At 61.5% G+C, this 57671-nt stretch carries 45 protein-coding genes and 23 pseudogenes (1 of these 68 running past the window's edge); 38 read left to right on the top strand and 30 right to left on the bottom strand.

Annotated features, from left to right (window positions below):
* Positions 1-1363, bottom strand: partial view of a Ti-type conjugative transfer relaxase TraA gene (traA, locus tag GA830_RS18810; RefSeq protein ID WP_195165167.1) — the 5' end (the start) only. 1940 nt of this gene lie to the left of the window's left edge; 1363 of the gene's 3303 nt are visible here — the first part of the coding sequence; its start codon is at positions 1361-1363; its stop codon lies beyond the left edge, outside the window.
* 251 nt (positions 1364-1614) lie between these two features.
* Between traA and traC the strand changes: the two genes are divergently transcribed.
* From traC to GA830_RS18785, 5 genes are read left to right on the top strand one after another with little or no spacing between them, the layout of a single operon-like run.
* On the top strand, positions 1615-1911 hold the full coding sequence (gene traC / locus GA830_RS18805; protein ID WP_195165166.1) for a conjugal transfer protein TraC: 297 nt from the start codon (positions 1615-1617) through the stop codon (positions 1909-1911).
* 4 nt (positions 1912-1915) lie between these two features.
* Entirely contained in the window at positions 1916-2131 is a 216-nt protein-coding gene (gene traD, locus GA830_RS18800) for a type IV conjugative transfer system coupling protein TraD (protein ID WP_195165165.1), read from the top strand.
* Positions 2118-4043 carry a Ti-type conjugative transfer system protein TraG gene (traG, locus tag GA830_RS18795; RefSeq protein WP_195165164.1) on the top strand — a complete coding sequence of 642 codons (1926 nt, stop codon included), beginning with the start codon at positions 2118-2120 and terminating at the stop codon, positions 4041-4043. The genes traD and traG overlap by 14 nt, the downstream gene beginning before the upstream one ends.
* Positions 4040-4270: a hypothetical protein gene (locus GA830_RS18790; protein WP_195165163.1), complete on the top strand. Its 231-nt coding sequence runs from the start codon at positions 4040-4042 to the stop codon at positions 4268-4270. Before traG ends, GA830_RS18790 begins: the two co-directional genes overlap by 4 nt.
* 42 nt (positions 4271-4312) lie before the next feature.
* Entirely contained in the window at positions 4313-4564 is a 252-nt protein-coding gene (locus GA830_RS18785; protein WP_195165162.1) for a WGR domain-containing protein, read from the top strand.
* A gap of 17 nt (positions 4565-4581) precedes the next feature.
* Here GA830_RS18785 and GA830_RS18780 read toward each other — a convergent pair whose 3' ends face one another.
* The 8 genes and pseudogenes from GA830_RS18780 to GA830_RS18745 all read right to left on the bottom strand — a co-directional run bounded on the left by GA830_RS18780 (position 4582) and on the right by GA830_RS18745 (position 11786).
* Complete coding sequence (locus tag GA830_RS18780) at positions 4582-4995, bottom strand: hypothetical protein (protein ID WP_195165161.1); 414 nt, start codon at positions 4993-4995, stop codon at positions 4582-4584.
* Positions 4992-5261, bottom strand: a complete 270-nt coding sequence (locus GA830_RS18775) for a type II toxin-antitoxin system prevent-host-death family antitoxin (RefSeq protein ID WP_195165160.1) — start codon at positions 5259-5261, stop codon at positions 4992-4994. Before GA830_RS18775 ends, GA830_RS18780 begins: the two co-directional genes overlap by 4 nt.
* A 116-nt stretch (positions 5262-5377) precedes the next feature.
* Positions 5378-5656 (bottom strand): annotated as a pseudogene (locus GA830_RS18770) (DUF736 domain-containing protein); the annotation flags it as partial.
* A gap of 137 nt (positions 5657-5793) precedes the next feature.
* The gene (locus GA830_RS18765) at positions 5794-6090 is read right to left on the bottom strand and encodes a DUF736 domain-containing protein (protein ID WP_195165159.1); all 297 of its coding nucleotides are present in this window, start codon (positions 6088-6090) and stop codon (positions 5794-5796) included.
* Positions 6091-6571: 481 nt separating this feature from the next.
* Entirely contained in the window at positions 6572-7054 is a 483-nt protein-coding gene (locus tag GA830_RS18760) for a hypothetical protein (protein WP_195165158.1), read from the bottom strand.
* The gene (locus GA830_RS18755) at positions 7023-8852 is read right to left on the bottom strand and encodes an integrase (protein WP_258045732.1); all 1830 of its coding nucleotides are present in this window, start codon (positions 8850-8852) and stop codon (positions 7023-7025) included. The genes GA830_RS18760 and GA830_RS18755 overlap by 32 nt, the downstream gene beginning before the upstream one ends.
* A 62-nt stretch (positions 8853-8914) precedes the next feature.
* Positions 8915-10747 carry a site-specific integrase gene (locus GA830_RS18750; protein WP_195165156.1) on the bottom strand — a complete coding sequence of 611 codons (1833 nt, stop codon included), beginning with the start codon at positions 10745-10747 and terminating at the stop codon, positions 8915-8917.
* On the bottom strand, positions 10734-11786 hold the full coding sequence (locus GA830_RS18745) for a tyrosine-type recombinase/integrase (protein WP_308460485.1): 1053 nt from the start codon (positions 11784-11786) through the stop codon (positions 10734-10736). Before GA830_RS18745 ends, GA830_RS18750 begins: the two co-directional genes overlap by 14 nt.
* Positions 11787-12543: 757 nt before the next feature.
* On the opposite strand from GA830_RS18745, the pseudogene GA830_RS18740 reads away from it, so the two are divergent.
* Positions 12544-14743, top strand: a pseudogene (locus tag GA830_RS18740) (Tn3 family transposase); the annotation flags it as partial.
* Positions 14744-14779: 36 nt separating this feature from the next.
* Here GA830_RS18740 and GA830_RS18730 read toward each other — a convergent pair.
* A pseudogene (locus tag GA830_RS18730) lies at positions 14780-15663 on the bottom strand (IS110 family transposase); the annotation flags it as partial.
* A 133-nt stretch (positions 15664-15796) separates the two neighbouring features.
* Here GA830_RS18730 and GA830_RS18725 point away from each other — a divergent pair.
* A pseudogene (locus GA830_RS18725) lies at positions 15797-16147 on the top strand (integrase core domain-containing protein); the annotation flags it as partial.
* 460 nt (positions 16148-16607) lie between these two features.
* On the opposite strand, the gene GA830_RS18720 reads toward GA830_RS18725, so the two are convergent.
* The gene (locus tag GA830_RS18720) at positions 16608-18371 is read right to left on the bottom strand and encodes a putative bifunctional diguanylate cyclase/phosphodiesterase (protein ID WP_195165152.1); all 1764 of its coding nucleotides are present in this window, start codon (positions 18369-18371) and stop codon (positions 16608-16610) included.
* A 350-nt stretch (positions 18372-18721) separates the two neighbouring features.
* Between GA830_RS18720 and GA830_RS18715 the strand changes: the two genes are divergently transcribed.
* Both GA830_RS18715 and GA830_RS18710 read left to right on the top strand, forming a co-directional pair.
* Positions 18722-19408: a ferritin-like domain-containing protein gene (locus tag GA830_RS18715; protein ID WP_258045714.1), complete on the top strand. Its 687-nt coding sequence runs from the start codon at positions 18722-18724 to the stop codon at positions 19406-19408.
* A gap of 11 nt (positions 19409-19419) precedes the next feature.
* Positions 19420-20160 carry a ferritin-like domain-containing protein gene (locus GA830_RS18710; protein WP_195165151.1) on the top strand — a complete coding sequence of 247 codons (741 nt, stop codon included), beginning with the start codon at positions 19420-19422 and terminating at the stop codon, positions 20158-20160.
* Between the two features lie 521 nt (positions 20161-20681).
* Here the strand turns inward: GA830_RS18710 and tnpC are convergent.
* Positions 20682-21466: pseudogene (tnpC, locus tag GA830_RS18705) on the bottom strand (IS66 family transposase); the annotation flags it as partial.
* 32 nt (positions 21467-21498) lie between these two features.
* Between tnpC and GA830_RS18700 the strand changes: the two are divergent.
* The 5 genes and pseudogenes from GA830_RS18700 to GA830_RS18680 all read left to right on the top strand — a co-directional run bounded on the left by GA830_RS18700 (position 21499) and on the right by GA830_RS18680 (position 25427).
* Entirely contained in the window at positions 21499-21924 is a 426-nt protein-coding gene (locus tag GA830_RS18700; protein WP_195165150.1) for a hypothetical protein, read from the top strand.
* Positions 21925-22645: 721 nt separating this feature from the next.
* Positions 22646-23326, top strand: a pseudogene (locus GA830_RS18695) (IS6 family transposase); the annotation flags it as partial.
* A gap of 289 nt (positions 23327-23615) precedes the next feature.
* Positions 23616-24029: a hypothetical protein gene (locus GA830_RS18690; protein WP_258045731.1), complete on the top strand. Its 414-nt coding sequence runs from the start codon at positions 23616-23618 to the stop codon at positions 24027-24029.
* Positions 24030-24410: 381 nt separating this feature from the next.
* Positions 24411-24950, top strand: coding sequence for a chemotaxis protein CheB (locus GA830_RS19895; RefSeq protein ID WP_258045730.1), 540 nt, complete (start codon positions 24411-24413; stop codon positions 24948-24950).
* 111 nt (positions 24951-25061) lie between these two features.
* Positions 25062-25427, top strand: coding sequence for a hypothetical protein (locus tag GA830_RS18680; protein WP_195165208.1), 366 nt, complete (start codon positions 25062-25064; stop codon positions 25425-25427).
* A 286-nt stretch (positions 25428-25713) separates the two neighbouring features.
* Here GA830_RS18680 and GA830_RS20185 read toward each other — a convergent pair whose 3' ends face one another.
* The 6 genes and pseudogenes from GA830_RS20185 to GA830_RS18650 form a co-directional block, all read right to left on the bottom strand.
* Positions 25714-25845 carry a hypothetical protein gene (locus tag GA830_RS20185; protein ID WP_258045729.1) on the bottom strand — a complete coding sequence of 44 codons (132 nt, stop codon included), beginning with the start codon at positions 25843-25845 and terminating at the stop codon, positions 25714-25716.
* Between the two features lie 281 nt (positions 25846-26126).
* Complete coding sequence (locus tag GA830_RS18670; RefSeq protein ID WP_195165148.1) at positions 26127-26486, bottom strand: HWE histidine kinase domain-containing protein; 360 nt, start codon at positions 26484-26486, stop codon at positions 26127-26129.
* A gap of 424 nt (positions 26487-26910) precedes the next feature.
* Positions 26911-27087: pseudogene (locus GA830_RS20505) on the bottom strand (PAS domain-containing protein); the annotation flags it as partial.
* Positions 27088-27590: 503 nt separating this feature from the next.
* Entirely contained in the window at positions 27591-27761 is a 171-nt protein-coding gene (locus GA830_RS18660; protein ID WP_195165147.1) for a hypothetical protein, read from the bottom strand.
* Between the two features lie 99 nt (positions 27762-27860).
* Complete coding sequence (locus tag GA830_RS18655) at positions 27861-28457, bottom strand: CheR family methyltransferase (RefSeq protein ID WP_195165146.1); 597 nt, start codon at positions 28455-28457, stop codon at positions 27861-27863.
* Between the two features lie 125 nt (positions 28458-28582).
* Positions 28583-29371 carry a chemotaxis protein CheB gene (locus GA830_RS18650; protein WP_258045738.1) on the bottom strand — a complete coding sequence of 263 codons (789 nt, stop codon included), beginning with the start codon at positions 29369-29371 and terminating at the stop codon, positions 28583-28585.
* Positions 29372-30079: 708 nt separating this feature from the next.
* On the opposite strand from GA830_RS18650, the gene GA830_RS18645 reads away from it, so the two are divergent.
* The 3 genes and pseudogenes from GA830_RS18645 to GA830_RS20575 all read left to right on the top strand — a co-directional run.
* Entirely contained in the window at positions 30080-30700 is a 621-nt protein-coding gene (locus tag GA830_RS18645) for a flavodoxin family protein (RefSeq protein WP_195165145.1), read from the top strand.
* A gap of 344 nt (positions 30701-31044) precedes the next feature.
* A pseudogene (locus tag GA830_RS18640) lies at positions 31045-31733 on the top strand (PRC-barrel domain-containing protein); the annotation flags it as partial.
* Positions 31722-31966: pseudogene (locus GA830_RS20575) on the top strand (transposase); the annotation flags it as partial. The pseudogenes GA830_RS18640 and GA830_RS20575, both read left to right, overlap by 12 nt.
* Before the next feature lie 173 nt (positions 31967-32139).
* Here the strand turns inward: GA830_RS20575 and scpB are convergent.
* The 8 genes and pseudogenes from scpB to GA830_RS20155 form a co-directional block, all read right to left on the bottom strand.
* A pseudogene (scpB, locus tag GA830_RS18630) lies at positions 32140-32828 on the bottom strand (SMC-Scp complex subunit ScpB).
* 3 nt (positions 32829-32831) lie between these two features.
* A pseudogene (locus GA830_RS18625) lies at positions 32832-33814 on the bottom strand (DUF1403 family protein).
* Positions 33815-34110: 296 nt separating this feature from the next.
* Complete coding sequence (locus GA830_RS18620) at positions 34111-34560, bottom strand: hypothetical protein (protein WP_195165144.1); 450 nt, start codon at positions 34558-34560, stop codon at positions 34111-34113.
* A gap of 158 nt (positions 34561-34718) precedes the next feature.
* The gene (locus tag GA830_RS20175) at positions 34719-35315 is read right to left on the bottom strand and encodes a TniQ family protein (protein WP_258045728.1); all 597 of its coding nucleotides are present in this window, start codon (positions 35313-35315) and stop codon (positions 34719-34721) included.
* Positions 35221-35592, bottom strand: coding sequence for a TniB family NTP-binding protein (locus tag GA830_RS20170; RefSeq protein WP_258045727.1), 372 nt, complete (start codon positions 35590-35592; stop codon positions 35221-35223). Before GA830_RS20170 ends, GA830_RS20175 begins: the two co-directional genes overlap by 95 nt.
* Positions 35573-36040: a TniB family NTP-binding protein gene (locus tag GA830_RS20165; RefSeq protein WP_258045726.1), complete on the bottom strand. Its 468-nt coding sequence runs from the start codon at positions 36038-36040 to the stop codon at positions 35573-35575. Before GA830_RS20165 ends, GA830_RS20170 begins: the two co-directional genes overlap by 20 nt.
* Entirely contained in the window at positions 35980-36294 is a 315-nt protein-coding gene (locus tag GA830_RS20160) for a hypothetical protein (RefSeq protein ID WP_258045725.1), read from the bottom strand. The genes GA830_RS20165 and GA830_RS20160 overlap by 61 nt, the downstream gene beginning before the upstream one ends.
* A complete protein-coding gene (locus tag GA830_RS20155) occupies positions 36236-37234 on the bottom strand; it encodes a Mu transposase C-terminal domain-containing protein (protein ID WP_258045724.1) in 999 nt (332 codons plus the stop codon). Before GA830_RS20155 ends, GA830_RS20160 begins: the two co-directional genes overlap by 59 nt.
* Before the next feature lie 148 nt (positions 37235-37382).
* On the opposite strand from GA830_RS20155, the gene GA830_RS20150 reads away from it, so the two are divergent.
* The 6 genes and pseudogenes from GA830_RS20150 (at position 37383) to GA830_RS20135 (ending at position 40892) form a co-directional block, all read left to right on the top strand.
* Positions 37383-37751: a hypothetical protein gene (locus tag GA830_RS20150; RefSeq protein ID WP_258045723.1), complete on the top strand. Its 369-nt coding sequence runs from the start codon at positions 37383-37385 to the stop codon at positions 37749-37751.
* Positions 37752-37801: 50 nt separating this feature from the next.
* Positions 37802-38014 (top strand): annotated as a pseudogene (locus GA830_RS18605) (PIN domain-containing protein); the annotation flags it as partial.
* Positions 38011-39188: pseudogene (locus GA830_RS18600) on the top strand (site-specific integrase). The pseudogenes GA830_RS18605 and GA830_RS18600, both read left to right, overlap by 4 nt.
* 42 nt (positions 39189-39230) lie before the next feature.
* Positions 39231-39569, top strand: coding sequence for an SWIM zinc finger family protein (locus GA830_RS20145; RefSeq protein WP_195165142.1), 339 nt, complete (start codon positions 39231-39233; stop codon positions 39567-39569).
* Between the two features lie 565 nt (positions 39570-40134).
* On the top strand, positions 40135-40398 hold the full coding sequence (locus GA830_RS20140; RefSeq protein ID WP_195165141.1) for a hypothetical protein: 264 nt from the start codon (positions 40135-40137) through the stop codon (positions 40396-40398).
* 68 nt (positions 40399-40466) lie between these two features.
* Positions 40467-40892 (top strand): hypothetical protein, encoded by a 426-nt coding sequence (locus tag GA830_RS20135; RefSeq protein ID WP_195165140.1) that lies wholly within the window; start codon positions 40467-40469, stop codon positions 40890-40892.
* 27 nt (positions 40893-40919) lie between these two features.
* On the opposite strand, the gene GA830_RS20130 is transcribed toward GA830_RS20135, so the two are convergent.
* Entirely contained in the window at positions 40920-41108 is a 189-nt protein-coding gene (locus GA830_RS20130) for a hypothetical protein (protein WP_195165139.1), read from the bottom strand.
* A gap of 393 nt (positions 41109-41501) precedes the next feature.
* Between GA830_RS20130 and GA830_RS20570 the strand changes: the two genes are divergently transcribed.
* From GA830_RS20570 to GA830_RS20480, 4 genes and pseudogenes are all read left to right on the top strand, one after another.
* Positions 41502-42218 (top strand): SNF2-related protein, encoded by a 717-nt coding sequence (locus tag GA830_RS20570; RefSeq protein ID WP_308460484.1) that lies wholly within the window; start codon positions 41502-41504, stop codon positions 42216-42218.
* Positions 42219-42987: 769 nt separating this feature from the next.
* A pseudogene (locus tag GA830_RS18560) lies at positions 42988-43275 on the top strand (type II toxin-antitoxin system Phd/YefM family antitoxin).
* Positions 43272-43738, top strand: a pseudogene (locus GA830_RS18555) (PIN domain-containing protein). Before GA830_RS18560 ends, GA830_RS18555 begins: the two co-directional pseudogenes overlap by 4 nt.
* A gap of 652 nt (positions 43739-44390) precedes the next feature.
* Positions 44391-45089, top strand: coding sequence for a DUF4143 domain-containing protein (locus GA830_RS20480; protein WP_374939340.1), 699 nt, complete (start codon positions 44391-44393; stop codon positions 45087-45089).
* A 76-nt stretch (positions 45090-45165) separates the two neighbouring features.
* Here the strand turns inward: GA830_RS20480 and repC are convergent.
* From repC to repA, 3 genes and pseudogenes are all read right to left on the bottom strand, one after another.
* Positions 45166-46515: pseudogene (repC, locus tag GA830_RS20475) on the bottom strand (plasmid replication protein RepC).
* 170 nt (positions 46516-46685) lie between these two features.
* Positions 46686-47684 (bottom strand): plasmid partitioning protein RepB, encoded by a 999-nt coding sequence (gene repB / locus GA830_RS18545; protein ID WP_195165137.1) that lies wholly within the window; start codon positions 47682-47684, stop codon positions 46686-46688.
* 76 nt (positions 47685-47760) lie between these two features.
* A pseudogene (repA, locus tag GA830_RS18540) lies at positions 47761-48952 on the bottom strand (plasmid partitioning protein RepA).
* Between the two features lie 389 nt (positions 48953-49341).
* Here repA and GA830_RS18535 point away from each other — a divergent pair.
* The 11 genes and pseudogenes from GA830_RS18535 to GA830_RS20120 form a co-directional block, all read left to right on the top strand.
* Positions 49342-49491, top strand: coding sequence for a hypothetical protein (locus GA830_RS18535; RefSeq protein WP_195165136.1), 150 nt, complete (start codon positions 49342-49344; stop codon positions 49489-49491).
* An 18-nt stretch (positions 49492-49509) separates the two neighbouring features.
* Complete coding sequence (gene trbB, locus GA830_RS18530; protein ID WP_195165135.1) at positions 49510-50478, top strand: P-type conjugative transfer ATPase TrbB; 969 nt, start codon at positions 49510-49512, stop codon at positions 50476-50478.
* Positions 50468-50836, top strand: a complete 369-nt coding sequence (locus GA830_RS18525) for a TrbC/VirB2 family protein (protein WP_195165134.1) — start codon at positions 50468-50470, stop codon at positions 50834-50836. The genes trbB and GA830_RS18525 overlap by 11 nt, the downstream gene beginning before the upstream one ends.
* Positions 50829-51140, top strand: coding sequence for a conjugal transfer protein TrbD (locus tag GA830_RS18520; protein ID WP_258045721.1), 312 nt, complete (start codon positions 50829-50831; stop codon positions 51138-51140). The genes GA830_RS18525 and GA830_RS18520 overlap by 8 nt, the downstream gene beginning before the upstream one ends.
* A gap of 10 nt (positions 51141-51150) precedes the next feature.
* A pseudogene (locus tag GA830_RS18515) lies at positions 51151-53608 on the top strand (conjugal transfer protein TrbE).
* A gap of 31 nt (positions 53609-53639) precedes the next feature.
* Positions 53640-54382, top strand: a pseudogene (gene trbJ, locus GA830_RS18510) (P-type conjugative transfer protein TrbJ).
* A complete protein-coding gene (trbK, locus tag GA830_RS18505; protein ID WP_258045720.1) occupies positions 54379-54588 on the top strand; it encodes an entry exclusion protein TrbK in 210 nt (69 codons plus the stop codon). The pseudogene trbJ and the gene trbK overlap by 4 nt, the downstream one beginning before the upstream one ends.
* Positions 54582-55794 (top strand): annotated as a pseudogene (gene trbL / locus GA830_RS18500) (P-type conjugative transfer protein TrbL). The gene trbK and the pseudogene trbL overlap by 7 nt, the downstream one beginning before the upstream one ends.
* Positions 55791-56480 (top strand): annotated as a pseudogene (gene trbF / locus GA830_RS18495) (conjugal transfer protein TrbF). Before trbL ends, trbF begins: the two co-directional pseudogenes overlap by 4 nt.
* A 53-nt stretch (positions 56481-56533) precedes the next feature.
* Positions 56534-57326, top strand: a pseudogene (gene trbG, locus GA830_RS18490) (P-type conjugative transfer protein TrbG).
* A gap of 3 nt (positions 57327-57329) precedes the next feature.
* Positions 57330-57671: pseudogene (locus GA830_RS20120) on the top strand (hypothetical protein); the annotation flags it as partial.

Genomic DNA, 57671 nt, shown 5'->3' with positions numbered 1-57671 from the left:
ATGACGCCAGCGTGCGGCTGGCTATGCCCGCTTCCTTTTCCAGTCCCTCGGCCGCCTTGCCCGCGAGCGCGCCGCCGACCACGCGATAGCCAGCCATTTCCCACGCCTCGCGCGCGGCCTTCATCATTGTGGTCTTGCCGGCGCCAGCGCGGCCGACGACAGCCGCGATCCGCGCTTCGTCCACTACATGCTCGATGGCGACGCGCTGCTCCCGCGACAGCTGCGCATGGCGCTCGAAGGTCGCCTGCAGCACCGTCTCCCGGACGCCATGGCTCGTGCGCTGTGAAAGCCAGATCGTCTGCTTGGCCATCTCCGCCTCGACGCGGATCAGCTCGCGCGTCGTATAGCGGGCGCGCACCCGTTCCCCGGTTCCGAAATCGACGCTTTCGCGTTCGATGCGCAGCAGGTCCGGGCTCTGCAGGATGCGCGCCATCAGCTGCTGGAAGGTTCCGGCATCGTCGACATAACGGTGCAGGACCTTGGCGATGTCTCGCTCGTCGAAGACGCTCTTCTCCGAGGAGATCTTGTCCAGCACGATCTCGGGCCGTCGCAGGATCCTGCGGGCGTTTTCTTCGCGCTGCGCCTCGAACAGCTCGATCCGGTCGAGCGCCGGCGTCCATCCCTGCCGCTCGCCCTTGCGTTGGATCGCCTTGGCGCCGACGCCGATATGGACCGTTGCGACAAGATCGATGCCGCGCTCCGCATAGGAGCGGCCGTCGACGCGGATCTCGAAACCACCGAACGCCAGATGCTGGTTCTGCAAATCGAGCCAGCCATTGCGTTGTTCGAGAAACTCCTTCTTCTCGCCGGCCCAGAGGCGATACTGGATCTTGCCGGTTTTCGTGCGGACTGCCTGGCCGTCTTCGCCAAGCACGGCAATCTTCTTTGCGCCGAAGCCCTTCTCGATAAGCGGCCGCAGCGTCGTCATCAGATGGACATGCGGATTGCCCGGTTCGTCGTGGTAGACCCAGTCGGCAACCTGCCCGCGCGCCAGGACCTGCTCGAACACGAACTGACGCATCAATGCGACATTCTGCTCCTTCGTGAGCTCGACCGGCAGCGCGATGATGAACTCCTTGGCGAACTGCGCATCCTCACGCTTTTCGAATGCTTCGATCCGGTTCCAGAACGCTTCGGCCGCACCGGACACCGAGCGGTCGGCGATCAGCGCCGTCGCCCATTTCGGGGAATCCGGCGGCAGCAGGAATTCCTCATGCGCGAGGTTGCGCTTGTTCGAATAATCGACGGTGCGGGCCTCCATCTCGTAGGTCATCTTCGCGCAATGGCGATACGCGGCCGACAACACGGCGCTGCGGCCATTGCCGCGTCCGATGAGCTGGGGCGTGAAATGCGTGATGGCCACGGCGACAAGGGCTCCCGACGGGAAACGAACATCGTGTTCGTCGGGACTGGACCCGCCCCCGCGGGGTCGGAAGCAGAACGTCGCCTCAGCGACGTATTACTGCGCCCTTGGAACCATTCCTTCGGAACGGCGGGATCATCTCAGGCGGCGTCGGCTCCGCCGACTAGCTTTTTTACTAGTCGCCCATGGCGCGCATCCGGGAAATTCTGGCCAAAGCCCAGCAACACCGGACGCGAAAAGGCCCAAGCAGAATGAAAAAGCCATCGTCAAAGATCAAGGCGGAAATCGCCAAGCTAACGGAACAGCTACAACAAGCCGAGACGCGAGAGGCCGAGCGGATCGGCCGCATCGCGCTGAAGGCCGGCCTCGGAGAAATCGAGATCGAGGAGACGGCGCTGAGAGCAGCGTTCGAGGAAATGGCCGGGCGGTTTCGCGATGGCGACGACAAGACATCCGGAAGGAAAGGGAATGTCGGCCGGAAAGGCGAGGCCGCCGGGACCACGCCGATCGGGGCTGGCGCGGCTGCGAGCGGCAATAGCGAGGCTTGAACGGATGCGCCGGTCTTCATCCTCCGAGGCCCGAAAGAAGGACACGCGCGAGAAGATTGAACTCGGCGGCCTGATCGTGAAAGCGGGTCTTCGCTACGAAAAACGCGCGTTGCTGCTCGGCCTGCTGATCGAAGCCGGTTCTCGCATTCGGAATGACGAAAGCGAACGCTCGCGGCTGACGGCGATCGGGGCGGAAGCCTTCGGCCATGACGGCGAATAGGATCCTGCTCGCCGGTGCCGCCGTCACGCTGATGCTCGCCGCTTGCATCGGGATCTCAGGTATCGAAACGTGGCTTGTTACGTTCGGAACTTCGGATACGGCGCGCCTCATGCTCAGGCGGATCGGTATCGTCCTGCCCTATGCGATCGCCGCAGGTACCGGGATCGTGTTCCTGTTCGCGGCAAAGGGTGCATTGGCAATTCGTAGCGCAGGCGCAGGCGTGCTGATCGGCGCCATGGCGGTGACCCTGATCGCGGGCACCCGGGAGGCCAGGCGGCTTGCCGCATTCTATGACGCTCTACCTGTCGGCGATACTATTCTTGAATATGCCGATCCGGCGATCGGAATGGGGGCGATTCTAGCCTGCATCGTTGGGGCTTTCGCCGGGCGCGTCGCGATACGTGGCAATGCCGCCTTCGCCGCATCGACGCCGCGCCGCGTTCGCGGCAAGCGGGCCATCCATGGCGAAGCCAACTGGATGACCATGAACGACGCGAAGCGTCTCTTTCCCAAAACCGGTGGCATCCTTGTCGGTGAAGCCTATCGCGTCGACAAGGGTGCTGTCGCCGATCGCGGGTTCCGCGCCGACAACCGGGAGACATGGGGTAGGGGCGGCAAGTCACCTCTGCTCTGTTTCGACGCATCGTTCGGCTCGACCCATGGTCTCGTCTTCGCCGGCTCCGGTGGCTTCAAGACGACATCGGTAACCGTGCCGACGGCGCTTAAATGGGGCGGTGGTCTCGTTGCCCTCGACCCCTCCAACGAGGTTGCGCCCATGGTGATCGAGCACCGGCGCAAGGCCGGCCGCGACGTCTTCGTGCTCGATCCGAAAAATCCTGCCACCGGCTTCAACGTGCTGGACTGGATCGGCCGCTTCGGTGGCACCAGGGAAGAGGATGTCGTGGCGGTCGCAAGTTGGGTGGTGACCGACACCGGGCGCTCGACCTCGGTTCGCGACGACTTCTTTCGCGCAACCGCCCTGCAGCTCATCACCGCATTGATCGCCGATGTCTGTCTTTCCGGGCATACGGAAAAAGAGAACCAGCACTTGCGGCAGATGCGGGCGAACCTCTCCGAGCCCGAGCCCAAACTGCGCGAGCGGTTGCAGAAGATCTACGACAATTCCGAATCCGAATTCGTGAAGGAAAATGTCGCGCCGTTTATCGCCATGACGCCGGAAACATTTTCCGGCGTCTATGCCAATGCCGTCAAAGAAACCCATTGGCTGAGCTATCCGAACTACGCCGCGCTCGTATCCGGCTCGAGCTTCGCCACCGACGATATCGCGGATGGAAAGACCGACATCTTCGTCAATCTCGACCTCAAGACGCTGGAGACGCATCCGGGTCTGGCTCGCACGATCATCGGCGCGCTGCTCAACGCCATCTATAACCGGAACGGAGAGGTGACGGGGCGCACGCTGTTCCTGCTCGATGAGGTGGCGCGACTCGGCTATCTGCGCATTCTCGAAACCGCCCGGGACGCCGGCCGCAAGTATGGCATCAGCCTCGTGCTGCTGTTCCAGTCGATCGGCCAGATGCGCGAAACCTATGGCGGGCGCGACGCCAGCTCGAAATGGTTCGAGAGCGCATCGTGGATTTCCTTCGCCGCGATCAACGATCCGGAGACCGCGGAATACATCTCGCGGCGCTGCGGCAACACCACGGTCGAGGTCGATCAGCTCAGCCGGTCCTCACAGATGTCGGGATCGTCGCGAACACGATCCAGGCAATTGGCATCTCGCCCGCTGATCCTGCCCGATGAAGTCCTGCGCATGCGCGGCGACGAGCAGATCGTCTTCACCGCCGGCAATGCGCCGTTGCGCTGCGGCCGCGCGATCTGGTTCCGACGCGACGACATGAAATCGGTCACCGGCGAGAACAGATTCCACCGGAAGGAGGAGGAGGCATGACGCCGAGAATGCTTGCGCTGTCCCTCGGCATGCTCTGTCCGGTCGGAGTGGCCCGCTTCGGCGAGATGCTGGTGCGCAAAAGCGCCTGGCGCGGCGGCCGTGCCATGCCTCGCGTATCATACGATCGTCACTTCGGCCTTTGGCGGACCGGGAAACATGACGGCACCCACCCCGGCAAGTCATCGATCACCACGGAAATGAATCAGAGCGCTTGGATCGATTCATGAAATGCGTTGGACGGCGCTTCCGCAGGAAGCGAGACTCCAGCCATGAACCAGAAGGCAGATGACGTTCCATCCGTACACCTCCGCCGTATCGACCCTGACCGGAACATGGCGCGGTTCTACGTTCTTTCGATCCAGCCAACCCTGTTCGGTGGGGCATCTCTGATCCGCAACTGGGGCCGGATCGGATCCAATGGCCAGGCGATGATGGAAACGTTTGATGAAAGCGACAATGCTGGCCGGGCCCTTGCCCGGCTCGAGCGCGTCAAGCGAAAGCGCGGCTATCAAGCGCTGTAGCGGCGATCCAGGATAGGCTAGCGGTTGCGGCTGATACCACGCAGCGATTGCCGACGTGCGATGAACTCCCGCACAAGCGGCAAGAAGAATGCCTTGCTGAAACGCCCCATGGGCGGCTCAGGCTCCAGGTAGAACGACTGGCCAATAATGTCGGTATTGTACTCGTCGAGTATCAGCCAAAGGCGCAGATCCGCATCGAGCCCGGTCCGGCGCTTTTCCGTTGCGGGTATCTCCGCCGCAAAGCGCCCGGATTCTGGTTGTTTCGTGGTAAGGGGAAACAGAAGCAGGAAATCGCCATCTGCCCGCTTCAGCCTGACCCCAACCGCAACAGGTCTGTTCTTGCGGCCTTCGGTTTCGCCTTGTCCAGCTTCTCGCACCCACAGATAGGGATAGCGGACAACGCTCGCGGTCTGGATATCGTCGAAACTCACGAACGACCGCTTTCGGTATCATCGGCATAGGCTTCGATGGCCTCCGACATTTCATCCAGCAACGCTTCAGGCATGGTTTCGAGAGTGCCCACCATCCTGGTGTCGGCCTGTCGACGCATGCGCTCGTAATCCTCGATGTTGAGGATCACCAGTCGCGGCTTGCTGCGCTGGGTGATCGTGACCGGACGGCGCAGCGCTTCCGCGATAATGTCGCCCGACTTGCGAGAGAAGTCGCTGGTCGAGAATGTGCTGTTCGTGCCGGACATCGGTGACTCCACCTTGTTGTGATAGTCGCTATATACAGCATTGACGTATTTGCTGCAATCCCGAGACTTTTCGAGGAGAAGGCCCCGCCTTACGGCGGAGCCCTCTGGCGAGGACCTCAATCCCGGTTCGGCCGGGACCAGATTAGCTGCAGGCCTTCCTCGCCTTCCACCTCGATCAGGGTGGCGTAGATCGGAGCCGGGAAGCTCGGGTCATCCAGCTTGACCGAGAGGTAGTCGCGGCCTTCCGCGGAGACTTTTTGCCACGCCGCACCGAGTTCCACATTTGCAGCTGCGAAGATGCGGAAGTGCGGTCCTTTGTCGGAGGGGTTCTCGACGCGGACCAGCTTGGCCTTGACGTTGAGGTTGAGGGTTTTGATAACGCCGGAAAAGCCGTTTTAGGTCAGCCGTCAACTGTCTTTTCGCGTCGAAGCTGTTGATCCGGCTTCTGGATTCTCTGAAGGACACTTTCGGGTGTCCTTTTGCCGGATCGCGGCGCTCCGGGATGGAGCACCGCGTCCGGTGGCTGGTCGCCTCAGCGCGACCAGATGAGGGCGTAAGCGTCCTCGTTCTCGACGAGACTGGCGTAGATCGGAGCGGGGAAGCTCGGATCGTCGAGCTTGATCGAGTGATATTCCCGGCCAGTTTCCTTGGCGGTCTTCTTCCAGCCGGCGCCGATCTCGATGGTGCCCGCGAGGGCGCGAAGGTCGGGCGACTTGTCGCTTTCCTTCTCGGACACGACCAGGCGAGCCTTGATGTTGAGGTTGAGTGTCTTGATAACTCCGGCGAAAGAGCCGTCTTCGTTGCGGTTGAAAGTGCCGATCTGAGCCATTTTGTCTTCTCCATCTGCTGTATCAGGTCGCGACCATCGCGGCCTTGATGGCGATCGGAGAACACCGGGCGACCGGCCCGCACCCGAAGGGCCGCAATGCAATGGAGGGCGGCGCGGGGCCGAGCTTCTTGCATCGCGAGGAAGCCGCGCGCAGGCGACAGCCGAGCACGGCGGGGAAGAAGGTCGGCGCTGCGCTGTTGCGGGATCGAGGTCGGGCTGCGCAGCAGACGAACCCGGTGTGAGATACGCCAGAAAGAAAGGCCGCAGTGGACGCACCTCAGTCAGCGGTCGAGGGAGAAGCCTGAGGCTCATGACGCCGAAAACGGGGAGATGACGGCATGACAGGGTCGGTCAAAACCAGCGTCGTTCCGGGGCCGTGCTCTGCAACGAGAAGGAAGACAGTCCCCGCCGCAATGTCCCACGACACCAGCCTGTCGGCGCGTGGCGGAAAGCGCATGGAATGACCGGGAGTATCATAGGGTCAGCTGTGTACCGAACCCTCCTTCGTCGATTGCAGTATCGTTGGGCGTTGCAGGCTGCCGAGCTCCTTCGTCAACTGTGCGCTGCGGCGTTCCGCCCTGTAGGCGCGCCGCTCCGCTTCGATCGCGCGCCGCAGAAGCCCGGCATTCTCGGTCGCAAGTTGGCGGTTCTGCTGCTGCATGTCGTCAATCAGATCACGCTGCTTGGTGATCCTGTCTTCGGCGGTGAGGCCGCTGGCGGGGGCACGCTGATGCTCGCGGGCCCGGGCGAGATCATCGAGAATATCGCGGTGGTTGGCGTAGATGGCGTTGCGGCCGACGCCGGCTTCGCGCGCCAGGGCGGCGACGGTGAGGCGAGCAGTCGCGGAGGCGGAGGCGGAGTGTGATCCGCTGTCCCTGGTCAGGCGGTCGAGCGCGGCTCGCAACCTCTCCGCCGTGGCCCGCAGGCGTGTGTCATGCGGGTTTGCGACGGGTTGCTTGGCCAAGCGATTGCTCCGTTGTGGAAAGATCGGACAGGATGCGCTCGCATTCGGCGATGCGCGTGATGGCGAGAGCACTGCTGGCATCATCGAGACGCTGATCGGCGATGAGCGCGAGATTGCGGTCGAGGCGCGCCTGCCAGACGGGCCGATGGCGCTCGGTGACGGCGAAGTTGGCGCAGTTCATGCAGACGCTCTCAGTTCGCCACACGGGATTTGGGCCGCGCTCGTCGCCCATGCAGGCGGCGGATTCGGCACGGTAGACGCAGTAGCCCCAATCGCAGACGCCGAGCCGCATGCCGCTGTCCTTGATGAGGAAATCGACATAGGCGGCAAGTTCGCCGTCGCGGGTGCGGCCCCGGAAGCGCGATCGCGATGACAGCAAACGTCCGGCCTTGCCGCCGAGGCGCGAGGTGGTGAGCAGTTCCTCGAGAGCGGATCGTGTCTCTTCGAGGGTTTGGGCATCCACGAGCTCGCCGAGATCGAAATCCGTCCCGACATAGGCGCTGTCGGTCATGATGCGCGTCACATGCCCGAAATGGTGCTGCAGGGCGTGCAGGCCGGTGCGGTCGCGCTTGCCGACGAAGCGGGCAAAGGTCTTGCGGCCCTGATGGGTGGTCAGATGCCAGGCGCTGCCGTCGGCATGATCGGGAAGCGCGACGAACGGTGCGAAATAGCTGTTGAGGCGCGACACGAGCGTGCTGCTGGTCACGACGTCGAGGGGGCGCGTGTCGAGGATGCCGTGACCCTGCATGGCCAGCCAGAGTTCGGTGCGGCCGATCTGCTGGCGCAAGGGAGCGGAAAGACGCTCCAGCACATCGATAGCCCGAAGTACGGCCTGCGGGGCGGCCCACAGATGCGGCTGGCCCGCATCGTCGGCGGCGGTCTTGAAAATGCGTCCACGAAGATAGGAAAGAACTTCCGTTCCGTCGGCCGAGCGATTCTGCTCGATGCAACCGGTTTCCAGGGCGAGGATCTCGGAAACCCTTGCGCCGACGAGATAGGAAATGACGACAAAGCAGGCCTCGTAGATCCGGTCGACAAGAAAGCGAACCTGCTTGGTGCCGATGACCGGCGGATGCCACGGAGCATCCTCGCCATCGATATGTGAAAACTCGAAAGCGGCGACCAGCTTCAATACGGGCTGTCGGGTCGATGAGGTGGAAAACCCTGCGGCCCGACGCTCCAGATAGAGGCTCGAGGCCTGGTCGCGAAGCGCGATCACGTCGTCGGCCGGCTGGCCGATCAAACGGATGGCGCTCGACAAAAGGGGAACCGCGATGGCGTCTGGTGTGAAGGGCAATCGTTGGTTCGAAAACCTGTTGAATCCGGAAAACGCGCTGGCGCGCTCGCCGTCGTAGGGATGTTCCGGCGGCGGATCGCCGAGCTTACCGCGTTGCAGCCAGAGCGCAGCAATGAGGTTCGCGTAGGCATGGCGTGTGCTTGCGGTGACACGATTGCCCTTGACGGTGACCCGGGCGGCAATGAAGCCGAGGAAACGCCGGGCGTTCTCCTGATCGAGGCCGCCGAAACCGCGCATGCCCTCACCGGCCATCCAGCAGATCAGGATGCGCAGCTTCTGCCCGGCCGATACGAGGGTCTGGACGCGAAGCCGGCGGCGGCCTCGTGGTGGATCGGCGCGAAGCGACCATAGGAAGGTGCGTGCATCTTCCAGCCACCGATGCCAGCTCGGCGCGGTGAAGCGGCTGCCGTCAGGCAACGGGAAATCCCAGTCGAAGCGCAGTTGGGAGAGGCGCTGGCCGGGGCGAAGCCCCTCGAACTGCCATTGCGGGTCTGACCACAATGACCGATCTGAAACCCTTTGCGGGTGATGAGGTCTCCGACTGGACGCCGGCGTGGCCGACACTACTCCAGCTCCGGCAGGGGCGGCATGGCGGCGGCGAGACTACGCGCGGACTCATATAGTTCCACCGGGAAATCCGGCAGGATGTCCTGAGTGAGAATGCGCCATGACGGCGCATAGAGAAGGTTCCAGCGGCGGGGTTCGAGCCGGTCGCGGGCCTGCTCGAAGCGGGTGATTGCTGCAAGCACACGTGCCAGATGGTCCGCGTCGATTGGGATTACGAGGCCGGGACAGGACAGGCAGCCGCCGAAACGCGGGCAAAGGCGGGTGTTGCCGTCGCCGCCCGACACGATCGGGGCAAGGCAGTCATGGCCGAACGGAGCGGTTCCGTTCACCGTCGCGACGGCCGGCACGGGTTCGCTTCTGTCGGAGCCGCGAACCCATGCGATCATCATCTCTTGCAGGCGGGCGATCGTCTGGCGCTGGAAGCGGGTCGTCTCCTCGCTCCTGAGATAGGTCTCGGTCGTCGCGACACTGGCGTGGTTCAGAAGCGATTGGGCGACGAGAACGTCTCCACCAGAGGCACGATAGTGCTCCGTGGCGACAGTTCCCCGGAACAGTGCCGGCGCGAAGTTGGCGATCGCCTCGCGCGGCTTGTCGGGATGGAGTGCATTCCACGCCTCGATCCGGCGGTTTGCGCGCTCGATGAATCTGAGGATTGCCCGTCTCAGGAGAGAATGTTCGATAACTCCTGTGCGGCTTCCAAGTATACGGCGAGCGTGCTCCTTGTGGACGCTGCGCGTCAGGAAAAGCCGATCCTGTTCACCCGGCGGTGCCGTGGCGACGATCGGCGCCGTCAGGGCCAGCATCTTGTCGATCAGGTTCGGCGCGGCATAACGCCGGCGCCGGTCGAAGGAACGGCGCTGCGCCTTCTGGAGACGGCCTCCGGTGCGGGCTTTGGTCCAGTCGACGATGACGCGATATTCGTCGAGCGGATGCGGGACGAGGCAGTCTCGGTGGATATGGCGCAGCGCGTCGGGATTGGCGGCTGTCTGGATGGCGATCGCCAGGAAGAACGGCACCAGCGTGTCGGTGGTGATGTGGAAATACTGGGTCACGGTACGCGTTCCGCCCCAGAACTTGACCAGCGTGCTGGGCTTGATGCCGTGCTCATCGAGTGTGGCATTGTCCGGCATCAGGCCGCCTTCGATCTTCGCAATGCGCCATATCCATCGGTCGAGGCCCTGACCGCGCAGCGTCTTCGGCGGCAGTTCGGCGCGGCCAATGACCTCCTGACCGTGCTGGAAGCGTGCCCATGCCTCATCGATCTGCTCGTAGCAGGCGCGAAGGATCGCCTTGATCTGATCGGCGGGGAGCCTGCGTCGTGGTTGCTGGCTGGTGCGGCGGCTCGGAAATGCGTTCCAGGGAATATCGAGATCAGGCGCGAGTGCGTGCGGCCGATTGCGCTGACACCACATCAGCAAGGGCCGCAGAACATCGAAAGCGACGGCATGTGCACCTCGTGGTGCACGTGATGCGCCTTCCTTCTTGAGCCAGAGCACATACCGGCCGATCGCCGCGGTATCGATGTCGCCGGCTTCGCTGATCATGCCGTCGTAGGCGACGAAGCGGGCGAAACGGCGGACGGCTACCCAGGTCGTGCGGCGCGTTGCCGGCGTCTGAGCGGCACAATGCTCGCGAAAGGCATCGGCCAGAAACGCGCGCAGATCGAGAGGCACACCGAGGAGTTGATCAAAGTCGAAGCGTTGTATGGGGTTGCCCCACGCGTCCACAAACATGATCGTGTTCGCCGGCAACCGGGAAATGGCGGTCTCCGACTGCGCGCCGGAAACCGCGAACCGGCGATCTATCGGGCTTCTCTTACGGATGGCCATGGGGCACCAGCTCGCCGTAGAGATAGGAGAGACTCTCGGCCAGCGTATCGGCGTGGAGTTCAACGCAGCGCAGGTAGACGGCTGTCGTCTGGATCGACGCATGGCCGAGCAGGACCTGCACGATCTTCAGCGGATTGAGGTCGGGCGTTGTCGCCGCCTGCTTTTGCAGGCGCACCAACATCGACATCGCGAATGTGTGCCTCAACCAATGGCCGGATCCTGTCAGCCCTGCCGCTTGAAAGGCCGTGCCGAAAGCGGCTGAAAACCTCGCTCTCGAAACGGGATCGCCGTTGCTGTTGAGGAAAAGCGTCGATGGCGCCCGGTAGCCGGGGTGGGTTCTGCGCCGGCGCTTTACCAGCGCCGCGCGCTGCTCTCCCACATACCAGTGAGTGCGGTCAATCAGCCGCAGCGGCGGATAGACGGTGCGCGGCCGGTCGCCCTTTGTGACGCTCAGCGGCACCCCGACGAGTGGGTGCTGGTCGATATCCAGGTGAGCGACGTCCGGCACCTGATGAAGCTGCAAGCCGCATAGTTCCTTGCGGCGCATGCCGGTGGCCAAGGCCCACTCGGCGATCAGGTCATAGGGCGACGCAAGATGCCGGAACAGGGATTGAAGTTGATCGACACGGAGCGGTCGCGGCAGCCGTTCAGCTTCCGCAACGGTCAGGATGTTGGCCATCACGGCCGCAGGACGCTGATCCAGATGCGCCAGCATGCCCTGCTGGCGTGTCGACCGGAGCGACACCTCGATGTAGTCGAATGGCAGGTCTTCGATCAGACCGCGCCGGTGCGCCCATGAGTAAAAGCGGCAAATCGTCCGGACACGATCGTTCACGGTGGAGCGGGCATAGGGCCGTCCTGTATGAGGGCTCGGCGTTGCCAGCATCCGGTTGCGGTAGGCGGCGATCGTTCCCTCATCTGCGAAGCGCCAGTCATGCAGGTGCTCGCTGTACGTCCTCAGCGTCTCCATCGCATGAGAGCGGCCGGGAATGGTGGCGAGTTCAAGCAGATAGCTGAAGGTCGGCTCGACAATCGACATCTGCGCGTCGAGCAGGATGGGAAATCCAGCAGGAATCCCGTGAACCCCGGGCACTGCCCGTATAATCGACACCATCGCGCTCTCCGGGAGCAAGGCACCCGGAGGCGCAAAAAAGAAAACGAAACTGATCAAGTGCTTACACTGTCGACGAAACCGACAAATGACAGCTCTCGAACAAATAATAAGCGGAGCGCCTCCGGCGCACTCTTCTCATTAAATGCGAGGGGTTCCCCTCGCGCTCTCCCGTTCGCCACGTGGCAGGGGTGCAGGACTTGTCCTACACCCCATGGAAAAGCATACCGTGTCGCCGCCGCCTCAAGCGTTGTCCTCGCTACGCTGCGGGAACGCTTGACCCGGACGTCTATGTGCCCAACCCTCAAGCCATAGCGCTAAAGGACACTTCTCAGCACATGACCTAAGCCGTTGCCAGTCGAGGTAAAGGTGCCGATGGTAGCCATTGTTCGTCTCCGTGAGTTTCTCGGGCCGCGACCATCGCGACCTCGATGGCGATAGGCAGACTGGAGGCGATCGGCCCGCACCCTCCCGGGGTCCCCGTTGCGCTTGCGCAATGGGGTGGGCTCGTAGGGGCCGGAACGACAGTGGAGGGCAGCCAGGGCGAGACTTTCTTGTTCCGCGCGGAATGATGGCGAAGCCAGCAGGGGAAGAAAGTCACAACCGGCTGTTGCGGGTTTGAGAACGAGGCGCAGCGCAGCGAAGACGGCCTTCGGTCAGACCAGCCACATCGAGGACGCAGTTACTGGGTCTCGATCCGGCGGTGGCCGAAGGCGTGCATCCGGAGCGTTTGCGTCAGCTCGCGCGCGAGGGCGCCAGGCTGACCGCGCAGCATCTTGCCGCGCTCTCGGTTTCGCGCCGCCGCGCCGTCCTGGTGGCGACCGTACTCGATACTGCGGTCCGCCTAACCGACGACGCGGTTGGGCTGTTCGATCGGCTGATGGGGCGTGTGTTCCTCCGCGCCGAACGGCGCGAAGAGGCGGCGCTCATCCGCGACCGCCGCGCGATCAACGACAAGATACGCCTGCTGGCGCGGCTCGGCGACGCTCTCATTGCGGCAAAGGATAGCGGCTCCGATCCGATCGCCGCCGTCGGCCGCGTCATCGCGTGGGAGGACCTGGCAGCCTCGATCGCCGAAGCGAAGCGGCTCGTCCGGACCGATGGCCCAGACCGCGCCGCGATTGTCGCGCGCGGACACGCCGTTGTCCGCGCGGTCGGTCCACGCCTTTTCGATAGCCTGACATTCCGGTCCTTGCCGGCGTCGGCGAGGGTGCTCGCCGGAATCGAGACGTTGCGCCGCTACTATGCGAGCGGGAGACGGTCCTGGCCAAAGGATGCGGCGCTGGGGTTCGTGCCGAGAACCTGGCGCGCCACCGTTATGTCGAAAGACGGCATTGATCGACGGGCGTACGAGGTTTGCCTGTTTGACGAGTTGCGTAGTCGCCTTCGCGCCGGCGACGTCTGGGTCGAGGGCTCGCGCCAATACCGCGCGATCGAAGATCAGCTTTTGCCAAAAGCCCTGTTCGCGGCCATGCGGGAAGCGGGACCTCTCCCGGTCGCGGTATCGGGCACGGCGCGTGACTATCTCGAAAAGCGCAGCGCCCTTCTCGCGCGGCGCATGGACGAGGTCGCGAACAAGGCCACTCGGAGCAAGCTCGAGGAGGTGCTGTATCGAACGCTTCCGGCGGTGCGCATCACGGACCTGATGGCCGACGTCGATCGCTGGACGGGGTTCTCGGAAGCCTTCACCCATCTCCACACCGGTTTGCCTGCCGACGAGCGACGGATCGTCATGACAGCGGTGCTCGCCGATGCCACCAACCTGGGGCTGACACGCATGGCCGATGCCTGTTCGGTCGCGTCCTACCGCCAACTCGCCTGGACGACAGGATGGCACCTTCGCGAAGAGACCTACCGGCGTGCGCTCGCGCGTATCGTGGATGGGCAGCAGGCGCAGCCCCTGGCGAGGCTGTTCGGCGCGGGTTTTTCGTCGAGCTCGGACGGACAGCATTTCCATGTCGGCGGTCCCGGTGAAGCGGTCGGCGCGGTCAACCGCCACCACGGCCGCGAACCGACGGTCGGCTTCTACACCCACATTACCGACCGATATGCGCCCTTCCACACCGCCGTTCTCACCGGGAGCGCCGGCGAGGCCGCGCACGTCATTGACGGTTTGCTCTATCACGAAGCCGATCTCGACCTGGCTGTTCATCATACCGATGGTGGCGGCGTTTCCGATCATGTGTTCGGCCTCGCGCACATATTGGGCTTCCGGTTCGCGCCGCGTATTCCCAACATCGGCGACCGGAAACTGCACGTGATGGACAAACCCGAACGTTGGTCGGCGCTAGGCAGCCTGATTGGCGGCCGCAATCGACGAAGAGCTGATCGAAGCGCACTGGGATGACGTGCTGCGGCTTGCCGCCTCGGTCCGGACCGGAACGGTGTCAGCATCGCTCATGCTCAAGCGGCTCGGTGCTTACCCGCGTCAGAACGGTCTGGCGCTCGCGCTACGGGAAATCGGGCGGATCGAGCGCACGCTCTTCACGCTCGACTGGCTCGAAGACCCGCAGTTGCGGCGGGAATCGACCGTCGAACTCAACAAGGGAGAGAGCCGAAACGCGCTCGCACGCGCGGTCTGCTTCCACCGCCTTGGACGTATTCGAGACCGGAGCAGAGAGGGGCAGCAGCACCGGGCATCTGGCCTTGCCCTCCTCACCGCAGCAATCGTGCTGTGGAACACCGTCTATCTCGATCGCGCGCTCACCGCGATGACCAAGGCTGGCAGAAAGATCGACGAAGCATTGCTACCGCACATCGCTCCGCTCGGCTGGCAACACATCAATCTCACCGGCGACTATCTCTGGTCCGAGACCCCGCCTCTCGACGATGACGGATACCGACAGCTCCGGCGCTTCAACGTGCTCGAATCCATGGCCGCGTGATCGCCCACCCCGCTTACCGTGCTATCCTGCCCGTTCTATGTCGCGGCCCCTGATCGGCCCGATGCCGGGTATCTGGCGCAGGAGTTGGTAATCCTGGCTGTGCCGCAGCAGTTCGTCGGCCTGGGCTTCGATCTCGTTACGTTGTCGGATCAGGCTGCGGGCCTCCGCGACAACCATCCGGAACATACGAATGGCAGGGGCATCAAGCGGCAACGGCAGTCCGATTGATGTGCGTGCCGTCTCATAAATATCCATTAGAATCTGTGTCTTGCTGACCTTACGGCCGACGATACCCCAGGCTGCTTTTACGAACTCGTCCTTCGTCAGCGCCGTGATGCTCGCCGGTGTCGGGAAGGCATCGAGGAAGGCGAAGAACCAGTCGCTGCGACTGTTGCCCGAAACCGATCAATCTCGGGAAAGTACAGCGGCAGGTAATGCGTCAGGATGCGGTGCTGGATCTCGGTCTTGGCTTTTGCGATCGCCTCATGCGTCTTCGACAGTTCCTGTACGTCGTTGATGCCGGCGCGCAGCGGATCATGATAGCGCTGGGTCGCCTGGATCTTCAGCATGTGCAGCATCACCTGCGCATCCTTGGGATCGTTCTTGTCCCAACTGTTGTGCAAGGCCTCGCGGGTTCGGGCAAGCGCCAGCGACGAAATCAACCGTACTTCGAAGCCCGCTTCAGCCAGGCGCCACGCGATAGGTCTGTGATAATTACCCGTTGCTTCGAAGCCGCAGACCACAGGTCGGCCGTACGCCAGCAGCACCTCGATCAGCCGATCATGCTCGGCACGATTGTTAAGAACCTGCAACCGGCGGCGTTTATGGCCCGGGTCTTCGATCAGAACTTCATTGCGAACCTTGGCGATGTCGATGGCTACCAACACCGCATCGGCGAGTATAATATTTGCGCTGGTCATGGTCGGTCTCTCCGAATGGGTTGTGAACACTCACATTCTAGAGAAACTCTGACTGGCCATGGCCGCCTCGAACGGTGCGCGCCTGCAGCGAAAAGCTGCGCGCACCGCTATCGTGGCTGCCTCAGTTCGCTCCCTCCGTAGGTGCTACGGCCCCGAGTTCATCGCAAAGGCGTTGCGCGAATGGATCACCACCGTCGGCGCCAGGACCGCCTACATCATGCCCGGGAGCCCCTGGGAGAACGGCTATTGCGAGAGCTTCAACTCGAAGCTTCGCGACGAGCTGCTCGACGGCGAGATCTTCTACTCGCTTCAGGAGGCCCAGATCGTCATCGAAGGATGGCGCCAGCACTACAACACGGCGCGACCGCATTCATCTCTGGGCTACAAACCCCCAGCACCAGAAGCGGTCCTGTGGCCGGCTGCGCAACCCGGACCAACTTCGCCGGCCACGCCCGCCGTAGCGCCAAGACCCGTCATGCACTAACATTCAAACCGGACCACCCGATGGGGGCCGGCCAAGGCGAGCGACGGATAAAGCGGACGACCAATCGATCCAATTTACCGCCACAGAAAGTGCGCGTATGTTGCTTTAGGTGCGGTGGCAACCAACTGTTGACCAATTGCGCTGGGGAGTAATCATGACGGAGCGTTCAGCTGTTATCCAGACACAAAGCGGCAGCGCCGACGTCGGTTGGTCAACGCTTGACGGAGTTGTGGTCAATATTACCCAGACAGGTCCCCCGCCTCTTATTTCCGCGCAGATGCATTTTTCTGTGGATCAAGCGTGCCAGCTAACTTCAGTGCTACTGGCAGCGTGCCGAACCGCTGGATCGGAATTGAAAAAAGCTTGAACCCGATTCCTCGGATGAACTTCTGGCCTTGGCAGAACGGCTCCGTTCCGATCAGAAAAATTTGACCCCTACTGACCTGCGCGTAGCCGCCGGCTATCTCGAACTGTTCCTTAAATTTGGCGCGGGCAATGCACTTGGGGCTCGCGAGGGATAAGTCCACTTCTTTATGATGTCTGGGATCGCGGAGGCAGGCTGAGGCCTGCCAAACAGATATCCTTGGCCGTGGTCGCATCCGAGGGCCGCGACAATACCCTCGATTTCCCTATCTTCGATTCCTTCGGCAACCACGCTCAGCCCAAGTTCGTGAGCGAGATGGGTAATCGAGCGCACCACACTGCGAGCACGACGGCTGGTATTCAGTTGTTTGACAAACGACATATCAATCTTGATCTCGTCCAGCGGAAATTGAGAAAGGTGCGACAATGACGCATAACCGGTACCAAAATCATCCAGTGATATTTTGAACCCGGCATCTCGCAAGCGAGTTAGAATGGTTTCAAACTCATTGTTGCTGTCCCCGAGAACAACGTCTTCTGTTATTTCGAGTTTCAGTTGTTCAGCGTTGACCGAGTTCGCCAAAATTTCACGGCACAGAAAATCCACAAAATTGGGATTTCGAAGTTGGCCTGTGGTCAGGTTGACGCTTATACGGATTTCCGGCCAGTCCGAAAGATGCTGGATGACTTGAAGAAGCACAACCTGTGAGAGCGCCTCCCCCATGCCCCAGTCTTTCAGGAGCGGAAGGAAGTGCGCCGGGGTGATCAGACCGAGGTCCGGGTGCTGCCATCGGATCAGGGCTTCGAGCCCCAACAAGGACTTGTCTTTCAGGCTCACGATTGGCTGAAAGTAGGTCTCGAACTCGTTGCGAACGATGCCCGAGCGACCTTGGTTGAACAACTTCTTGCGCTGCTGCGCTGCGTCACGCAGATTGTCCGTGTAGAATACGTATCGGTTTCGGCCGCCATTTTTTGCCCGGTATAGAGCCAGGTCAGCGGCCTTGAGCAGTGATGCGGGCGCAACTGCGTCGGTGGGATAGAAGGCGATTCCAACCGACGCGGCGGAATGCACCTGTTCGCCGTCAATCGGGTAAGGCTGGTCAAGAAGGCCAAGAAGTTCCTCCGCAAGCGGAACGACGCTCCAAGGCTGTTCGACCGCAAGGAGCAAGGCGAATTCGTCGCCTCCCATTCGAGCAGCGATGGTCGAGGGATTCCGCGAGGTCAAACTCGATAAGCGTTCCGCCACCTGCTTGATCACGAGATCGCCAATATCGTGACCAGAGGTGTCGTTGATTTCCTTGAAGTTGTCCAAGTCCAGTAGCAACAGCGCTACCGTGCATCCCGTCTTGTGTTCCGCGAATGCCTTGCTGATATGATCAATCATGGATCGGCGGTTTCTCAGGCCGGTAAGCTCGTCAGTCTCGGCGAACCCCTTCAGCTGCATTTCGAGCAGCTTTTTTTCTGTTATTTCCTGATGTGAGACGACGGCTCCCAGAGATTGTTTGCCCTGACTATTATCGGAGCCGAATCGAAGCGGCGTTGCCCGGGTCAAGAACCAGCGTTGTTCGGTATGCGAATGACAAGGATACTCGGCCTCGAACCGGTGACGCTTTCCATCCAGCACCTGCCGAATTGCTGTTGCAATTCGATGAGCCGCTTCAGAATCGTCGCCACCCGCCTTCCTGCAAATCTCCAGGTAGTTTACGCCGATGTACGAACCGATGCCGCCGTTGCGGGACGAGAATTGTTTCCAAGCGGCGTTTTCGGCACGAACGATTCCGTCATGATCGATGACACAAATGCTCGCCGTCAGCGCGTCAACTACGGACAGCGCCACTTGGTCCTCGGATAGCCAGTTCATCCTTTTGCCACCTCCCCATATGGGTTGAGCGGCATCGAAGCGCACTGAAGCTTAAGATAGCTTGAAGATCGACTTCTTCTCGCCAGTTCGGCCGTTGCTTTGGCACCAGCAAACGCACATGCCGCTCACGTTTGAAGAAAATCATAAAACCACCGGAACCATTCCTCCGCGACAACGCTCTAGTAATATCTGAATTTATACGCTTCCGATCCAGCATAATTGTGACCAGAATTCAAACGACTCACAAATAATTGAGTAAATTGAATAACTTACGAAACTTTGCGCGGAGGCTTTCGTTGCTACTCCCATGCGGAAATGATTTCGCATCAAATCCCAAAATGGAGAGTTCTATGCAACACAATCAGACAGAGTCTCGTGCTGGACCTTTGTCCGCACAGAAATCCAGGAGGACCGTCCTCCAATGGACCGGCGGAGTCGTCGCCACGCTTGCCATATTCGGCGGCAGCCTTCCGAACTTCGGCATCACGCCGGCGTTGGCGGCTGATCTAGGCGAAGGCGATATCGGCATATTGAACTATGCCTACGCCTTGGAGCAGCTTGAAGCAGCTTTCTACACCAAGGTGATCGAAAGCCCCTACGGGGAGATGAGCGGTGACGAGAAGGCAATCCTCACTGACATCCGCGATCATGAAGTCGCGCATCGTGATTTCCTGAAAGGCGCGCTCGCCGACAAGGCAATCCCTGATCTCGAAGTGGACTTTTCCAAGGTCGATTTTGCCAGCCGTGAAAGCGTCCTGACTACAGCCAAGACGTTCGAAGACCTCGGCGTTGCCGCCTATAATGGCGCGGGGAAATTGCTCGAGAAGGGCGACTACCTTGTCGCCGCAGGTCGTATAGTATCGGTCGAAGCGCGACATGCGGCTACGATCCGCGATCTGCTACAACCTGGCAGCGTTGCATTCGCGGGCCCTGACGTGGTCGACAAGAACGGCCTCGACGGAGCGTTGGAGCCTGCGAAGGTTCTCGCCGCCGCTGATCCGTTCATCAAAACCGAAGTCACGGCAAAGAGCCTCTAGGAGGAATGATCATGAACACCAACACCAACACGATCCTTGGCGCGCTCGACCCCGATTTGGCGAGCCGTCTGGTTACAAGCCGTCGCGGCCTCTTCTCCCATGCGGCGTTGTCGCTTGGCGCACTTGCCTCGGCTCCGCTGGTCCTTGCCGCAGCATCGAAGCAGGCTTTTGCGGCAGGGTTGCCGCAACAGATCGTCGATACGTTGAACTTCGCACTGACGCTCGAACATATCGAGGATGCATTCTACCGTTCCGCTCTGGAGAAGGATTTCATCCCCGCCGAACACAAGGCAGTGTTCCAGCAGATCGGCCTGCATGAAGCGGCACACGTGGCCTTCCTGTCCGGCGCTCTCGGAGCGGCGGCTGTCAAGCGTCCAGAAGCCGACTTCACGGCGGGCGGAAAGTATGCCGATGTGTTCTCGAATTTCGAAACTTTCTTGACCCTATCGCAGACCTTCGAAGACCTCGGTGTGGCCGCCTACAAGGGTCAGGCCGGAAATCTGATGGAGAATGACGACATCCTTACGGCCGCGCTCCAGATCCATTCGGTCGAAGCACGTCATGCCGCTCAGGTCCGCCGGATAGGGGGCAAGAAGGCTTGGGATGGTGCATTCGATGAGCCGATGACCAAGGAAGCTGTGCTTGCTGCGGCAATGCCGTTTTTTGAAGGCTTAACAAGCGCGCCTACGCCTACATGCCTCGCCGCCAACTGCGGCGGGGCATTCATGTTCTCACGTCTTCCAGCCTCATGACGTTTTGCCAATGTCGTCTCTTCGGCGGAAATCACACTTATGGCGAACCACAGTTACGCTGTGAACGAATGTTCGCTATCGGGAGCTAACACTGCTACGTTGGATTAGAGCCATTGCATCCACATTGATGCTTTGGACAACGGCTTCTGCCGAGTGAAGGCTTGCACCGCAAGTTTTCGGCCCCAGAGGCCCCTTCATGTCCCCTGTGTATCGGTTGCCCATAACGCCGCCCCTCGCCGTCTCGGGGTGGGCGACCTAATCCGCAGGAACTGTGTCCTTGTGATTCGTGCCACCACTAGTTGAGGAAGTCCGTTGCGCGCGCAGACGAAGCCTGAATCGTCGCCGTTATGGATGTAGAAGTGCCCGACGAGGCGGCCGGCGGTACCGATGGTGGCCCATCCGCGACCGCAGGCGGGGTCATTGTTGTCTTGTCCTTCCCAGGAAAACTCCGTGCAGGCCGATCGTATACCCTCCGGCGAGGGGCCGCGGGCTGACGGCGTTGGACGACCACGGCCGTCTGATCAGGCGGCTGCGCGGTTCTGGGCCGTGCCGACACGCCAGTGCCAGGGCAGTAGCTCGGACAATCGACTCTCGGCGTCCCCGCGATGTGGGCGAGCGCGTCGGCGAGCCAGGCCTGTGGATCGACGTCGTTTCAGTTTCGCGGTGGCGATGAGCGTCGCGATGGCGGCTGCACGATCGGCGCTGCGGTCGGAGCCGGCGAAGAGCCAGGCTTTCCTGCCGAGGGCAAAAGCCACGCAGGCTGCGCTCTGCGGCATTGTTTGTCAGGCAGATGTGACCGTCGTCGAGGAAGCCGGCGAAGCGGCTCCAGCGCTTAAGCATGTAGTCGATCGGCTTGGCGACCGACGACGAACGCGACAGCGTGGTGCGCTTCTCCTGCAGCCACGCGTGCAGGTCATCGGTGAGTGGCCTGGACTGTTCCTGTCGGACGCACCGACGGTCCTCGGCGCTCAAGCCGTTTATCGCGCGCTCGATGGCGAACAGCGCGTCGATACGCGTCACCGCTTCCAGCGCAATCGGCGAGACGGGCGCGGCGGATGGCCCGCGCCGTGCCAAGGCGGAGATGTCAGCGAGTTCGAAGAAGCCGCGGCGGGCATGCGCCCAACAGAGCGCCGAGGTGACCGCTCCCGCCTTGCGCGCCGGCCTCGTAGAGGCCGTTGTAGCCGCCATAGGCGTCGGCCTGCAGGATGCCCCGCCAGCCCTTGAGGTGATCCTCGGGATGTTCGTGCCTGCGATCACGCGAGGCGTAGTAGAGCGCCGCCGGCGGATCGGCGCCGCGGATCGAGCGTATCGCTGCATGAGCTCACTCTCGCAAATCTCATGCTCTCGATCACGGGCGCGGTTGCGAATTCGAATGGCCAGAAGGTCTTCAAGACCTTGAAGAACGAGGAACTCCATTGTTCCGAAGCCGAGATGAAGGCTCATCTTGCCAACCTCTACGAGCAGCAGAAGGGGAAATGCGCTATCACTGGCATTGCGATGCATCTGCATGGCCAGGACGATTGCGATAGCGATATGCTCGTTTCTCCGGATCGGATTGACAGCTATGGCCACTATTCGATCGGCAATGTTCAGTTCGTCTGCCGTTTCGTGAATTTCTGGAAGATGGCTCAGGATAATAACCGCTTTGCCGAACTTCTGGATCGCGTGGTGGCCAACCGGGTTCGCAGATACGGTGTAGCCAGATCTTGCATTTTCGTCGCTCCGTCATGCCGGCGGCATCAATCTGGTGATATTTCCAACTAATCTTGTCGCGATAGCATCGCGGTTCATGACCCCGATCATCGGCTGCCCACACGACAAGTCGTCCTGATCGTGAATTGCCGCCCGTCGCTAAGGGCTCAACGCGGCAGCGACCCGCTCAAGACACTCGTCCTCAACAACGTCGGCCAGTGGTTCTTCCCCTCCGCCGTAGCCCTCCCCGCTCACCGATCCGACCGGAATATCCCCATCTCTTGAGCGCTCCGTCCGCGTCCACCACCGTCGTAGAGGGACGAATAACTCAACAGCAGCATGATGGATGGGGGCGCTGGAGGAGAGGTCTGTTTGGTATAGAGAGTGGCCGTCCGATTATGTTCGCCTTGGACCGACTTTGAAACAAAACTCCCTCTCAAATGCGTGACACCCAAAACCCCGCGCGGCCGATTCCGCGCTAGACCTGCTCACTCTCGCCGAACAATCGGCGGAATTTTAGGCCCTTGTCAGGCTAAGCACGTGGGCTTAGCCGCCGCGCTTTCACGGGGCCATAGACGCAGATTTTGGGACATGGTCGCCCGAATTGTACCTCCGATCTGGATTCGCGAAGGCGCTCTCTTCTTTCGAACGATCGATAGCGCCGAGGAAGGCTAGGCCTATCTTCGATGCCTTCCTCACAGACCGGTTGTGTTGCAAACGTTGCGGTAATTCGGGTCTGGTATGACGAGGTCTCGCCTTGAGGAGACCGTTTGATGTTTAAGGCCGCCATTTCGACCGATCAATGATCCTGCTGTGCGTTCGCTGGTATCTGGCTTACGGCTTGAGCTTGCGGGATTTGAAGGAGATGATGGCTGAGCGCGGCATCAGTATTGATCACTCGACGATCCATCGCTGGGTGGTCCACTTTTCGCCCGTTCTGCTCAAGCGGTTCAATCGCCGAAAGCGATCCGTCGGCAGCAAATGGCATATGGACGAAACGTACATCAAGGTTCGCGGCCAGTGGATGTATTTCTATCGCGCCATCGACAGCGTTGGCGACACCGTCGAATTCTGGTTCAGCGAACATCGTGATCTGCCCGGCGGCGAAAACGCTTTCTGCGCAACGCTTTGCATCGTCACGGCCGACCGGACCGCATTGTCATCGACGGCAGTCAGACCAACCGGGAGGCGATCATCTCCTGCGATGCCGAAAGCCGTTTGCTGGATCGGTCGCAACGCAGCATTGAAAGCGATCCGCATTCGCAAAAGCCAATACCTCAACAATCGGATCGAGCAGGATCATCGACGTATCAAGCGGCGGGTGCGGCCGATGCTGGGCTTCAAGTCCTTCGCGACGGCAGCCGTCACGCTGGCCCGCATCGAGATGGTTCATATGATGCGCAAGCGGCAGGGCCGCTTCGCCTTCAACCCAGCGCCTGCCCTCAATGAACAATTCGAGGCAATCGCCACCTGAAATCCGTCCAGCGGAAAGCTGCCTCTTGCCTTCCAAAAAATTTGCAACACAACCGCCTAATAGCCTACCCATCGCCATTGATCAATTCGCCGTGACGCTCCTTCGGACTACGGAACCTTCGCGGCGGCGGCGACTTGCGAATAATGCTGCCGATTGCGGCCTGGAGGAGTTCACCATGGCTTTAGATAACCGCGTTCATACGGCGGCGACGCCACGGGACATGAAGTGAGGCCTTCGCCAAGGAGCGCTCTGGGGCATAGTCGCCGGCATCCTAACTGCGGCATTCGAAATGATGGCGAGCGCTTTCCTCATGGGGATTGGCGCATTCTTCATGCCCTTGCGGATGATCGGCGCCATCGTAATCGGCCCGGCTGCCCTCGATCCCGGCTATTCGCTCCTGACAGCCGGGTCGGTAGGCGTGATTGTCCACATGGTGCTTTCCATCGTGTATGGAATGATCTTCGGAGCGATCGCCGCCAGCACGCTACGGGGCCAGATGGCCCATGTAGGACTGGGCAGCCTGTTCGGGCTCGTTTTATGGCTCGTCAATTTCTACGTCATCGCTCCGATGGCATTTCCCTGGTTTCTTGAGGCAAACCCGATCGCGCAGTTCATTGCGCATACGTTCTTCTTCGGAACGGTTCTCGGCTACTCGTTGTGGAAGGCGCGCGAGAACACGGCCGCCGAAGGCGCGCGAGGATAGCCGGATAGCCGGATCGGCGGGCTATGTAAGCCCTGATCTTGCTCGCGCCCTGTTGCCCGTGTCGAAAACGAAACGGTGACGGGTTGAGCCGGTCCGATGGCGTCGGCGGGGCTCGCAGCTTCTGACTGGATCATAAGGGAAGTCCCGGCTCTGTCCCCGAAACGGCCGACAGCCGCGGTCGAGGAGGCTGGTGCCCGGGTGTTTGCCAAGGTGGACCACGCAGCCGGCGCAACTTAGCTCATGTGGCGATGAATCTCGCTGCGCATGCGTTGCTGAGGTCATCCGTAACGGCGACAAAGGCAGCCGGACGCTGTCCTCTCGAACTTTTCCAGGTCGAATGCGTTGACCTTTATTCCGATCCGGCCAGCCCCGAAGGCTCTCATGGCATCTTCCTCAATCATCGTCATCGGCGCATCCGCAGGCGGAGTAGGTGCGTTGCGCTTTCTCGCCGCTGCGCTGCCGAATACGTTTCCCGCCCCTGTTTTGGTGGTGCTGCATATCGGCGCCCATCGAAGCGAATTGCCGGAACTTTTGAATTCCGCCGGCCCGCTTCCCGCAAAACATGCCGAAGATGGCGAAACGATCCATCCTGGCCGCATCTATGTGGCTCCGCCGGATCGCCATATGATCGTCGCCGACGGGCGGCTGCGCCTGTTGCGTGGTCCCAAGGAAAACTGCGCGCGGCCGGCCATCGACCCGCTGTTCCGCAGCGCGGCGGAGCACTATGGCACCGACGCGCTGGGCGTGATCCTGTCTGGCAATCTGAACGACGGCACGCTCGCCTGCTTGAAATCAAGCGGCGCGGCGGCATCGCGATTGCCCAAGCTCCCGACGACGCCGCATATCCGGACATGCCGAAAAGCGCCCGCGCACGTCGCGCTCGATTACTGCCCGCCGCTCGCGGAAATGCCAAATTGCTGATAGAACTGGTCAACGGAAAGGACGGAAAGGATCCAGCCATGCCGATATCCTCTTTTCAACCGGATTCCGGGCAAAGTCCCGAGTTGACCGAGGCCAGAACATTCGACGGCCTTGACGGTCACCTGCCCCGAATGTGGCGGCGCGCTGAAAAAATTCGAGGTCGGTTCAATCATCAAATTCGGCTGTCACATCGGGCATAGTTATACCGCCGAGATCATGGCGGGGGCGCAGTTCGAGGAAATGGAAAAAGTCATGCGCGCCGCGGTGCGGTTCCTCAACGAGCGGCGAATTTGCCTTCAGATGGCCGATCACACCCGGTCCGCGGAACACGCCCCTCCGCCGACTGGCACGCCGAGCAGGCAGGCGCTGGATCGTGCCTACAAGCTCCGCGACCTCGTAGAGCAGAACTGGCTGACGCCGGAGAGCGTAAGACGCGTCGCGTCGGCATCCAATGGTTCGGCCCCACTCGCGGAATAGGCCGCCGACCGCTTCCCCTTTCGAAATTCAGCCAGATACAGCATTATACCGGCGGGCGATCCGCGAAAACCCGCGCGATGGTTCGTTGCAGATCTTCTTGTGCGTATGGTTTGCGCAATGCCGGTTCGTCGCGATATCCGTCGGGAAAACCCTCGGCCCCGTATCCGCTTGCAAACGCAAACGGAATGCTGCGCTGCCGCAGTATGTCGGCTACTGGAAAGGACTTCGTGCCGGCGACATTGATATCCAGAAATCGCAAAGTCGATGTCGCTTTCGCGAGCAAGCGTCATGGCTTCGTCGATACGCGTGGCTTGACCGACCACTTCATGCCCGAGTCGGTCAGCAAATCCTCCAGATACATCGCGAGCAGGACTTCATCCTCGACGATCAGCACCCGCTTCGGTGTCTGGTCGGTCAACCTGTTTCGTCCTTTCCCCCTCTGGCATCGGCGCATCGATGGTGCAAACGACACCGAGTCTCGTAGGCAACGCTCACCTTGCCGCCCAGTTCCGTAGCCAGCACCCGCTGGACCAGGCGGGTGCCGAAACCCTTGCGCGTCGGCGCGTGACAGGCGGCCCGCGCTCGGTCCAGCGCAAGTATAGCCGCCGATCCTCGTCCTGACCGTCGAGGCGCCAGGCGATATCGACTTGGCCTTCCCCGGTCGAGAGCGCGCCGTATTTCGCGGCGTTTCGTGCTAATTCATGGATGGCATGGCAATGGAGAGCGCACGGGCCTGGCGCGAGCCGCAAGGCTGGGACCGTCGATCCGGAAGCGGTTCGATCCCCCGGCAAGCGGCTCCAATGTGTCCGAGACGACATCGACAGATCCGCGCCTGCCCCAGTTTTCGCGGGTCAGCAGGTCGTGCGCCTTGCCCAGCGCGACAAGCCGCGACCCGAAGGCGGCGCGGGCTTCGTCTATCGAAGCAGCGCTGCCCAGCGTCTGCGATGCGATCGCCTGCACCGTCGCCATGACATTCTTGATGCGATGATTGAGTTCGCCAACCAGGATTTCGCGATGCTCCTCGAAACGCTTTGCGCTCGGTGATGTCCTCGATGGCAAGCAGGATCAGGGCGTCACGCCTCCTTCTTGTGGCAACTTGCTCGCAGTGAGCAGCATCGATCGTAGTCCGGTCAGATGGAAATCCTGCTCGATTTCGAAGTTGTGGATATCCTCGTCCCGCCGAAATAACTCTATCCAGAAAGGGGCCGCAGAGGCGGGTTATTCCACTCGCCGGTTCCAAGTTCAAAGATAATATGCCCTTTGGGTTCTTCGTCAAAAACAGCGAATAGTTCGCGGAAAGCCTTGTTGGCGTTTGGACACGCAAATTCTTGTCCAGAACGATCAGGGGATGCTGAACCGTCCGCACTATGGTTTCGGAATAGACGCGAGCATCGTGATCGCATCGGCGGCGCGTTTTTCGGTCAGTGATGTCGTTGAACGTAACGACGACGCCTGCGATGCGGTTGTCCTGCGTGCGATAGGGAAGCACGCGGCGAACATACCCAGCGGCCCGCATCGGTGGGCACTTCGGCCTCGATGGCAGTAAGCTTTTTAGCACCGTCTCGGCATCCCGCAACAGATTCTCGTCGGCGAATTTGCGGGCGAAATGAGCGATCGGCCGACCGATGTCGGACGGGACGAAATCGAACAAATCCTTCATCGCCGGGGCGAACCATGTGATGCGGAACCCCGGTATCAGGAAAAAGGGTCGCGTCTCCGATCGGCCAGCAGATTGTCGAGGTGGTTGGTGGTGCTTTCAAAGCTCTCCGATCTTGTGCTGAAGCTGACTGTTGACGGTGTTCAGTTCCTCGTTGAACGATTGCAGTTCCTCCTTCGAGGTCTCCAGTTCCCTCATTGGTGGATTGAAGCTCCTCGTTCAATGGAGGTGGCTTCCTCGTTCGAGGCCTTCAACTCCTCGTTGGTGGTTTCCTGATACTCGATGGTGTTCTGCAGTTCGGCGCGGGTCGCCTTCAATTCGTCGACAAGGCGCGTTCGGAGGACGACCCCTCTCCAGCGTCGTCGCGAACAGCGGCCGGGCGGGATCGGACTGCGCCAATGCCGGCGCGAAGCTGACGAGAATAAAGCCGCGCCTTGCGACGATGCGGGCAGGCGCAACCGTCATGTCGACGGATCGGCCCGTCTCCCTGATCCGGGCGTTGACGGTCACGCTTCGGTTTTCTTTCGACGCTTCGCGATCGCGGCGCGCAGCCTGGCGGCCATTCCGTCGCGCGCCATGGTCAGCAGATCCCTGGTCGGCTCGCCCGCCGGGTGTTCCAGATAGTCCCTGGTTGTGCCGTGGAAATAGAGAACGCGGCCCTTCTGGTCGATCAGCACCGAGGCCGGAGCGTAGCGCTCCAGGAGCGCGCGCCGCGCCAGTTCGGCGGCCGGTGCGATCGCCTCGGAGACAGCGACGGTTTCTCTCTCGTTCGGGGTTCAGCGGGGCCGCGCGGCGGCGGATAGTCGACGAGGTCGTGCCGGGTCGGCCCGAGCCTTCGGTATATCCGCCATTTCTTCGACACCGTCTCGAACAGGTCTTCGTGCCGTCCGATCGTCTCGGCACTGCCGAGAAAGAGATGCCCGCCAGGGAGCAGCGCGAAATGACAGAGCGCGAATCCGTTGCTGCGCGTCAGCTTCGAGATAGATGAGGACATTACGGCAAACCAGGTCGAGTCGTGAAAACGGCGGATCGCGCAGCAGGTTCTGCGGCGCGAACACAACCATTTCGCGAAGCTCCTTGCTGACTTGGAAGGACCCGTCGAGCTTTTCGAAAAAGCGCTTGAGACGGGTCGATGGAAAGCCCGCCACGGCGGCGGCTGGATAAATGCCATCGCGCGCCTTGCGCAGATTACCTTCCTGGGCGTCGGTCGCGAATACCTTTAGTTCGAACCGCTTTTCGGCCGCCTCGGCAAGTTCGGTGACCAGCATGGCGACGGAATAGGCTTCCTCGCCCGTGGAGCAGGCCGGCGCCCAGACGCGGATCGAGCGCCTGTCTCGCGCTCGGCCACCATCGGCGCAATACCAGTTCGGCAAGCGTCTTCCATGCGTCGTCGTCGCAAAAATCCCGAGACGCTTATCATGAGGTCCCTGATCAGCGTGGCGGCTTCATCCGGACTGGCGCGCAATTCGTCGATATTCGTCTAGCGTTTCGATGTTTCTCAGGCCAAGACGCCGGTGAACGCGCCGCCGAGCGTCGCTTGCTTGTAGCCGCGAAAATCGTGTCCGCCGCGCGCGCGCAACAGATCCAGAACATGATCGAGCGTCGCCTGGCCACCCGGCGAGGCGATCTCGGCATCGACGGGCGCCGAAATGTAATCGTGGCGGATGTAGGCCAGCAGGATCTCCGGCATCTTTTCCGGCGCGAGGATGTGATCGGCCATGCCCGCCGAAATCGCGCTCCTCGGCATGCCGTCGAATTTGGCGGTCTCGGGCGCCTGCACGAGGCTCATGCCACCCTCCGCCCGGATCTCCTTCAGCCCCTCGGTGCCATTGCTTCCCGTGCCGGACAGCACGATGGCGATCGCCCGTTCACGCTGGTCCTTAGCGAGCGAGAACAGAACATCGACGGGATGACCGTGGCCGCGCGGCGCGACCGGCTTGGCCATGTGCAGCGCGCCTTCGCGAACCGTCAGGTCGGAATCGGGCGCGATCACATAGACGTGGTCGGGCGCAAGCCGCATGCCGTCCTTGACCTGAACGACCGGCATGGCCGTGCGGGCGCCCAGGACGCGCGCCAACTCGCTTTCGCGCTTGGGATCGAGATGCAGCACGACCACGAAGGCGCAGCCGCAGTCTGTCGGCATGGCGTCGAAGAAAAAGGCCCAGCGCCTCGATGCCCCGGCCGACGCGCCATGCCGACAACCGGAATTGCCGCGGTTTCGGACGCACGCGCCCGCTGCCTCTCGCGCGTATTCATCCGTTTTCGCCTTGGGCTTCGCCTCGGCGATTGCCTTCGCGGAGAGATTCTCCAGTCATGGACCCGCACCGCTTACCGCCCCAATCTGCTTGGCCCCACTCAGAGAGTTCCCCAAAGCAACCATCCACACGACAATGCCCAGCGGCCTGCGAGTGACTGTTACTCACGTGAATACCCCGCCGACAAGCCGGGTGGCCTTCGGTCGTTCCGTTGCGTCGCGGGCGACTTTGCGGCTGTTCGCGCAGAAAGTCACAAATCATTCGAGCCGGCGCCCAGAGCGCTTCTTGGTAAGGCCGGAGCAATGCTCAACGGTTCTTGACGCGATGGCTCATCTCGCACGGCCCTCCGCCTGCTTGCGACCGGTTACATCGATGAAGATACCGACCATAATCCACCGGACCATGCGGCGTCATCACCCAGTGCAGTCTGAGAATCCATTTCAGTTCGTCCCCGATCATTATGCGGAAGTCGATTTCGTAAGGTCGGACAATGGCACGCGTAGCGTTGCTCGCGCGGCGCGGTCCGCCGCTCAGCCCTGTCCAAGGTTCTGCGGGGTCATTCGACGACAAAATGTGCGGGGGACGAACAAAAACTGATGTCGCCTTGAGAGTTCTCTGCGGTGCCGGTGCAACGGATTCGTTGTGGGATGCGTTGCGCCACAAGTCCAGGTGTTGCGAGTGCCGCCTTTGCTATGGCGGGTCAAATCTATCTTCATTATCTCACGATGCGGAGTTTCCCGATGTCGCTGACTGCATTCGCGCTCAATTGTTCGCTCAAGCCGTCTCATGCCAATGAGAAATCATCGACTGACAAAATCCTGAGCGATCTGATTGCGGCGCTGAAGCCGTATGACGTTATTTCCGGGGGTCCGGTTCGCGTTGCCGACCATAACGTAAAACCGGGCGTATTGTCAGATGAAGGCAACGGCGACGATTGGCCAAAGTTGCGCGCGCAAATCCTGGCAGCAGATATCCTGCTTCTGGGCCTGCCGATCTGGATGGGACAGCCATCGAGCGTCGCCAAGCGTGTGCTCGAGCGAATGGATGCGTTTCTGTCCGAAACAGATGACCTCGGTCGCATGCCTGCTGCTGGGAAGGTGGCAATTGTCGCCATCGTGGGCAACGAAGATGGCGCGCACGCCTGCCACGCTGCGTGCTTCCAATCGCTGAACGATGTTGGCTTTACGATCCCCGCCAACTGTGGCGTCTACTGGGTTGGCGAGGCGATGGGAAATATCGATTACGTCGACTTGCCGTCCGCGCCGAAGAAGGTGGCTGGCATGATAGAAATGGCCGTCTCGAATGCCGTTCATCTGGCCAAACTCTTGAAGGGCGAGAATTATGTCGGCGTTCCTCAATAGGATGACGGTCCTATCGCCATCCTTGACTGGGAAACAAGCGGAAACGCATGGAACGTCGAAGGAAGCCCGCCTTCGCTCGACCGGCACGGTCTTCGATCAGTCGGGCGCAACAGCCGTTGCATGGCGTCGAGGAAATGGCCGATCTCGGCTTCGAATTGTAGCAGATCGAATACTACCAATCAGGCCCGAGAACCGCTGCGGCGGGCCGGTTTTTTGACCAGGTAAGCGGCCTGGTCTGATGGGGCTTGCTGATTTATGCGAAATTCGGGCAAGCTTCGCGCAAGGTCGGGCGTCCAACTTGCGCAATCTGGCACTCCCGCAGGCTCTCACACAAAGGAGCGAAGGTGAACCGACAGGCAAGGATTGTTCTCGCGGCAAGCGTTCTGATTATTTCAGCTCTCCCTGCCCGTGCAGAATGCAACATCTCAGACGCGAAACTGGAGGAGGCGATTCTACAGAAGCCTGAGCTTCGGGATGGCGCCAACCGCCAGATGGTTCGCGACCTCCGAGCCCTCCGCGACTCCGCTTTCATCCTTTGGTCCTACGCCCGCCATGATGATTGCGAGCGAGTTCTGGCCAGTATTCGCGACCTCATTGCGTCGCCGTCAATGGGAAACTTGGGAGACAACGACGAAGACGAAGCAGATCAGCAGCTTGCAGCGCGAGAGCCGATGCTTGAGCGAGGCGGAGCAGTGATCGGCCGCGCGAGGATGCAGACGCAAAACCTCTCATCGACATTGACGAGCTCGGCCCAGGATTACGGGCCGACGAGATACTGGGGGCCGAGGTCCGAAGTTCCGATGACAAGATCATTGGGGAGGTCCGCAATGTCGTTATAGGCACCAAGGATCGCGAGGATTATGTCGTTGTCGCTTCGGGTGGGTTTTTCACAGTGGGTAAGGACAGCATTGTCGTCCCACTGCGATCGCTGCAGATCTCACAAGGGCGCGAGAGCTTTTATCTTCGTATCCCGGAGAGAGAGATGAGGGATGTGCCTCTCATGCCCGACCAGGACTATTCCTGGCTCTCGGACGCCAAGCCGCCATTCGGCGGACCAAAGCAGGTGCTGGCCTATCCCGGTCGCTACGCCCACCGCGTCGCCATCGCCAATTCTCGCCTGATCATTATGGCCGACCGCAAGGTCGAGTTACGCTGCGGGGATTATCGCCAACGCTGCAAGTCGAGGGTTGTATGTTTGACGCCCACGAGTTCATCCGGCGTTTTGTGCTGCACACCCTGCCGAATGGCTTCCATCGTATGCGCCATTAATTCCTCGTCAACGGCTATCGTGGATCACCGGCTGCCGCGCGATCAGTCGTCCTGGTCGTCAATTGCCGCCTGTCACTGCGGGCCGCAACTCGGCAAAGAGTCGCTCAAGATAACCCAGTCTTCACGATCTTCGTGCTCTGCTTATTCTTCGCCGTCGCTCTCTCCGCCGCTCAGGCCCGGTCGAAATATCTCCTGGCCAACAGCTTCTCCTTCGACAGTAGTCCAGCATCCTCGAGTGCCTCAAAATCCGGCAGGTCGCGCAGCGTGTCGAGCCCGAACGCCAGCAGGAATTCTTTTGTCGTGACGTAGGTATACGGCGCGCCCGGCGTCGGGCTGCGCGGACCGGAGGCGATCAGCTTTCGCACCGCGCAGCTGGCCGATCAGGTCGCGGGAAATCTCCTTGCCGAAGAACGACGAACAGTTCTCCACGGGTGATGGGCTGGAAATACGCCACGCACATCAACAACCAAAACCTCCGAATTGTGTCAGGTCGGCGGCGGTTCTCACTGCCTCCAAACCGCGGCACGGATGGCGTCGGCATAGGCCGGCCCGGGTCAGGTGTTTCCAGCCGCCGGCGACGGCAAACCAGGTCATAGGGCCGCCCGCGCAGTTCCTCGCGAATGTCGTCGATCACAGGTCGATGCTGCAGCTCGTGCCGACGACGCGCGCCAAACGTCTCACGACCCACGGGCTCGCTGGCAGCAAAAATGGTCGCCTCGACGCGATGCATCCATTCGCGCCAGCGGGCTTCCGTCGGCAGATGATCCAATTCCCGATCAAACAAATGGTCATTTGACCGGCCCTCGCCTGATCGATGGCCATCTGACCGGCCTCGCCTCTTGCGCGCTGCTTCAGCCATTTCTTAAAGCCCGTAAATGCGGAAAGTGGTGCGGCCCGACAGTTCGCGCACGGCGCCGAGTTCGACCAACCGGTCGAACAGGCGGCGCAGCCCACGGTCGCTCATGCCGGCGATCTTTTCCGAAGCAACGATCGCATCGTCGGAGAGGAGTCTTTCGACGACAGCATCCGCTCCCTTGCGCCTAAGTTCGGCGCGACGGCGAGCAGTTTTGCCGCGCGACGTCCGAGCTCGGCCGACAGGTCGATGGCGCGGAGCGCGGCCCGGGCTTGCGCGGCGAGCAGACCTTTCGCTCGGTCAGGTCCGGCCTCGATCCCGACTGCCGCAACAATGGTACTCGCACCTCGCGATCGGGCAGCCCCCAGGCCCACAGCCGCGTCTGTGCCCAGTAACGGCACCGCATGCGGCCAGGACAGACCGCTGTGCCAACAGAGCGTCCGCGAGCCAGACCCGACGCCACGGCCGAAGCCGTGTCGTTCCGCGGCCATGAACGCGCCGGTCAGCACGCCCACCGTACCAGCGCTGGCGGAGAGTTGCCGAAGCTCGTCCGCCAAATCGCTGACCCTTTCGTTGTTGCCGGCGTAACCGAACTCTTCCAACACTGCGGCGAGGGTTTTCTTCGTCAGCAGCTCCTCAGCGGGCCGGGCCGCCAGCCGACGCCAGGCCAGCAGCATCGAACCAGCGGGACCGACGGACGAAAAATCGCCCGGACGGGTGAGCAGCACGGCGTCGCGTAGCGCGCTTTCATCCTCGACGCGCCCGGCCTGCCGCGTGGTCACCGCAGCTGCGCTGAGCGCCAGCCGTTGCCGCCACGCACCCGCCCACCGCTCCTGCCGGCGGACCACTGCATCGAGGGCGCCGATGGCGGCGCCTGCGGTGAGCGCGACTTCCTCAACTTCTTGTCGCGCAAGCTTTTGCGCATCCGGGACGGCGCGGCGCAGCCAAGCCGGGACAAGTTGCCTTTGGTGCGCTCGAAAGGGCCTCGGCAAGCGGGGTGTGGTGGCGCGGTGAGGATTTGGGAAGCGGAATCATGAAAGACATCATGAATCATCGCGGCGCTTTTCGCAATCACAATGCGCAGAAACCGCCGCGCCTGTCGCGCATCAATAATGAACGATAATGTTGCATTATCGTTTGTTTTGTTCTCTATAGTATGAATGGCGCAAAACATCGATCAGAACCCCGAAAGTGACGCTCTGAAGGGCGATGGATCGTCCCACAGCGCGAGTGTCGGATGAGCGAAATTCGTGAGATTCGGCATGCAGACGGAAATCTGGAGCACAAATTATGAGATTCCTCGCGCATAATTGTGAGACTGGCTGAATCGGAATTTTTGAGACTGCCCGTGCTTCTGGCCGGATTTGACGCCTTCTGCACCTGATGAAGCGCCGCTGCGGGCGACGCGAAGGCGCTGAAGACGTGCATAGATGCGTCTGCGCAACGTGAGCGGCCACGCGCGCAATGTTTCCCTGAGCCTCTCCTCGCCTTCCTCGTCGCTGGCCAGCAGCACAGAGGCGACGTGGCCGACCGGATCCGCGGACAGCCGCCCTACCACGACGGCGAGGGCGTAGTTCTGCAATAGGGAGCCCTGCGCCAGCGCGAGCAGGCCGGAGCGGACCGGCTTGGCGAGAACGGGCGCGACGCGATCGTATTCCGGCACGACAACCAGCAGCGCCTGCCTGGCGATCGGATGCGTGAGGAAATCATGGTTCTCCCTGCGCGCCAGCAGCGACATGCGGGGCTGCTCGGTGAGCAGATGGCGGCGAGGATCTGCGATGCCGTGTCGTCAGGAAATCCAGCAATTGAGGAACGGAAGGAAGTCCCTCATCCTTTTCCCCCGCGCCCAGTTCGCCAAGCGCATGGCGCCGGCGCGCGCATTGAGATCGAGCACGGTCAACTGCGTCTGCGACAACCCTTCCAGATTTCTCCCCGCCCTTGCGGCCAAGCGGACTCCATGTTCCGGGCACCAAAAGTTCCATGGAAGAGCCGTGCTCTTGCGTTGAATTCCGCCCGGACAAAGCGGGCACACATAACGGCTGCCGCGGGGTCACCGTCAGGCGTGCATGCGGCGCTATCTCCTCGAAGGTCATCGCCCGTGTCGCTTCGACAGTCATGCCAGTACGGGCGGGCAAGCAAAGCCCCCTCCCCTGCCCCGAGCCGCCATTCGAGGTCGGCGACGTCACAACAACTCAGGCCGGAGCATTCCAGAAAGGCCTTGATCGGCATCCCGTAGAATTGCGCCAGACGGCCCAGCCAGCAGGACAGTCGCTCATCGGGCTCAGCCCTCGGCACGACCGGCAACAGCGTCGACCTCGCCACGATATTCATACCGGCTCGCCCAGGAGAGGCCAGCACGTTGCGTGTGTCGGCAACGTCGGTAGCCAGAATCCTCTCCTCACCGCTCTCGATCGCCGCGATGGCGAGCATGCCCATCAGCGAAAACACATGCGCGGAGATGCCGCCCGTGACTTCGACAAGGCGCTTCAGCATGCGATCGCCGATCTTCGCTCGGCCGACGCAGCGGCAAGGTCCGCTGCAGACTGCCGATAAGACCGCCGAAATCCTCGTCGTTCTGCCAGGGTGGCAAGGCAACAGCCTCGAAGCGGCGCACCAGCTGATCGTCGGTGCGCAGTGCGTTGCGCGCCTGCTGCGTGCCGACGCAGACGAGCGGGATCCTGAGTTCGTTGCCGAGAAATCGCAGCAGGTTGAGGAAGCGGGTCTGCTCTCGCACCGTGCCGGCCTGAAGGCTATGTACCTCGTCGATCACCAGAAAGGCCCGGGCGGATTTCCGAGAGCAGGCGCAAAGTCAGGCTTTCCAGCACCGACAGCGTTGCCCGCGGTGGCTCAGGGGCGCCGATTGCCGCCAGCAATCGCTTGTAAAAGCGCGCTTCGTCCGGACCTGCAACCATCTGCACGACAATCACCGGCATGTGCATGCGTCCCGTCGCTTTGTCGAAATGCGAGGGGTGATCACGAGCGAACTTCTCGACGATCATGGTCTTGCCCATGCCACTGGCACCGACGATGAGCAAGTTGGGCATGCGTGCGCGTTGCGGAAAGGCTAACAGAGCCTCCAGCTTTGCCAAGGCCTGCTCGGCGCGGGGATAGTTGATCCATCGATCGGCGCGGATCCTGCGGATGCGTTCTTCGGCACTCAGCGCCGCGATCGTCCGGCTGGCGGGAAAGAGGTGCTCGAACTCGTCAGTCCATCCCATTCCTCCACCGCGAAATAGGGTAGCTGCAAGGGCTTGTCGTCTTCGGCAGATGCCGTTTCCGGCGTCAGATCGATCATTTTGCCGCCGCCAAGGTGCTCGCGCCGCGCACTCTCCCGCCGCATGGCTCTCGTCGCGCGCGTTGCCTCGTCGACCAAGGCGCGCTGGGCGAGAATCGTCGAAAAGATGAGTTCCTCATCAAGCGCCTTGCGCCCCTCCGCCCGCAGCGCACGTCGCGCCGCGCGTTGCTCCCACATGGCAATCGACGGTCGGGTGCGGTCGGCGGGGCGCACCTCCAGATACCCCTCCCCTGTCGCGAACAAACACGCAAGACAGGTCACGCGGGTCGTATTTGATGGTCAGCCTTTGCCGGTCCCGCCCCATCAGCCAGCGCAGTTCGTCCGACCAATAGCGGATATGGAACAGATGCAGCCCGTCGCGCTGAAGGGTCCGCTCTTCGTAGGGTAGGAAATCGATCAGGAACCGTTGCGGATCTGATGGTTTGCGCACCGAGACATCGGCAATGCGCGCATTCCAGGCGGCCACAGGCGGTAGATCCAGCGCCTTGTGGATGCGAGCGTGATAGGCGCCAACGATCTCGAGCGCGAGATAGGTCTCCAACTCCCTGAGCGTCATCACGGCTTCTGCTTCCGGATCGAGGTCGCCGCGGTCGCGGATGTTCGAGAAGTGCGAGCCGGGGATGAGATGCACCGCCCCCATCATCGTTCCGATCAGCCTTTCGATGTGCCCGCCGAAGCGAGGCGTGCCGGGAGGACGGTAGACGAGATCGATACGGTGTTCGGCGCAGGCGCGCTCGAAGGCCCGCGCGTGGAACTCCGCGCCGTTATCGACATGAATAATCCTGGGAATTCCATGCGACGGCCAATCCACAGCAATACCCCGCGCCGCCAGCCATGCCGTCTTGTCGATCACGCAATGGGTCAAGCACAATGCCACGGCCGTCAGCGACGGCCCTTCCAGCGACAGATAAAAACCCATAGCCATCCGGGTGTTGACATCAATCGCCAAGGTCAGCGTCGGTCGACCGATCGGCAACCGCGTCACCGGATCGACCACCGTGACGTCGACCTTGGTATGGTCGACCTGCACGATGTCCAGAGGAGCAGGTGCTTCCAGTCCCCCCGGCGTCGCCAGAAACACCGGCTCGGATTTGCCAGCGCCTTCGCGCCGCCGCATCAGATCGGCTTGATCCTTTGCCTCGAGCCACCGTCCAAGACGACGGATCGAGGGTGGTTGCAGCCCCGCAGCACGACAATCCGCCCGCCACCTCCCGCTGAAAACGGCTCAGTGTCGGCTTGCGACGCGTTGCGTAGAGCTTCTCGAAATGTCCCTCGACGATTACAAGCACCGCCGAACCCAGAGGCTGCATGCCCGCATTCGGGCCGCGCCGACGCGGCAGCAAAGTGCTGGTGCGGTCGTCCTGCCGGAATCGCTTCAGCCAGCGAAACAAGGTTGCACGACTGATCTCAAGCTCGCCGATCACGCTCTGAACCTGCGCCTCGCCCGGCCGATCAGGAAGCTTGGCGAGAATCTCGGCGCGCTGGCGCGCCTCCCACCAACGCTGTTCGTTCTCGATCTGATCTGCCATGGACAGCCTCGTCGTTTGGCTGCAAGTTGGTCTCAGGAATTCCGACTCAGTGCCGCGTCCAGTCTCATTTACCCTGACTCGGTCTCATATTTACGACATGGCTAACCCATTGAAATTAAATGAATGGCGATCTCAAAAACCCCAGCTTTCCGACACTGTGGCTCCGCAAGATCGAGGCCGACATCATCCCCATTGACTCCGAAGTGGTCGATCTGGCGACCCAGGCCTGGTTAACTTACGGCAAGGGCCGGCATCCGGCTGCACTGAACTTTGCCGATTGCTTTTCCTATGCGCTGGCAAAGCGTGCCGACGAACCGCTCCTTTTTATCGGAAAGGACTTCTCCCAAACCGATATCGAGGCGGCATGAGCAAGGCTGGCTACGCTCAAGAATCATCGACAACTTCAGGCAACGACGACCTTCCCGATATCATCGATGTCGTCATGGAAATGGGCCGCGCGCCGGAGGAACGCCCGGCCGATGCCTCCTCCCCTCCCCCGCCTGCGAAGCAGTCCTGATTACAAAAGTCGATTGCCGACGCATCTTGAAACACTCGCTGATCGCGCTCGAGATTACGCTGAGGCGGCGAGTTCTGCCAACACGCGGCGCGCCTATGCCGCCGACTGGAAGCATTTTTGCGCCTGGGCGCGGCGCCAGACCCTGGAGGTGCTGCCCCCCGACCCGCAGACTGTCGGCCTCTACATCACCGCCTGCGCGTCCGGAAGTGCCGCGGGCAGCACCGTAGGTGCGGGCACAAGGGACAAAAAACCGAACTCGGTGGCAACGATCGAGCGCCGCCTTTCGTCACTCTCATGGAATTATACCCAGCGTGGCCAGCCGCTCGATCGCAAGGATCGCCATATCGCCACCGTCATGGCCGGCATCCGCAACCGCCACGCCTCCCTCCCCGGCAGAAGGAAGCGATCCTGCCGGAAGATCTGATCGCCATGCTGGAGACGCTGGATCGTGGGACGCTGCGTGGCCTGCGCGACCGCGCCATGTTGCTTCTCGGTTTCGCCGGGGGGCTACGCCGCTCCGAAATCGTCGGTCTCGACGTTGGTAGAGATCATACCGAAGACGGTCTCGGCTGGATCGAGGTTCTCGAAAAAGGTATTCTTGTAACTCTGCGCGGCAAGACCGGCTGGCGGGAGGTCGAGATCGGGCGTGGCTCGTCCGATGCCACTTGCCCAGTTGTTGCGCTGCAGACCTGGCTAAAGCTCGGACGGATCGCCCATGGCCCCTGTTTCGACGCGTCTCAGGTCAAGGCAAATCGGTCGGCGGCGACCGGCTCAACGACCAAGAGGTCGCGCGACTGGTCAAGCGAGCCGCACTCGCCGCCGGCGTGCGTGGTGATCTGAGCGAAGGCGAACGCGCAAAACTGTTTGCCGGGCATTCGCTGCGTGCCGGTCTTGCGTCCTCAGCCGAGGTCGATGAACGCTATGTGCAAAAGCAGCTAGGCCATGCCTCCGCCGAGATGACCCGCAAATACCAGCGCCGCCGCGACCGGTTCCGCGTCAACCTCACTAAAGCATCCGGGCTTTAGCTGGCCTGGCAGAACCACTGAAGTCCCATTTCCAGTCGGATAATGCATTATGATCCCAATACAACAGCGCAAGTAACACTGGACGATATGGAAACAAGGGCGGAATATTCCGAGACTGACATTGCACGCGAAGTTGGTGCCAACGCATTTGCCGCCGGTAGAACATATCAGCGGCACGGCCGCGTTGTAGCCTTTGAATGGGCCAGCGACGGACGCATTGCCGCGCAAGTGCAGGGCTCCAACCGCAAGCCTTACCGCCAGAGCATTTCCATATACACAAGCCGCAAAGGGACAGGTGGCGATAGAGGGGGATGTTTCCTGCCGGTCGGCTACAATTGCAAGCATGTCGCCGCGGCGCGCTGCATGGACTGGCGGTGGTGAACAAACTCGCGCCACGCGGCCGGGCCAACACCGCAGCCAATACGCGGCATAGCGGCATACACGGCAACCGGCGCTGTCGGCTGCCGTCGTCGATTGGCTCCGCCGCCTTGCGCCAGGCGGAAGAAAAGAGCCAACCCAACACTGACGACCTTCCCCAACGGCTGATCTACATTCTGTCTCCGGAACAGAGTCGAACGACCATGCCACGCCTGCGGCTGTCGATCCGATCTGAAGGGTGCTCAAGGATGGCACGATGTCCACAACATCCAGCGCCTATAGCCTGGACAACTGGGATCAGCCGATCCGGGGCGAAATTCCTGCGTGTGGCCGACGGGAAAATCTGCAAACGATCACCAGCATCCCCCCGCTCCGCAATGCAGGATCGCGACTATGCGCTGGCGACCGAACGCGGCGCGGAGATACTCGACGAGATCTGGCCACCGGCCGCGCCCGCTGGATGACGATCGACGGCATGCGCTATCGCCGGGAGCGGCGATCTCCGGCATGTAGCGTGGGCGCCGGGAACTGGCGGAACGCTGCGGACGATCCCCTGCAGCTTGACGACATGTCACACGCCGCGAGCCTTGTGTGCCTCAACGCCATGCCGCCGGTCTATGTCGATGCTGCGGCCGGCATCGTCGGTCGCATCGTGACGGTGCTCGCACCCCGGTGGTTTTACGAAATGCTGGATGGGCCTGAACATTCCGGCGGCGCAGGTGGCGCTGTTCGGCGCGCAACTTCGTGCATCCGGGGCGACATTGGGACCACTGCGCCGCCGCCAACTCACGGAAGCCCGCATCGTCAGGGGTCCGTTTCCAGCCCGTCCTGAAACTGGCGGCGGTTCGCATGGCCTGTTCCCTATCGCCCAGGCGTTGTACAGCTACGGGCAGACAGAAGTTGCCGGCCATAGGCAACCGTCGCGTTTCAGCTACGGCCCTTGGGGAGGTGGATGCCGGCGAGGAGCCCGCTGTCGCCTTGCGCATGGACAACATGACGCCCGTCGAGGTCCATCGTAACGCAAACCTTGAAAAGGCATCGCTAAAGCAATTGCGGGCCGCCGGTTTCATGCCCGCGCAAAAGTGCGGGACAGCGTTCCGGCCGGCCAACCAGAGAAATTTCCTGCCCGACGAGGGAGAAAGCGGCTGGTACGAGGCGCTCTATCATGACATTCCCGACCTTGAGCGGCAGGGCTGGCGGATCGAGATCGCTTGCGGATTTCCCTATCGATTACGGGCGCGGCGACGGTGCGTTCGAGCACGCCTGAGCGAAAGTTCGGGGCTTGACTGGTTCGAATTTGGACCTTGGCGTGATGGTGGGTGGTGAGCGGCTGGATCTGATAGGTCCGCTGGTTCACCTCATGTTGATGGTAAGCCGGCGACGCTGGAACTGCTGGACGAGGATGAGCCGCTGTTCCTGCCACTCGTGAGTGGCGAGGTGCTGGCGGTTCCCGTCGGGCGCATCCTGCCCATGGTCCGCACGCTGTTCGATCTTCTTTATCTGACCGGCGGTCCGCGCCAGACGGGCGTGTGCGCCTCTCATCGCTGGATGCCGCAAGCCTTGCCGATCTGGAGACGGCGGCTTGGAGCCGGGTCCTCTGGCAGGGTGCGAGGGCGTGCGCGCCTTGGGGCGGACCCTTGCGCAATCACGGCGGCATTCCCAACGTCGATCTGCCGCCCTGGTTCGGCGCGACTTTGGCGTCCCTATCAGGCGCGCGGGCTGGCATGTTGGCTTTTTTGAAGGACGCCAGGGCTTGGCGGCATTCTCGCCGACGACATGGGTCTTGGCAAAACGGTGGCAGGCGCTGGGATTGATAGCCATCGAGAAAGCGGCCGGGCGCTTGTCCGGTCCGGTTTTGGTCGTCGCCCCCGACGAGCCTGATGCAACAACTGGGCGACGGAGACCCAAAGGTTCGCGTCCGAACTCTCCATCCTCGTGCTGCAGGGGGGCGGATCGCAAGCAACATTTCGACAGCCTCGACAGCGTCGATCTTGTGCTGACCACCTATTCCGCTGCTGGCGCGCGACCATGCGGTTCTTTCAGGGCCGCATCTGGGGCATGATCTTCCTCGAACGAGGCGCAGGTGGATCAAGACGCAAACGCGGCGACGACGAAACTGTTCACGGCCTCAAATCGCCGTATCGTTTCTGCCTGACGGGCACCCCGCTGGAAAACCATCTGGGCGAAGTGTGGTCGCTCTTCCACTTCATCGCGCCGGGCTTTCTCGGCGATTTGAAGAGCTTCACCCGGCAATGGCGCACGCCGATCGAGAAAAAGGGCGATAACGTCGCGCTCGCGGCTGCTGGCGGGGCGCATCAAGCCATTCCTGCTGCGTCGCACCAAGGAAGAGGTGGCCAGCGATCTGCCACCCAAAACCGTAATCACGAGAAGGTGGAATTTTCTGCGGGCCAGCGTACGATCTATGAATCTATCCGGCTGGCGATGCATGAAAAAGTTCAGTCCCGCTATTGCCGAAAAAGGACTTGCCCGCAGCCATATCGTCATTCTGGATGCTCTGCTGAAGTTGCGCCAGACCTGCTGCGACCCACGCCTGCTGAAACTTGCCTCAACGGAAAAACCGGCGCCGCGGCTAAGACCGGATCTGCAAAGCTAGAACCGGCTGATGGAACTGGTCGGCGAGCTCGTCGATGAGGGTCGCAAAGTAATCGTGTTTTCGCAGTTCACGTCCATGTTGGACCTGATCCGGCCGCTGCTCGACGAGGCAGGCATCGCCTATGCGTTGCTGACAGGGCGACACGGTCGATCGCGGAGCCCAGGTAAGGTCGTTCCAGGAGGGAGCGGCTGCCGGTGTTCCTCATCAGCCTCAAGGCCGGCGGCGTCGGGCTGAATCTGACGGCGGCCGACACGGTGATCCTCCTACGATCCGTGGTGGAATCCGGCGGTTGAAGAGCAAGCCATCGACCGCGCCCACCGCATCGGCCAGGACAAGCCAGTCTTCGTCTACCGACTGGTAGCCGCCGACAACGATCGAGGAGAAGATGGACGTGCTGAAAGACAAAAAAACGCGCACTTGCCGCCAGCCTGTTCGACCAACGACGGTCAGCCAAACCCTCGCCATCTCCGAGGCTGATCTCGACCTGTTGGCCGGGCGTAGCGTGGGCTTGTCGGTTCGCTAACTTTCGCTTTCGCAATCATGATCGCTTGCTCGTTTTTCGATACCTGTTTGTCGCCATTCGCTGCGTGCCGGTCTTGCGTCCTCAGTCGAGGTCGACGAGCGCTATGTGCAAAAGCAAGCTTGGCCATGCCTCGGCCGAGATGACAACAAAAGTACCAGCGCCGCCGCGACCGCTTCCGGGTCAATCTCACCCAAGGCCTCGGGTGTTTAGCGCGCCGGAAATAGCCCCCTCCCCTGCCCTGTTGCGGCCCTTTGGCCAATCCCATATTAGTCACGATAGTCAAGATGGTCACGGAGGCCAGCAATGCTATCTCGCCTAACCAGGATGCCAAATGGACCGTCGCTGGGGCAAAGGCCCGTCTCTCGGAAGTGATCGAGCGCGCACAAAACTTCGCCACAGACGATCACCCGCAACGGCAAACCGAGCGTCGTTGTCGTCTCGGCCGAGGAATGGCAGCGCCAAGATCGCCCGCAAGGGCACGCTTGCGGAATTCCTGCTGGAATCGCCGTTGCGCGGCACGATTTGGTCATCTCGAGCGGCTCCGCGACGATCCGCGTGATCTGCCACTGTGAGGCTTCTGCTCGACACCAATGTCCTGTCAGAAGTGACGAAGCGGCTCCTGAAGTGCGAGTGCTGGAATGGCTGGATAGTCTCGATGAAGATCGCTCCTTCATCAGCGTCGTTTCGATCGCCTGAAATCCGGCGCGGCGTGGCCCTTATGGAGGAGGACGGAAACGAGAAGCCTCGCCGACTGGCTGGCTCGGGACTTGCCGATGCGCTTCGAGCACAGGGTTTTGCCGGTGGACGAACCGGTTGCCATGGCCTGGGCGACCTGATGGGGCTGGCGAAGCGCCGCGGACGTGGGATGTCGTCAATGGACGCCTGATCGCGGCAAACAGCCGATCTCGCAAGACCTACCTTGGCGACGCGCCAACACCAAGGATTCGAGGATTTTGCATCGAGCTTTTCGATCCATGGGATGATTTGAAACCGACCGAAGCGCGCCCGGAGTGCCTAAGAGGCGTTTGGGTTTAAACGGAAACTAAGGTGCGAAACGTTATCCTTGTAATCGCGGACAATGGCTCATAATTGCAAGGATGGATTTCCCCGCCGTGAAGCGCCCAAGCTACATCGACTCCTGGATAGCAATCCCGCCGTTGCCCCTGTTGGGGCCGCGTCAGGTAGGAAAGACGACGCTTGCCCTAGAATCGGAGAGCAACGACCCTCCTCTATCTAGATCTCGAATCCGACGCGGATCGGGCCAAGCTCGCAGAGCCAGAGCTTTACCTTGCCGGGCATGAGGACAAACTCATTATCCTGGATGAGGTCCATCGTGTCCCCGACCTGTTCCAGACCTTCGCGCTTGATCGACCGCGGGCGCCGCAAAGGACTGCGCAACGGTCGCTTTTTGCTGCTCGAATCAGCTTCCATGGACTTGTTGAAACAGTCGGGCGAGAGCCTCGCCCGGCCGGATCGCCTATCTGGAGCTCGCGCCGATCGACGGTCTTGAGGTAGAAGCCGGAGAACTCGACAAGCTATGGGTCGAGGAGGGTTTCCGGAAAGCCTCTTGGCGGCAACGACGCCGTGAGCCACACGTTGCGCCTCGACTCATCCGAACCTACCTCGAGCGTGACATCCCGCTACTGGGTCCCAGGATCCGGCCGAGACGTTGCGTCGCTTCTGGACGATGCTCGCTCATTCATCAATCTGGCCTGCTCAATGCCGCCGACTTTGCTCGCGCGCTCGTGTGTGGATGGCAAGGACGGTCGCATCCTATCTCGATCTCATGGTTGATCTTCTGCTGGTGCGCCGGCTGGAACCCTGGCACAGCAACGCCGGCGAAGCGCCTGGTGAAATCGCCGCGCGTTTTATGTCCGTGACACCGGCCTGCTTCACGCTTTGCTGGGTCTCACGACGCTTGATGATGTCTTGGGGCATCCCGTCGCGGGGAGCGAGTTGGGAAGGTTTCGTCGTCGAAACGGTTCATGCAGTCATACCCCAAGGGGCGCGGACGAATTTCTATCGCACGGCGGCGGGCGCCGAAATAGACCTCGTCGTTACCCTGCCCGGTGGTCGCGATGGGCGATTGAGATCAAGAAGGAGCATTTCGCCCAAAGCTAGAGCGGGGCTTCCACCATGCATGCCTGGATATTGCGCCGGATCGACGCATCGTTTGTCTATGCCGGGAAACGAAGCATTTCCGCTCGGGCAACGATATTCAGGGCGCTCCTCTGCACAAACTCGGCGAACTGCTCGCAGGCGAGCGCCCCATGACGCTCGCGGCGGGACGTGTCGCGATATCATGATTTCATCGACAACGATTACCGGACATGTCGATCCCGTCGACATGTCAACTTGGACCCAGCATCGAACGGGTCCGGCATGAGACCAAAAAAAGGCCGCCTGATCGGCTAAGGCGCACCTCCCAACAAGCGCTGCAATCGCTATCTCTGCTCGGATCGTCAGGATCCACGTCCTGGCTTGTCGAGGCTGCGCCGCAGCGCATCGCTGATTTCCAGGCGCTGTTCCGTCCGAACCACTTTCGCAGCCGTTTCGAGCTCAACAACGCCCTCCCCTGCCCCGCCCCCGACAGCTTTCGAGGCATCGAGCTTCACACGCAGCAGCGCCATGACCATCGGCCAGACCGAGAATTTCCCGGCTTTTGCCTTGTCCGTCAGATTACGCAGGTAGCCTCCGGCGCTGTTAATTTGATCGACCCGCTGGTAAATCGCGGCAATGGTGATCGCCGCCTGGGTTTCGCCCATGGCAATGCGCGCTTCCTCCCAGGCGCTGGGGCTGATCCCCAATGTCGGCCGGGCAACTTCGGCCGCCGCCAGGAAATCGCGCCAGTGCCGGATTTCGCCACCGCCTTTCAGCAGCCATGCCACGTTCGGGCAGGCATCCATCACCATGCTCAAAGGCAGTTCACGCTTCGGCAGGCTTCGTACGTTGTCGGTTTCCGCGGCGTTGCCGCTCGCTTCATTCTTTTCTCGAAAGCCGTTTTCAGATTCAAATTTAGAGTCTGGGTTTTTGAATTCTGTATGTGACGCTCAATTTGAGACTCATTGGCAGTCAGATTCGTTGTTTTTACGAATGATTCCAATGCGTCTCGCACCTCCGCCCACAAATCATCGAGGTCGGCCGCTATCGCCTCGACGACCTTCCTGGGCGCCGTGCGGGGAATCTGGCTAACGATGGACTGGTAGCTCTTGCTGCACCCTGCCCCCAGTTCGCAAGGCACGCCTTCCTCGATGCCCGTCTCGATCATCTTGACGATGTCGCGGCGGCATATGGTTAACCGCTCCTAACCACGCGATAGGCCTTGGCTTCGGCGCGAACCGCCTCGGCAAGATCCTTGAACTCTTCAGCCCGCCGCCACAATCGGGCGAAAGGTCGAAGCCATTAGGCCTGCTCGACCCTCACGCCCTGACCCTTGCGGGCGAAGCGCTTGCCGTTGGACTGTCACGACGGATGACAAGGCCGCAATCAACCAGATTGGCCAGATGCCGGCGCAGCGTCGCCGGCGACATACCGTTAGCCCGTCGGATCAGCTGCTCATTGGATGGCCAGACAATCAGCCCGCTATCGCCATAGAGCGCTGTATCCGGATGGAACGACAGCAATGCATCCAGGATCGCCAGAGCGCGATCGGTTGCGCCCAGAGCCATCCGGGCTTCCTTGATGTTCTGGAAGACATACCATTTATGGACGGATACGCCCGCCGGCATGGCCATGGCCGTGACCTGGCTTGAAATCATGCCAAGTGTCATCGATCGCCGCCCAAAGGGCGTCGTTGAGATATGCGTTTCCATTGTCCTTCACCTGTGTTCAGGCAAAAGAAATCTGCTCGCCGAAACGGCGCTGAGCCTCATCAGCTCTTGACGGTGATTCTCGGAAATGCGATTCTCTAGATACCACTCATGAGAAGGGCTTCCGGGACACTGTTTCGGGGGCCTTTTTCTTTTGCGCGCTACATTTCCGTCTATCTTTCCTCGTTCTCACGCTGCTTGAATTCGCCGTAGAGCCGGTCGAGGTTCGCGGCGAGATACCGGCCAAAGCGACTGGCATCCTTCGATTTGAAGGAAACCGCGAACATCTTGCCGGAATCCGTCAACTCGGCGGACAGGGTTTTGTCCTCCGGTTGCCATTTGGTCTTTGCCGGTTTGACACTTCCGTCCCGGCGCGGCCGGTCGGTGCGCTTCAACTCTGCCAGCAGCAGATCGAAGCGCGCGTCTGATTTTGCTTCGACGAAGGGTTGCGAGGTCACGAACACCTCCGCCGCCGTCCGGTTTGATGGCCTCTCGATCGTTTGGGCGAAGTCGAGCCAACGATCTCGGCCGATTCCCTTGCATGGACCGATCGCTCTTATGAGAGCTTCCGGCACGCGACTTGTCACCGATAGCATTCTCGTCAACATCGGAGCGTCGATCGTTAGGGCTGCCTGAATGGTCGAGCGTTCATAGCTCCGATCCAAAAGCTGCTGTGCAAACACGGCACGCTCGATGAAGGACAGGTTCTCGCGGGCAGAGTTCTCCTGCCCCTGGGCGATCACATGGTCGACGTCGGTGACTGGCTTGATGACAGCTTTTACGGGGCGGCCGAGAAACCGCGCCGCTCGGAGACGGCGATGTCCAAAGACGGCCTCGTAGCGACCCTCCTGCTTCGGATGAGGCCGTGCGAGAATTGGGGTTTCTTGCCCATGCTCACGGATCGCATTCACAAGCTCTTGGAACGACCCGTCGTCGTCGTCTTCCATGCGATCAGACACGAAGGATGAATCGACGAGGGCGGTATCAAGCTCGAGAACGGATGCGCCCTGAAGATAATGGTCGGCTTTCGCCGCTTTCTCGGCTAGCTCCCCAATTGAGGCGAGCATGTTTCGTGAAGCTCCGCGTGCAGCGTAGCTCGGCGCCGGTGCGCGCTCCTGCTGCGAATCGGCCTCCGCACCCTTGATGTTCCGAAAGATATCGCGACGGGCCATCTTACGGCCTCCATATCTTTAAGCCGCTGTTTAGACGCCAGAAATCGGCCCGCGTGTACGGCTGACAATTCATTGATCATGACGTCCTGCCCCATGCGGTGAGGATGAGACCGGATGATCTCGGAGTTGACCGCATCCAAGGATTCCCCGTGCGCGGTCGTAGTCGAGGGGACGAAAGACGATCGCTCAACCTCGTAGAGGCTTTGTTTGGTCAATCCCCGCGTCGGAAATCGCAGTTGATTTCACCATCGGATTTCGGGAGCATCTGACGAGCGAACATCGACTGCATCAGCCCAACCATTTCCTGCTGCGGTATGTCTCCTGCTCGTAACGCTGTGTGACCAGGTATCGGAACCAGTCCAAGGAGACGTTGACGTTTTGCAGTTTCTATGCTCTTCAGAATTCCACCGAGCATAAGCAGGAACTGGTCATCGACAATGATATCGAGCATCTGAGGGATGAACGGTGATGAGTACCGACGTTGCAGCGGCAAGGGCTGTGAGCGTCAGGTAGCCCAACTGCGGAGGACAATCGATCACCACGACATCGTATCGATCATCCACCTCAGAGAGGGCACCGCCGATACGAGTGTAGAAGGTTCGTCCAGCGACCGAATCTTGGGCGTGCATCGCAATCGGCGTCTCGTACTCGTATTCCTGCAGCTCGAGATTCGCCGGAGCGATATCCAAGGACGGAAAACTGGTCGAACGAATAACCTCCGAGATCGGTTTGCGATTCTCGTCATAGCGAAGTGATTCATACAGGGAGAGATTGCCATCGATTTCCGGCTGAATGCCGAACAGCGCAGTGAGCGACGCTTGAGGGTCGAGGTCGATCGCCAGAACCCGGAAACCTTTCAACGCGAGATGCTGCGAAAGGTGAGCAGCGGTCGTGGTCTTGCCGCTGCCACCCTTGAAATTGACGACGGCGATGACCTGCAACTTGTCGTTCTCCCGCCGACGCGGGGAGCGGTCGAGGAGAGTGCGCAACTCCTCTATCTGCGCGGCAGTGTAGTGGCGTCTGCCGCTCGGCGTCACCTGCGGTTCGACGCCTTTCCCTTGAAGGTGAAGCTTCTTCAGATAGCTCGGCGAAACACCAACAAAATCTGCGACTTCAGCGAGCGAGAAGCGCCGGAGCTTCTTTTGCGCATCGGGCGGAAAGTTCTCGATCCGCAGCATGTCCAGACGACGGGAAATCTCGCTGCTCTGCTGAAGAATGGTATCAGCAAAGGATGCCTCTGGCTTCGAGTCGGGGAGATTCACGCTCATCGTCGCAGGATGTCCTAGTGTCGATATTTTCCCGAAATCCGGAAATTATCGTGACCATCGCTTGTATCCCGATTCTGCGCAAGCGGAATAGGGTTAACAAGACCTTAACGAGGCGAGCGTGAACGGCTGCCAGCCGCTTCAAAAACGAGCCTTTTCTCGTTATAATCCAATGCAATACGGCGCTGGCTCGCGAACGCTGCGACCCAAGGGCGACTAGTACATTTACTAGTGTGTTTTGACCCTTTGAGCGGGGTGAACCGGCAATATTATCCTACGGACCCGACTCAACACGCTCCGCGGCGAGAATCGCACTCATACTTTCGCTAGTCGCGACGAGAACCGCATCGTGGGCAGTTGTCTCCGAAAGAAATCGAATCGGAGCAATACTGATGCAAGCCCTCGCCCTTGCTGCACGAAACCACGCTGAGATGGGTGACACCACCACCGTTGTGGGCTCTCTGCCCGCCGACAAGTCCAGTTTCGTTCGTCCGGCCGGATACGGCTCGACCTTCGACGCTTGCCGCGCGCAGTCTGTGTGAGCAACGAGGACCAAACCCATGGCCCCGCTTCGCTCCCATCCGCGCTTGATCCGCAAACTGCAGGAAGCGCTCGGCGACCAGCTCTGCGTCGCCCTCGACGATCCGACAGTCGTCGAGATCATGCTCAACCCGAACGGCAGGCTGTTCATCGAGCGACTCGGCCACGGCGTGGCGCCCGCCGGTGTGATGAATGCGGCGACAGCGGAGATCGTCATCGGTAGCGTCGCCCACGCGCTCCATTCGGAAGCCGACGACGACCGGCCTATCATCTCGGGCGAAATGCCAATTGGCGGGCACCGTTTCGAGGGATTGCTGCCGCCCGTTGTCGCGTCCCCGACCTTCACCATCCGGCGGCGCGCGTCGCGGTTGATTCCGCTGGATGACTATGTCGCCAGCAAGGTGATGACGGAGCAACAGGTTTGCGTCATCCGCAACGCCATCGCGTCGCGCCTCAACATCGTGATTTCCGGCGGAACCGGATCTGGGAAGACAACGCTCGCGAATGCCGTGATCGCCGAGATTGTCGAGATCGCGCCGGGCGACCGGCTGTTGATTCTGGAGGACACGGCAGAAATCCAGTGTGCGGCCGAGAATGCAGTGGCGCTGCATACCAGTGACACGATCGACATGGCGCGGCTTCTGAAGAGCACGATGCGGCTTCGCCCAGATCGCATCATCGTCGGCGAAGTTCGCGACGGGGCGGCGCTGACGCTGCTGAAAGCGTGGAATACTGGCCATCCGGGCGGCGTAACGACAATCCACTCCAATACGGCCGAGTCGGGACTGCGCCGCCTCGAACAGCTTACGGCCGAGGCAAGCCAGCAGCCGATGCGCGAGGTGATCGGCGAAGCGGTCGATCTGATCGTCTCGATCGAGCGCGCGCCGAAGGGCCGCATCGTTCGCGACATCCTCCATGTGGAGAACTTCACCAACGGCCGCTACCAGACCGAATCCTACTCACGAAAGAAAGAACGCCATGTCGCCTGAACGGATTTGCGCGCTCGCGATCTCGGCCCTTGCTCTTGGCCTACTTGCCGAACCGGCTCTTGCCGCTGGCGGCGGTGGCTTGCCATGGGAGGGTCCACTGCAGCAGATCCAGCAATCGATCACCGGGCCGGTCGCGGGGTTCATCGCGCTCGCCGCCGTTGCGATCGCCGGCGGCATGCTGATCTTCGGCGGCGAGTTGAACGATTTCGCGCGGCGCCTGATATACGTCGTACTCGTCGCAGGCATCCTGCTCGGCGCCACCCAGATCGTCGCTCTGTTCGGTGCGGCCGGCGCATCCATCGGCGATGCAGCGCTCACACCGAAAGTCGAAAGGGCAGGGGAGGGCGCTCGTGTCTGAGACCGCCTCTGTTCCCGGCTCCGGCCTCGACCGATCGCGCATCCATCGGGCATTGTCGCGGCCGAACCTCCTGATCGGCGCGGATCGCGAGTTGGTCTTGCTGACAGGCCTCGCGGCCATCATCCTGATCTTCGTGGTGCTGACACTCTATTCGGCGCTGTTCGGCATCGCGGTCTGGATGGTCGTCATTGCTGCGCTACGGATGATGGCCAAGGCCGATCCCATGATGCGCCGTGTCTACGCACGCCATGTCACGTACCGGCCGCACTATCGGCCAACGTCGACGCCCTGGCGCACGTTCTGAGGGCGACGACATGGCTGCACTGCGCTCCTTCCGCCATTCAGGGCCGTCCTTCTCGGATCTGGTCCCCTACGCCGCGCTCGTCGCCAACGGCGTGATCCTGCTCAAGGATGGATCGCTGATGGCGGGCTGGTACTTCGCCGGCCCGGATTCGGAGAGTTCGACGGATGCCGAGCGCAACGAGGTCTCGCGTCAGATCAACACAGTTCTGTCACGGCTCGGCTCCGGCTGGATGATCCAGGTGGAGGCGGTTCGTGTGGAGACGTCGGATTACCCGGCGCGCGAGCAATGCCATTTTCCCGATCCGGTAACGCTGGCGATCGACGGCGAGCGGCAGGCGCATTTCCAGAAGGAGAGGGGGCATTACGAGAGCCGGCACGCACTGATCCTGACCTGGAGACCCCCGGAGAAGACGCGCTCCGGACTCGCGCGCTATGTCTATTCCGACAGCGAGAGCCGCGCAGCGCGTTATGCCGACACCGTGCTCGACAGCTTCCAGACATCGATCCGCGAGGTCGAGCAGTATCTCGGCAATTTGCTGTCGATCCGGCGCATGGTGACCCAATCGGTCGAGGAGCGCGGCGGCTTCCGGATCGCGCGGTACGACGAGCTGTTCCAATTCATCCGCTTCTGCATCACCGGCGAGAACCATCCGATCCGGTTGCCAGAGATCCCGATGTATCTCGACTGGCTGGCAACGGCTGAGTTCGATCACGGCCTTTCGCCGATGGTCGAGAACCACTACCTCGCGGTAGTGGCGATCGACGGCTTCCCGGCCGAGAGCTGGCCCGGCATCCTCAATTCGCTCGACCTGATGCCGCTCACCTATCGCTGGTCCAGCCGCTTCATCTTCCTCGACGATCAGGAAGCGCGCCAGAAGCTCGAACGCACTCGGAAGAAATGGCAGCAGAAGGTCAGGCCCTTCTTCGACCAGCTCTTTCAGACGCAATCGCGCTCGGTCGACCAGGACGCAATGATGATGGTGGCCGAAACAGAAGACGCGATCGCGCAGGCGTCCTCGCAACTCGTCGCCTATGGCTACTACACGCCGGTCATCGTCCTCTTCGACGACGACGAAGCCCGTTTGCGCGAGAAGGCGGAGGCCGTGCGCCGCCTGATCCAGGCCGAGGGTTTTGGGGCGCGGATCGAGACGGTAAACGCGACCGAGGCCTTCCTCGGCAGCCTGCCGGGCAACTGGTACGCCAATATTCGCGAGCCGCTGATCAACACGCGCAACCTCGCGGACCTGATCCCGCTCAATTCTGTCTGGTCAGGCGCCGCGGCAGCACCTTGTCCGTTCTATCCGCCGGCCTCGCCGCCGCTGATGCTGGTCGCCAGCGGCTCCACTCCCTTCCGGCTGAATCTGCATGTCGACGATGTCGGCCACACGCTGATCTTCGGTCCGACCGGTTCCGGCAAATCGACATTGCTTTCGCTGATTGCGGCGCAGTTCCGCCGCTACACCTTCGCGCAGATCTTCGCCTTCGACAAGGGCCGCTCGATGCTGCCGCTGACGCTGGCCGCCGGCGGCGACCATTACGAGATCGGCGAGACCGAAGGGGAGGGTGGTCCTCGCCTGGCTTTCTGCCCGCTTTCCGATCTCGCGACGGACGGGGGATCGGGCCTGGGCGTCGGAATGGATCGAGACGCTGGTTGTGCTGCAGGGCGTGCCCATCACGCCGGATCACCGCAATGCGATCTCGCGGCAGGTCGCGCTGATGGCGGATTCCAGCGGCAGGTCGCTGTCGGACTTCGTCTCCGGCGTCCAACTGCGCGAGGTCAAGGAGGCGTTGCATCACTACACGGTCGACGGACCGTTGGGGCAGCTTCTCGACGCCGAGAGGGACGGCCTGTCGCTGGGCTCTTTCCAGACCTTCGAGATCGAGCAGCTGATGAACATGGGCGAGCGGAGCCTCGTTCCGGTCCTGCTCTATTTGTTCCGGCGCATCGAGACGCGCCTGACGGGAGCGCCCAGCCTAATCATTCTTGACGAGGCCTGGCTGATGCTCGGCCATGCTACTTTCCGCGACAAGATCCGGGAATGGCTGAAGGTGCTGCGCAAGGCCAATTGCGCGGTTGTGCTCGCGACGCAGTCGATCTCGGACGCCGAGCGTTCCGGCATCATCGACGTGCTGAAGGAAAGCTGCCCGACCAAGATCTGTCTGCCTAACGGCGCGGCGCGCGAACGGGGCACGCGGGAGTTCTACGAGCGCATCGGCTTCAACGAGCGCCAGATCGAGATCGTCGCGACTGCCCTGCCGAAGCGCGAATACTACGTCGTCTCACCAGACGGACGCCGCCTGTTCGACATGGCGCTCGGTCCCGTCGCGCTCGCCTTCGCCGGCGCCTCCGGCAAGGAGGACCTGAAGCGTATTCAGGCGCTCAGTGCCGAACACGGCGGCGACTGGCCGGTCCATTGGCTCCAGCAAAGAGGAATAGGCGATGCCGAAACCATCCTTCAACGCGGCTAGGACCGCAGCCGCGGCGTTGGTTGCCACCAGCATGTTCAACGTTTCACCCGCGCTGTCGGGCGGCGTAACCGGGCAGGCGACGGAATGGACGCAGCTTCTGAACAATGGCGAGTTGATCACGATGGTCGGCAAGTCGACAGAGCAGATCAACAATCAGATCACGCAGATCTCGCAGCTGGCTGAGCAGATCCAGAACCAGATCCGTATCTATGAGAACATGCTGCAGAACACGATGCAGCTGCCCAACCACATTTGGGGGCAGGTCGAGAGCGACCTCAACCGCCTCCGCGACATCGCCCGCGCAAGGGCAGGGGATCGCGTTTTCCATGTCCAATGCCGACGACGTTTTGAAAACAGCGTTTCCAGAGTTTTGCAGATTTCAAGACAGGCCTCGCCAACGGCGAGAGCTTCTCATCAAGCTATCAGAACTGGTCCACAACGAACCGCGATACCATCGCCGGAACACTAAAGGCAGCGGGGCTGACGGCCGATCAGTTCACGTCCGAGGAGTCGACGATGAGCTCTCTCCGTTCGATGTCGGAGAGTGCGGACGGCCAGATGAAGGCCTTGCAGGTCGGCCATGAGATCGCTGCCCAGCAGGTCGCGCAGTTCCAGAAGCTGCGCGGGCTCGTCTCGCAGCAGACGACAATGATGGGCACTTGGTTCCAGTCCGAACAGGCCGACAAGGACCTCGCCCAGGCGCGGCGCGAGAAGTTCTTCAACGCCGGGACACCGAATGTTCGTGGCGGCCAGACCATGGAGCCCCGCTGGTGAGCCGCATCGTAGTCATGGCGCTGAGCGCCGGCGCGCTGGTCGTCGTCGTCCTGATGATCGCATGGTTCGTCGTCGCGCCAGATTCGGCGCCAGCGGCGTCTACGCCGGCCGCAACGGAGAACCGTCGTCAGAAGGCGCATGACTTGCTCGGCGGCGATTCGGATCGCGATATAAGCGGCGGGCAGGAGATGAAGCCGCGATGGTGAGGACGAACCCATCCTGCGCGCTCGAGCTGACCTTCGTCGCCATCGCGCTCGTTCTGCTGGCAAGCGTACCGGCACTCGCCCAGGAGGGCAGTGTGCTGACCACCCTGGAGAACCAGGTGGTGACGGCCGCCAGGGGCTGGGAAACGACCGTCATGAACGCGGCGCGCTCGCTGTTCTGGATTCTTGCCGGGATCGAGATCGGCATCGCCGCCGTCTGGCTCGCCATCAACGCCGCCTCGCTGGATTCGTGGTTCGCGGAACTGGTTCGGCGCATCATGGTTCATCGGCCTCTTCGCCTTCATCCTTGATCAAGGTCCGGCTTTCGCCAAGGCGTGGTCGACAGTTTGTTCCAGATCGGAGCCGATGGCGGATCGGCCTCGCCCGCCAACATCTTTGACGCCGGCATCCGCGTCGCATCGAAGATGTCCGAGCAGGCTCAGTTCGGGCTGTTCGAAGACAATGCGCTGGCGATCGCCGCGGTGTTCGCGATGATCGTCGTCGTGGTCTGTTTCAGCCTCGTGGCGGCGATCTTTGTTGCCGTTATGGTCGAGATGTATGTCGGGCTCCTCGCCGGCATGATCATGCTCGGCCTCGGCGGATCGTCCTACACCAAGGATTTTGCCATCCGCTATCTGGTCTACGCGTTCAGCGTCGGCATGAAGCTGATGGGGCTGGTGATGATCGCGCGCATCGGCTCCGACATTCTTGCTCGGCCTGGCTGAGGCGCCGACGGCGACGTCCGACCAGTTCATGACCACGCTGGCCATTGCCGGCATTTCGGTCGTCGTGTTCATCATCCGCCATGTACGTGCCGCCCATCATCCAGGGCGTCCGTGCAGGGCGCATCAATCGCCGGCGGCATGGAGGCGCTCCGACATGGCGGACAGGCCCGCAACGATGGCCGCAGGCGGGGCATTTCTCGGAGCGAAGCGCGACGAGATCAGGCGCGTCCGCGGCGAGTTCGGCGCGCGCCGGCGGCTCCCTCGATTGGCAGGCGCTGCTCTGCGCGGCATGGCATCGGGCATCGCAATGCCGGCTGGGCGGCCGGCTCCGCGGCCAAGGAAAAGGTCATGCTTCGCCGGCGCCTATGCCGGGTTGCGTTGCTGCGGGCTGCCCAACGCCAAGCTCGAACCAGCCCCGGGCAGGAGGCACCGCCTCCCCCTCCCGCCGTCGCCCCTGCAAGGACAAGTGAGCCGGAGAAGCTGAAGCATGGCCGCCGACGCACCCCGCCCGATAATCCTACATCGCCGCCCGCCAGGAGTCGGAATGAGCGCTTATGGCTCATATGTGAAGGCCGGCTGGCCGCATGCGCGCATAGTCGGCATCGTCCGGCATGCTGCTGGCGGTGATCAGGCACGTCCTACGCGGCTCTATTCAAAGCAACGCAGGTCAAGCTCGTCCCCTACATCGTCGAGGTCGACAAGCTCGGCACGGCCCGCGAGCCACCGGCTTCCCGCAGCAGATCGAATATTGCGGGACCCGCGCGTGGTGCGCGCGACGCTGGGCAGCCTTCGTCTCGAACTTCCGGGTCGAGATGAACACCGGATGCCGTCGTGCAAAAGCAGTACATCGACCGCACTTATGCGCTGCTGCGCACCTCCGACCCGGCAACCGAGAAGATCAACGCCTGGTTCCGCGGCAACTCGCCCTTCGACAAGGCAAGGAACGCCACCGTCGCCATTGAGGTGAACAACGTCGTGCCGCTCTCGAACCAGAGCTACCAGATCGACTGGACCGAATATGAGCGCGACCGGAAGGGCAAGGAGACGGCCGTACGCCGCTTTCGCGGCGTCGCGACCGTTACTTTGACCCCGCCGCAGGACGAAGGCGTGATCCGCCTCAATCCGATCGGTCTGTACTTGCGGGACTTCGAATGGACCGCCCAGCTGTGAAAGGCCCGAGCACGCCGATGATCATCACGAAGACAAGAATTTGGGCTGCGCTGATGTCGGCCTCCCTGATCGCAGCGGGCACTATCACCGCCACTGCGCCTGCCTTGGCTCAGGGATGAGTGCCAACGAAGCGAAGGGCGCCGGGATTTCCGGGCAATGGCGTGGTTCGCGCGGCCTCGTGACCAAGGGGCCTGACGGCAAGGTCATCTTCTGTTCGGTGAGGTGCAGCCATCGGTGGTCTGCTCGCCCCTGCAGGTATGTGACATCGAGCTTCAGGCCGGCGAAGTGGTTCGCGACGTGCTAGTCGGCGACACCGTGCGATGGAAGGTCGAGCCGGCAACGTCTGGCGCGGTCGGCGGGCAGGCGATCCACCTGATCGTCAAGCCTTCGGAGCCCGGGCTGGTGACGTCCATGGTCGTCACCACTTCGCGGCGGACCTATCACATCCAGCTCAAGTCGCATCAGAGCCAATATATGGCGCGCGTCGGGTTTGAATATCCGAGGACGTTTCACAAAGCTCGCCGACATCAATGCGCGGCTGGAAGCAAGCACAATCCCGGGCGCCGGCTTGCCGGCCGAGCAGCTCAATTTCCATTACAGCGTCAGCGGCCGCGCCGGCTGGCTGCCGAGCGGTCTACTCGGACGGGCAGAAGACACATCCAGTTCCGCGCTCGCTCGCTGGACAGGATGCCCGGTGCTATTTGTCGTCTCCGGCGGCGAGAACCGCATCGTAAATTTATCGCATGAAGGGCGACATGATGGTGGTCGACTACCATGTCGACCGCGCTGTCCTCGTCTCGGCGTCGGCTGGAAACAGGAGAGATCACGATCCGGCGGGGAGGGTAGGCGATGCGGACTACAGTCTCTTTTCCCGGCTTGCCGGTATCGCGCCCTCGCCGCATTCATCTCCGGCTGCAGACCCTCGGGCAGACGGCTGGTCGCCAGCTCGCGCCACAGGAACTCCGGGCCTGCGGCCAGCGCCATCGCTGGCGACATGGTGAGCGCCTTGCAGAGCAAGTCGGGCCCGGTGCCGGCACGATCCTGCTGAAGCCGGACGGTTCGCCGTCCGGAAGCGCGCTCGAGGCCTCGCTCAAGGTCTGGGGCTATGCGTCGTCAGCGACCAGAAGACCGACAAGGAGAAGCTGGTTCCACTGCTTATGTCATCGACAATTTGAGGGCCAGGTCCTGGCG

The sequence above is a fragment of the Mesorhizobium sp. NBSH29 genome (assembly GCF_015500055.1).
In the GTDB taxonomy this organism is placed as follows: domain Bacteria; phylum Pseudomonadota; class Alphaproteobacteria; order Rhizobiales; family Rhizobiaceae; genus Neomesorhizobium.
Note: the sequence above shows the minus strand (reverse complement) of the source record. Positions and strands in the feature narration are given on the sequence as shown.

Excerpts from the sequence above, each read along its gene's own strand:
- GA830_RS18535 (WP_195165136.1), top strand. The coding sequence starts at position 49,342 with ATGCAAGCCCTCGCCCTTGCTGCACGAAACCACGCTGAGATGGGTGAC.
- GA830_RS20155 (WP_258045724.1), bottom strand. The coding sequence starts at position 37,234 with ATGCGGCGGCGCGAAGGCGCTGGCAAATCCGAGCCGGTGTTTCTGGCG.
- GA830_RS20160 (WP_258045725.1), bottom strand. The coding sequence starts at position 36,294 with ATGTGGGAGCAACGCGCGGCGCGACGTGCGCTGCGGGCGGAGGGGCGC.
- GA830_RS18790 (WP_195165163.1), top strand. The coding sequence starts at position 4,040 with ATGACGCCGAGAATGCTTGCGCTGTCCCTCGGCATGCTCTGTCCGGTC.
- traG (WP_195165164.1), top strand. The coding sequence starts at position 2,118 with ATGACGGCGAATAGGATCCTGCTCGCCGGTGCCGCCGTCACGCTGATG.
- GA830_RS20130 (WP_195165139.1), bottom strand. The coding sequence starts at position 41,108 with ATGAGAGGCGCACACGCCCGTCTGGCGCGGACCGCCGGTCAGATAAAG.
- GA830_RS18785 (WP_195165162.1), top strand. The coding sequence starts at position 4,313 with ATGAACCAGAAGGCAGATGACGTTCCATCCGTACACCTCCGCCGTATC.
- GA830_RS18715 (WP_258045714.1), top strand. The coding sequence starts at position 18,722 with ATGCAACACAATCAGACAGAGTCTCGTGCTGGACCTTTGTCCGCACAG.
- GA830_RS20145 (WP_195165142.1), top strand. The coding sequence starts at position 39,231 with ATGCATTATGATCCCAATACAACAGCGCAAGTAACACTGGACGATATG.
- GA830_RS18620 (WP_195165144.1), bottom strand. The coding sequence starts at position 34,560 with ATGTCGCTGCTGGCGCGCAGGGAGAACCATGATTTCCTCACGCATCCG.
- GA830_RS20140 (WP_195165141.1), top strand. The coding sequence starts at position 40,135 with ATGTCACACGCCGCGAGCCTTGTGTGCCTCAACGCCATGCCGCCGGTC.
- GA830_RS18750 (WP_195165156.1), bottom strand. The coding sequence starts at position 10,747 with ATGGCCATCCGTAAGAGAAGCCCGATAGATCGCCGGTTCGCGGTTTCC.
- GA830_RS20165 (WP_258045726.1), bottom strand. The coding sequence starts at position 36,040 with ATGGGATGGACTGACGAGTTCGAGCACCTCTTTCCCGCCAGCCGGACG.
- repB (WP_195165137.1), bottom strand. The coding sequence starts at position 47,684 with ATGGCCCGTCGCGATATCTTTCGGAACATCAAGGGTGCGGAGGCCGAT.
- GA830_RS18765 (WP_195165159.1), bottom strand. The coding sequence starts at position 6,090 with ATGGCTCAGATCGGCACTTTCAACCGCAACGAAGACGGCTCTTTCGCC.
- GA830_RS18775 (WP_195165160.1), bottom strand. The coding sequence starts at position 5,261 with ATGTCCGGCACGAACAGCACATTCTCGACCAGCGACTTCTCTCGCAAG.
- GA830_RS18745 (WP_308460485.1), bottom strand. The coding sequence starts at position 11,786 with ATGTCGATTGTCGAGCCGACCTTCAGCTATCTGCTTGAACTCGCCACC.
- GA830_RS18710 (WP_195165151.1), top strand. The coding sequence starts at position 19,420 with ATGAACACCAACACCAACACGATCCTTGGCGCGCTCGACCCCGATTTG.
- GA830_RS20150 (WP_258045723.1), top strand. The coding sequence starts at position 37,383 with ATGTCCCTCGACGATTACAAGCACCGCCGAACCCAGAGGCTGCATGCC.
- GA830_RS20175 (WP_258045728.1), bottom strand. The coding sequence starts at position 35,315 with ATGCTGAAGCGCCTTGTCGAAGTCACGGGCGGCATCTCCGCGCATGTG.
- traD (WP_195165165.1), top strand. The coding sequence starts at position 1,916 with ATGCGCCGGTCTTCATCCTCCGAGGCCCGAAAGAAGGACACGCGCGAG.
- GA830_RS18690 (WP_258045731.1), top strand. The coding sequence starts at position 23,616 with ATGATGGCGAGCGCTTTCCTCATGGGGATTGGCGCATTCTTCATGCCC.
- GA830_RS19895 (WP_258045730.1), top strand. The coding sequence starts at position 24,411 with ATGGCATCTTCCTCAATCATCGTCATCGGCGCATCCGCAGGCGGAGTA.
- GA830_RS20480 (WP_374939340.1), top strand. The coding sequence starts at position 44,391 with ATGCTCGCTCATTCATCAATCTGGCCTGCTCAATGCCGCCGACTTTGC.
- GA830_RS18700 (WP_195165150.1), top strand. The coding sequence starts at position 21,499 with ATGCTCTCGATCACGGGCGCGGTTGCGAATTCGAATGGCCAGAAGGTC.
- trbB (WP_195165135.1), top strand. The coding sequence starts at position 49,510 with ATGGCCCCGCTTCGCTCCCATCCGCGCTTGATCCGCAAACTGCAGGAA.
- GA830_RS18525 (WP_195165134.1), top strand. The coding sequence starts at position 50,468 with ATGTCGCCTGAACGGATTTGCGCGCTCGCGATCTCGGCCCTTGCTCTT.
- GA830_RS18720 (WP_195165152.1), bottom strand. The coding sequence starts at position 18,371 with ATGAACTGGCTATCCGAGGACCAAGTGGCGCTGTCCGTAGTTGACGCG.
- GA830_RS18645 (WP_195165145.1), top strand. The coding sequence starts at position 30,080 with ATGTCGCTGACTGCATTCGCGCTCAATTGTTCGCTCAAGCCGTCTCAT.
- traC (WP_195165166.1), top strand. The coding sequence starts at position 1,615 with ATGAAAAAGCCATCGTCAAAGATCAAGGCGGAAATCGCCAAGCTAACG.